Source organism: Brevibacterium sp. LAARM2_SD2 (assembly GCF_057364785.1).
Genome location: NZ_JBNFOM010000006.1, coordinates 1 through 57,671, shown reverse-complemented (window position 1 = coordinate 57,671; position 57,671 = coordinate 1). Strand labels below are relative to the sequence as shown.

The 57,671-nt window shown below is 69.0% G+C and carries 46 protein-coding genes and 2 pseudogenes (1 of these 48 running past the window's edge); 26 read left to right on the top strand and 22 right to left on the bottom strand.

The features are described from left to right. The 6 genes from AC2W7K_RS05545 to AC2W7K_RS05520 all read right to left on the bottom strand — a co-directional run. Positions 1-1,711: the 5' portion of an MMPL family transporter gene (locus AC2W7K_RS05545; protein ID WP_344258442.1), read on the bottom strand. The gene continues 524 nt to the left of window position 1, outside the view; only the first 1,711 of its 2,235 coding nucleotides appear in the window; its start codon is at positions 1,709-1,711; the stop codon falls past the left edge of the window. Between the two features lie 224 nt (positions 1,712-1,935). Next, entirely contained in the window at positions 1,936-3,417 is a 1,482-nt protein-coding gene (locus tag AC2W7K_RS05540) for a catalase (RefSeq protein ID WP_198500458.1), read from the bottom strand. A gap of 262 nt (positions 3,418-3,679) precedes the next feature. After that, positions 3,680-4,057, bottom strand: a complete 378-nt coding sequence (gene crcB, locus AC2W7K_RS05535; RefSeq protein WP_198500459.1) for a fluoride efflux transporter CrcB — start codon at positions 4,055-4,057, stop codon at positions 3,680-3,682. Continuing rightward, on the bottom strand, positions 4,054-4,551 hold the full coding sequence (locus AC2W7K_RS05530; protein ID WP_198500460.1) for a fluoride efflux transporter FluC: 498 nt from the start codon (positions 4,549-4,551) through the stop codon (positions 4,054-4,056). The genes crcB and AC2W7K_RS05530 overlap by 4 nt, the downstream gene beginning before the upstream one ends. 398 nt (positions 4,552-4,949) lie before the next feature. Next, positions 4,950-5,279, bottom strand: a complete 330-nt coding sequence (locus AC2W7K_RS05525; protein ID WP_198500878.1) for a nuclear transport factor 2 family protein — start codon at positions 5,277-5,279, stop codon at positions 4,950-4,952. 138 nt (positions 5,280-5,417) lie between these two features. Continuing rightward, complete coding sequence (locus tag AC2W7K_RS05520) at positions 5,418-6,173, bottom strand: SDR family oxidoreductase (protein ID WP_198500461.1); 756 nt, start codon at positions 6,171-6,173, stop codon at positions 5,418-5,420. A gap of 113 nt (positions 6,174-6,286) precedes the next feature. On the opposite strand from AC2W7K_RS05520, the gene AC2W7K_RS05515 reads away from it, so the two are divergent. From AC2W7K_RS05515 to AC2W7K_RS05490, 6 genes are all read left to right on the top strand, one after another. Then, a complete protein-coding gene (locus AC2W7K_RS05515) occupies positions 6,287-6,988 on the top strand; it encodes a TetR/AcrR family transcriptional regulator (RefSeq protein ID WP_198500462.1) in 702 nt (233 codons plus the stop codon). Positions 6,989-7,195: 207 nt separating this feature from the next. Next, positions 7,196-8,719, top strand: coding sequence for an SDR family oxidoreductase (locus AC2W7K_RS05510; protein WP_198500463.1), 1,524 nt, complete (start codon positions 7,196-7,198; stop codon positions 8,717-8,719). Between the two features lie 37 nt (positions 8,720-8,756). Further along, the gene (locus AC2W7K_RS05505; RefSeq protein WP_376870165.1) at positions 8,757-9,881 is read left to right on the top strand and encodes a polyprenyl synthetase family protein; all 1,125 of its coding nucleotides are present in this window, start codon (positions 8,757-8,759) and stop codon (positions 9,879-9,881) included. Further along, on the top strand, positions 9,878-10,765 hold the full coding sequence (locus AC2W7K_RS05500; protein ID WP_198500465.1) for a phytoene/squalene synthase family protein: 888 nt from the start codon (positions 9,878-9,880) through the stop codon (positions 10,763-10,765). Before AC2W7K_RS05505 ends, AC2W7K_RS05500 begins: the two co-directional genes overlap by 4 nt. A gap of 70 nt (positions 10,766-10,835) precedes the next feature. Further along, positions 10,836-11,657, top strand: coding sequence for a phytoene desaturase family protein (crtI, locus tag AC2W7K_RS05495; RefSeq protein ID WP_486005823.1), 822 nt, complete (start codon positions 10,836-10,838; stop codon positions 11,655-11,657). 133 nt (positions 11,658-11,790) lie between these two features. Then, positions 11,791-12,354, top strand: coding sequence for a hypothetical protein (locus AC2W7K_RS05490; protein WP_486005822.1), 564 nt, complete (start codon positions 11,791-11,793; stop codon positions 12,352-12,354). A gap of 258 nt (positions 12,355-12,612) precedes the next feature. Here the strand turns inward: AC2W7K_RS05490 and AC2W7K_RS05485 are convergent, their stop codons facing one another. The 6 genes from AC2W7K_RS05485 to idi are packed head-to-tail and all read right to left on the bottom strand — an operon-like array spanning position 12,613 to position 18,370. After that, positions 12,613-14,103, bottom strand: coding sequence for a cryptochrome/photolyase family protein (locus AC2W7K_RS05485; protein WP_198500467.1), 1,491 nt, complete (start codon positions 14,101-14,103; stop codon positions 12,613-12,615). After that, complete coding sequence (locus AC2W7K_RS05480) at positions 14,100-15,803, bottom strand: FAD-dependent oxidoreductase (RefSeq protein ID WP_344258437.1); 1,704 nt, start codon at positions 15,801-15,803, stop codon at positions 14,100-14,102. The genes AC2W7K_RS05485 and AC2W7K_RS05480 overlap by 4 nt, the downstream gene beginning before the upstream one ends. Next, positions 15,800-16,138, bottom strand: a complete 339-nt coding sequence (locus AC2W7K_RS05475; RefSeq protein WP_198500469.1) for a lycopene cyclase domain-containing protein — start codon at positions 16,136-16,138, stop codon at positions 15,800-15,802. Before AC2W7K_RS05475 ends, AC2W7K_RS05480 begins: the two co-directional genes overlap by 4 nt. Continuing rightward, a complete protein-coding gene (locus AC2W7K_RS05470; RefSeq protein ID WP_198500470.1) occupies positions 16,135-16,602 on the bottom strand; it encodes a lycopene cyclase domain-containing protein in 468 nt (155 codons plus the stop codon). The genes AC2W7K_RS05475 and AC2W7K_RS05470 overlap by 4 nt, the downstream gene beginning before the upstream one ends. Then, a complete protein-coding gene (locus AC2W7K_RS05465) occupies positions 16,602-17,828 on the bottom strand; it encodes a cytochrome P450 (RefSeq protein ID WP_344258435.1) in 1,227 nt (408 codons plus the stop codon). Before AC2W7K_RS05465 ends, AC2W7K_RS05470 begins: the two co-directional genes overlap by 1 nt. Continuing rightward, positions 17,825-18,370, bottom strand: a complete 546-nt coding sequence (gene idi / locus AC2W7K_RS05460) for an isopentenyl-diphosphate Delta-isomerase (RefSeq protein WP_198500472.1) — start codon at positions 18,368-18,370, stop codon at positions 17,825-17,827. The genes AC2W7K_RS05465 and idi overlap by 4 nt, the downstream gene beginning before the upstream one ends. A 128-nt stretch (positions 18,371-18,498) precedes the next feature. Between idi and AC2W7K_RS05455 the strand changes: the two genes are divergently transcribed. The 9 genes from AC2W7K_RS05455 to AC2W7K_RS05415 all read left to right on the top strand — a co-directional run bounded on the left by AC2W7K_RS05455 (position 18,499) and on the right by AC2W7K_RS05415 (position 31,078). Next, entirely contained in the window at positions 18,499-19,785 is a 1,287-nt protein-coding gene (locus AC2W7K_RS05455; RefSeq protein ID WP_137824795.1) for an adenylosuccinate synthase, read from the top strand. 430 nt (positions 19,786-20,215) lie between these two features. After that, positions 20,216-20,872, top strand: a complete 657-nt coding sequence (locus AC2W7K_RS05450) for a hydrolase (protein ID WP_198500473.1) — start codon at positions 20,216-20,218, stop codon at positions 20,870-20,872. Positions 20,873-21,041: 169 nt separating this feature from the next. After that, the gene (locus AC2W7K_RS05445; RefSeq protein WP_137824797.1) at positions 21,042-21,845 is read left to right on the top strand and encodes an SDR family oxidoreductase; all 804 of its coding nucleotides are present in this window, start codon (positions 21,042-21,044) and stop codon (positions 21,843-21,845) included. 1 nt (position 21,846) lies between these two features. Then, positions 21,847-23,760, top strand: a complete 1,914-nt coding sequence (gene nhaA, locus AC2W7K_RS05440) for a Na+/H+ antiporter NhaA (protein ID WP_376904159.1) — start codon at positions 21,847-21,849, stop codon at positions 23,758-23,760. Then, positions 23,757-23,987: a hypothetical protein gene (locus AC2W7K_RS05435; protein WP_486005821.1), complete on the top strand. Its 231-nt coding sequence runs from the start codon at positions 23,757-23,759 to the stop codon at positions 23,985-23,987. The genes nhaA and AC2W7K_RS05435 overlap by 4 nt, the downstream gene beginning before the upstream one ends. After that, the gene (locus AC2W7K_RS05430; protein ID WP_486005820.1) at positions 23,984-25,987 is read left to right on the top strand and encodes an SDR family NAD(P)-dependent oxidoreductase; all 2,004 of its coding nucleotides are present in this window, start codon (positions 23,984-23,986) and stop codon (positions 25,985-25,987) included. The genes AC2W7K_RS05435 and AC2W7K_RS05430 overlap by 4 nt, the downstream gene beginning before the upstream one ends. Beyond that, positions 25,984-27,486, top strand: coding sequence for a cytochrome d ubiquinol oxidase subunit II (locus AC2W7K_RS05425; RefSeq protein ID WP_486005819.1), 1,503 nt, complete (start codon positions 25,984-25,986; stop codon positions 27,484-27,486). Before AC2W7K_RS05430 ends, AC2W7K_RS05425 begins: the two co-directional genes overlap by 4 nt. Further along, complete coding sequence (locus AC2W7K_RS05420) at positions 27,426-29,525, top strand: ATP-binding cassette domain-containing protein (protein WP_486005818.1); 2,100 nt, start codon at positions 27,426-27,428, stop codon at positions 29,523-29,525. Before AC2W7K_RS05425 ends, AC2W7K_RS05420 begins: the two co-directional genes overlap by 61 nt. Continuing rightward, positions 29,522-31,078 carry an ATP-binding cassette domain-containing protein gene (locus AC2W7K_RS05415; RefSeq protein ID WP_198500479.1) on the top strand — a complete coding sequence of 519 codons (1,557 nt, stop codon included), beginning with the start codon at positions 29,522-29,524 and terminating at the stop codon, positions 31,076-31,078. The genes AC2W7K_RS05420 and AC2W7K_RS05415 overlap by 4 nt, the downstream gene beginning before the upstream one ends. Before the next feature lie 53 nt (positions 31,079-31,131). On the opposite strand, the gene AC2W7K_RS05410 is transcribed toward AC2W7K_RS05415, so the two are convergent. Next, positions 31,132-31,653, bottom strand: coding sequence for a TetR/AcrR family transcriptional regulator (locus tag AC2W7K_RS05410; protein WP_198500480.1), 522 nt, complete (start codon positions 31,651-31,653; stop codon positions 31,132-31,134). A gap of 106 nt (positions 31,654-31,759) precedes the next feature. On the opposite strand from AC2W7K_RS05410, the gene AC2W7K_RS05405 reads away from it, so the two are divergent. Next, positions 31,760-33,310 (top strand): MFS transporter, encoded by a 1,551-nt coding sequence (locus AC2W7K_RS05405; RefSeq protein WP_198500481.1) that lies wholly within the window; start codon positions 31,760-31,762, stop codon positions 33,308-33,310. 288 nt (positions 33,311-33,598) lie between these two features. Here the strand turns inward: AC2W7K_RS05405 and AC2W7K_RS05400 are convergent. The 3 genes and pseudogenes from AC2W7K_RS05400 to AC2W7K_RS05390 all read right to left on the bottom strand — a co-directional run bounded on the left by AC2W7K_RS05400 (position 33,599) and on the right by AC2W7K_RS05390 (position 36,911). After that, positions 33,599-35,144 (bottom strand): annotated as a pseudogene (locus tag AC2W7K_RS05400) (tripartite tricarboxylate transporter permease). A 1-nt stretch (position 35,145) separates the two neighbouring features. Next, on the bottom strand, positions 35,146-35,832 hold the full coding sequence (locus AC2W7K_RS05395; RefSeq protein ID WP_486005817.1) for a tripartite tricarboxylate transporter TctB family protein: 687 nt from the start codon (positions 35,830-35,832) through the stop codon (positions 35,146-35,148). Further along, positions 35,829-36,911 (bottom strand): Bug family tripartite tricarboxylate transporter substrate binding protein, encoded by a 1,083-nt coding sequence (locus AC2W7K_RS05390; protein ID WP_232623828.1) that lies wholly within the window; start codon positions 36,909-36,911, stop codon positions 35,829-35,831. The genes AC2W7K_RS05395 and AC2W7K_RS05390 overlap by 4 nt, the downstream gene beginning before the upstream one ends. Positions 36,912-37,319: 408 nt before the next feature. Here AC2W7K_RS05390 and AC2W7K_RS05385 point away from each other — a divergent pair. The 5 genes and pseudogenes from AC2W7K_RS05385 (at position 37,320) to AC2W7K_RS05365 (ending at position 45,683) form a co-directional block, all read left to right on the top strand. After that, positions 37,320-39,505: pseudogene (locus AC2W7K_RS05385) on the top strand (S9 family peptidase). A gap of 256 nt (positions 39,506-39,761) precedes the next feature. Next, on the top strand, positions 39,762-40,745 hold the full coding sequence (locus tag AC2W7K_RS05380) for an ABC transporter substrate-binding protein (protein WP_486005816.1): 984 nt from the start codon (positions 39,762-39,764) through the stop codon (positions 40,743-40,745). Between the two features lie 168 nt (positions 40,746-40,913). Further along, the gene (locus AC2W7K_RS05375) at positions 40,914-41,897 is read left to right on the top strand and encodes an ABC transporter permease (protein WP_486005815.1); all 984 of its coding nucleotides are present in this window, start codon (positions 40,914-40,916) and stop codon (positions 41,895-41,897) included. A gap of 14 nt (positions 41,898-41,911) precedes the next feature. Further along, a complete protein-coding gene (locus tag AC2W7K_RS05370; RefSeq protein WP_486005814.1) occupies positions 41,912-42,703 on the top strand; it encodes an ABC transporter ATP-binding protein in 792 nt (263 codons plus the stop codon). A gap of 880 nt (positions 42,704-43,583) precedes the next feature. Continuing rightward, a complete protein-coding gene (locus AC2W7K_RS05365) occupies positions 43,584-45,683 on the top strand; it encodes a BCCT family transporter (protein ID WP_344251049.1) in 2,100 nt (699 codons plus the stop codon). A gap of 64 nt (positions 45,684-45,747) precedes the next feature. Here AC2W7K_RS05365 and AC2W7K_RS05360 read toward each other — a convergent pair whose 3' ends face one another. The 3 genes from AC2W7K_RS05360 to AC2W7K_RS05350 all read right to left on the bottom strand — a co-directional run bounded on the left by AC2W7K_RS05360 (position 45,748) and on the right by AC2W7K_RS05350 (position 47,758). Continuing rightward, positions 45,748-46,185 carry a MarR family winged helix-turn-helix transcriptional regulator gene (locus AC2W7K_RS05360; RefSeq protein ID WP_344251033.1) on the bottom strand — a complete coding sequence of 146 codons (438 nt, stop codon included), beginning with the start codon at positions 46,183-46,185 and terminating at the stop codon, positions 45,748-45,750. Then, positions 46,182-46,607 (bottom strand): hypothetical protein, encoded by a 426-nt coding sequence (locus tag AC2W7K_RS05355; RefSeq protein ID WP_344251034.1) that lies wholly within the window; start codon positions 46,605-46,607, stop codon positions 46,182-46,184. Before AC2W7K_RS05355 ends, AC2W7K_RS05360 begins: the two co-directional genes overlap by 4 nt. Positions 46,608-46,726: 119 nt before the next feature. Then, positions 46,727-47,758, bottom strand: coding sequence for an SUMF1/EgtB/PvdO family nonheme iron enzyme (locus AC2W7K_RS05350; RefSeq protein WP_344251035.1), 1,032 nt, complete (start codon positions 47,756-47,758; stop codon positions 46,727-46,729). Between the two features lie 164 nt (positions 47,759-47,922). Here AC2W7K_RS05350 and betC point away from each other — a divergent pair, with 164 nt between their 5' ends. The 4 genes from betC (at position 47,923) to AC2W7K_RS05330 (ending at position 52,493) form a co-directional block, all read left to right on the top strand. Then, positions 47,923-49,224: a choline-sulfatase gene (betC, locus tag AC2W7K_RS05345; RefSeq protein ID WP_486005813.1), complete on the top strand. Its 1,302-nt coding sequence runs from the start codon at positions 47,923-47,925 to the stop codon at positions 49,222-49,224. Further along, positions 49,221-49,559: a hypothetical protein gene (locus tag AC2W7K_RS05340; protein ID WP_486005812.1), complete on the top strand. Its 339-nt coding sequence runs from the start codon at positions 49,221-49,223 to the stop codon at positions 49,557-49,559. Before betC ends, AC2W7K_RS05340 begins: the two co-directional genes overlap by 4 nt. A gap of 136 nt (positions 49,560-49,695) precedes the next feature. Further along, a complete protein-coding gene (locus AC2W7K_RS05335) occupies positions 49,696-51,096 on the top strand; it encodes a TIGR01777 family oxidoreductase (RefSeq protein WP_344251037.1) in 1,401 nt (466 codons plus the stop codon). A 53-nt stretch (positions 51,097-51,149) separates the two neighbouring features. Continuing rightward, complete coding sequence (locus tag AC2W7K_RS05330; RefSeq protein ID WP_344251038.1) at positions 51,150-52,493, top strand: hypothetical protein; 1,344 nt, start codon at positions 51,150-51,152, stop codon at positions 52,491-52,493. Positions 52,494-52,631: 138 nt separating this feature from the next. On the opposite strand, the gene purL is transcribed toward AC2W7K_RS05330, so the two are convergent. Then, positions 52,632-54,998, bottom strand: a complete 2,367-nt coding sequence (purL, locus tag AC2W7K_RS05325) for a phosphoribosylformylglycinamidine synthase subunit PurL (protein WP_344251039.1) — start codon at positions 54,996-54,998, stop codon at positions 52,632-52,634. Positions 54,999-55,233: 235 nt separating this feature from the next. Between purL and trhO the strand changes: the two genes are divergently transcribed. Then, positions 55,234-56,145, top strand: coding sequence for an oxygen-dependent tRNA uridine(34) hydroxylase TrhO (gene trhO, locus AC2W7K_RS05320; RefSeq protein WP_198500496.1), 912 nt, complete (start codon positions 55,234-55,236; stop codon positions 56,143-56,145). A gap of 150 nt (positions 56,146-56,295) precedes the next feature. Here trhO and AC2W7K_RS05315 read toward each other — a convergent pair whose 3' ends face one another. Beyond that, the gene (locus tag AC2W7K_RS05315) at positions 56,296-57,297 is read right to left on the bottom strand and encodes an epimerase (protein WP_198500497.1); all 1,002 of its coding nucleotides are present in this window, start codon (positions 57,295-57,297) and stop codon (positions 56,296-56,298) included. Positions 57,298-57,426: 129 nt separating this feature from the next. Next, positions 57,427-57,671 (bottom strand): hypothetical protein (locus AC2W7K_RS05310; protein WP_486005811.1); only part of this gene is annotated, 245 nt, incomplete at its 5' end.

Below are 57,671 nucleotides of genomic sequence, written 5' to 3'. Positions count from 1 at the left end.
GCAGCACGACCGGAGCGACGAGCGAGCGCAGCAGGAGTGCGAGCATGATCGTGATGACGACAAGGACGATCGGGATGATCACCGCCCGGTCGCGCACCGAGGTGTCGTTGGTGTCGAGGTCGACCGCGGTGCTGCCGCCGACGAGCGCATCTGAGGACTCGAGGCCCTCGCGCATATCGCGGATCGTCTGTTCGGCCTCGAGCGAGTCAGCGGGGTCGGACAGGGTGACGGAGAACATCAGCTGCCCGTCGATCTCGGTCGGCTCGGCGGCATCTGAACCGCGAGGGCCTTCGGCGGAGACCTCACCGGTCTCGTCGACGGGGATCGTCCCGGCCGGCGAGTCCTGGGCGACGAGGGCGAGACTGTCGACGCCCTCGGTGCCGGCGATGGCGGCGGCCACTTCGGCGCGCTCATCCGCCTCGGCGAGGACGTAGGCCGGGGTGCCCGACCCGCCGGAGAAGTGACGGTCGATGACCTCCTGGCCGTCGCGGGCCTGGGAGGATCCGAGGACGAACTCGTTCTGCGGAACCCCTTGTGCGTCGAGGAGGAGCAGACCCCCGCAGCCGAGGATGAGCACGACGGTGACCCCGGCGGCCATCCGTTTCGGAGCGCCCGCAACGGTGCGGCCCATGCGCGCCCAGATCCCGGTCGCCTCGGCGCCGGTGAGGATCGGATGAGCCGACCCGAACTTCGGGGCCCTGGGCCAGAACGCCACCCGGCCGGCGGCGATGAGGAGGGCGGGCAGGAACGTCAGCGAGGTCAGGACCGCGCAGACGATGCCGACGGCGGCGACGGGCCCGAGCGCCGAGTTCGATCCCAGGTCGGAGAGCAGCAGGCAGAGCAGGCCGACGATGACGGTGCCCCCGGAGGCCGCGATCGGCTCACACACTCCGCGCACGGCGCGGACGGCGGCGTGGAACGGCAGCCGATTGTCACTCAGCTCTTCGCGGTAGCGGGCGATGCAGAGCAGCGAGTAGTCCGTGGCGGCGCCGATGACGAGGATGAAGAGAATGCCCTGCACCTGCCCGTTGAGAGTGACGAGGTCGGCACGGGCGAGGGCGACGTTGATGAGCACCGCGGCGCACAGCGCCGTCATCGAACTGAGGAGCACGAGGATCGGCAGCAGGGGAGAGCGGTAGACGATGATGAGGATGACGAAGACGACGGCGAGAGCGACGAGGAGGAGGATCCCGTCGATCCCACCGAACGCCTCCTGCAGGTCGGCGGTGAACCCCGCCGGTCCGGACACCCACACGCCGAGGTCGTCGGGCAGGATGTCGGCGGACTCGGCTTCCAGTGCGGTCACGGCATCACCGATCTCCGCATCTGCGGGCACCGCGACGACGAGCTGGGCGGCGTCCCCGTCGTCGGCGGGAATGACGGGGGAGGTGGAGGCGCCGTCAATGACGTTCTCGGCACGCTCGCCGAGGCGCTCGAGGGCTGTCAGGTCATCGTCGGTGAGGCCGCCGGTGCGTTCGGCGATGACGATCGCGGGGATGGCGTCGGACCCGGTGAAGGTGGTGATTTCGGCCTGCACCCGGGTCGATTCGGCGCTGTCGGGGAGGAAGCTCGAACGTTCGTCGGAAGCGACGTCGCTGATGTCGCCGAAGCTCATGCCGCCGACACCGAAGACGGCGAGCCAGATGAGAATGAGGACGGTGGGGATGAGGATCCGGAGGGCCCGTGGCGGTCGCGCGGCAGGTTCGAACATGCCGCCAGTATTTCACTAAGTTAACTAAATTGCCAAGCGTTTGTCGTGTCCGATCCGCCGCCGGTGCGAGCTGACGCCCGCGCGAACCGCGCCCATGCTGAACCGGGGACGGGCGAAGCGCCCGGCCACCCGCTGCCCCTGTGTGGGGAGAGGGCGACCGGACGCTTGTCGTCGAGGCGTGGGCGACGCGGGTCGTCAGCGTGAGACCAGGACGCGGTCAGGTCTCACTGACCGCGGTACTTGGCCTCGATGGCCTGGCCGACCTCGTCGTCGATGTTCTTCCAGTAGGCGAACACGTTGGAGAGCACCGGCTCTTCGACGTCGGCTCGCAGCATGTCGACGACCGTGTCGACGAGGTCGGCACGCTCCTGCTCGGTGTAGACCTCGCGGACAAGGGTATGAGCCTGTCCGAAGTCATCGTCGTCGCGGTGGAGCGTGTAAGCGCTGCGGACGAGTTCGCCATCGGCCTCCCAGCCGTTGTCGACGACGCCCTGCGTGTCCTGATACGCGCGACCATACGAGTTGGGGGCGTACACGGGGGCAGCGCCGGTGTGGTGATACTGCATGTGCCCTTCCTTGTCGTAGTTGTTCGTCTTCACGACGGGTGCGTTGACCGGCAGCTGGTTGAAGTTCGTGCCGATCCGGTTGCGCTGGGCATCCGGATAGGAGAAGACGCGACTGAGCAGCATCTTGTCCGGTGAGACACCAGTGCCCGGCACCGAGTTCGACGGGCTGAAGGCCGCCTGCTCGATCTGCGCGAAGTGGTTGATCGGGTTCTGGTTGAGGGTGAAGCGACCGACCTCGTGGAGCGGGTAGTCCTTCTTCGACCAGATCTTCGTGAGATCGAACGGGTTGAAGCGGTAGTCCTTCGCCTCGGCGTAGGGCATGATCTGGACGGAGAGCGTCCACGACGGGAAGTCCCCGCGCTCGATGGATTCGAAGAGGTCGCGGCGGTGGATGTCGGCATCCTCGCCCGCGAGCTTCGCGGCTTCCTCGTTGCTCATGTTCTCCACGCCCTGGTCGGTGTGGAAGTGGTACTGGACCCAGAAGCGCTCGCCGGCCTCGTTGACCCACATGTACGTATGCGAGGAGTAGCCGTTCATGTTCCGCCAGGTCTTGGGCAGACCGCGCGGTCCCATGAGGTAGGCAACCTGGTGGGCCGACTCCGGGGAGAGCGACCAGAAGTCCCACTGCATGTTCGGGCTGCGCAGACCTGAATCGGGCAGGCGCTTCTGAGAGTGGATGAAGTCGGGGAACTTCATCGGGTCGCGGACGAAGAAGACCGGCGTGTTGTTGCCGACCATGTCGAAATTGCCGTCCTCGGTGTAGAACTTCAGGGAGAAGCCCCGGACGTCGCGCCACGAGTCGGGGGAACCGAGCTCACCGGCGACGGTGGAGAAGCGGGCGAGCATCGGAGTCGTCGTACCCGGCTGGAGGAACGCCGCCTTCGTGTACTGCGAGACATCCTGGGTGACGACGAACTCGCCGAAGGCACCGGAACCCTTCGCGTGCGGGCTGCGCTCGGGGACGCGTTCGCGGTCGAAGCGGGCGAGTTTCTCGACCAACGCCACGTCATGGAGCAGCAGGGGCCCGTCGGGCCCCACGCTCAGCGAGTGGGCATCCGACTGCCGCTCGGCACCCTCCTCCGTGGTGGACGGCTTCTTCGGATCGAACCAGGCATCGACTTGTTCTTCAGGCGTGGGCATATCTGCTCTCCATTCACATCGCTGTTGACGAGGACCGATCGACGCGTGAAGAGACTTCACGCAGCCATCTCTGACTCCACTCTAGGACCGGGTCGGCTCACCGGCCAACACGGATCGAGGGGACTCTCAGTCTGGGCAGCGAACCGGCACTGGCCGCGTGATACCTGGTCGACTGCGAGGATTTAGGCAACACGTGTCTTGTCGAAATGCGACGGTTTCGGCAGTGAGCGGGTTCGCCGCGTCGCAGACCCGGCCTCCGGCGTCAGGCGAGCCCGCCCAGCCACAGCCCCAATCCTGCCGCGGCGGTCGCGACCACGAGCGTGCCGAGGGCGCTGACGGCGCTGATCACCCACGTGCGCTCCTGGAGGAGGCGCACCGTTTCGAAGCTCGCCGTCGAGAAGGTCGTATACCCGCCGAGGAAGCCGGTGCCGATGACGAGGAACCATGCAGTGGGCAGGAGCTGCCCGGCCGCGAGCCCGGTGAGGTACCCGAGGACGAGTGACCCGGAGACATTGATCGCGATCGTCCCCCACGGCGTCGACCCGCGCAGACGCGCCTTGATCAGCCCGTCGAGAACCATCCGCGCCACCGCGCCGAGCCCACCGGCCACGGCGATCGTCGCGAACACGAGCGCCGTCATCGTGATCCTCCCTCGTCCCAGTTCGCCGAGGCGGTGCCGGGTCGTCCGGCGGAATCGTCGGCCGTCGTCTCCACCGCAGCAGGGTTGGGCCGGTGCGTGAGCGAGCCGATCGCGATGCCCGCCCACGTCGCAAGCCCGCCGAGGACCACCGTGCCCAGTCCGTAGGCGAGCCCGGTCCTCACCCCGCCGTCGCCGAGGAGGCCCGCGGTGTCCGCGGCCAGCGCGCTGTACGTCGTGAACCCGCCCATGAAGCCGGTGCCGAGAAGGATCCGCAGCATCCGGCGCCGCCCCTCATCCGGACCGCGGCGGGCGAGGGCATCGAGGAGCAGCCCGAGGAGGAACGCGCCGACGAGGTTGATTGCGACGATCGCGATCGGCATCCCGCCTGCTGCGGGGAGGAGCCGGCTGAGCCCCTCGCGGGCGGCGGTGCCGAGCGTACCGCCGATGAACGCAAGACCGAGGTGGGAGGCGCGGAGGTGCACGGGCCGGCTCATGCGCGCCCCGCGGTCCGCAGCGGCACGACGACGAGCGGGCGCTGCTGATGCTGGGCGAGCTGGATGGCGACCGAGTCTTCGAAGAACTCTTGGAGCGACCCTCGCAGCCCCGCCGACGACGATGCGCGCCCGCGGGGTACGGGAGTCGGGGGCTGGATGCGGGGTGGTGTCGGGTGCGGGACTCACGGATGTCCTACCTTTCGGGCATGCTGGTGCCGGTCAAGGTAGGGACTGTTGTCGGGCACCCCGGGTGAGGGTGCGGGTCCGAGGTTGGGTACGGCGAGCCCCACCGCCGTGACGCGCATGCGCCACTGCCATTGTGGCACACGCGCATGGGGCGGTGGGGCTCGGTTCGTGCGGCGGCTCGGACGGAAATGCCGTGGCCCGGGTTCCTGCGGTCAGCCCTCGCGGATCGTCATCGAGGTGATGAGGTGGCCATCGGTGATGAACGTGAAGGCGGAGCGACCGTTGGCGTGGTTCGAGCGCCAGTCGCCGATGACGGTGACGGCATTGCCGTCGACGCTGACCTCTTCGGGGGTGAGGGTGGGTTCGGAGCCGATGAACTCGGTGTCACTCCACGCTTTGATCTCGTCGCGGCCGGTGAAGGTCCGGCCCCAGTCGTCGACGGTGGCATCAGGGGCGAGAGCGTCGAGGAAGCCCTGGCCGTCGTGGGCATTGACGATCTCGATGAAGTCGGAGACGGGGTGGGGGATGGGCTGGTCGGTCATCATCTCTCCTCGGTTGTGTCGGTGCCGCGGTGTCGGTGTGCGGTCGGGATGCCTGTGATGGGTCGGTTCTCAGCGTAGGGGTGCGCAGGGTCGGTGGGAAAGGAACGCGCCCTTCTCTGTTCGCGCCGGTCTGCCGACTCAGCGGGTCGTGTAGCCGCCGTTGGCGAAGATCGTCTGCCCGGTGATCCACCAACCGTCGGTGGCGAGGAAGCGGACGATGGGGGCGATGTCCTCGATCTGCGTGAGCTGGCCGCCCATCGCCTGGGACTTGTGGAACTCGACGCGCTCGGGGGTCTCCTGCCCGTAGAAGAACGGGGTGTCCATCGGGCCGGGGGCGACCGCCGTGACCGAGATGCCGCGATCGGCAAACTCCTTCGCCGCGGCTCGAGTGAAGTGCTCGACAGGGCTCTTGCCGCCGGCGTAGGTCGAGTAGCCGTCGGTGAAGGCACCGAGCAACGCGGTGACAATCGTGATGATCGCACCGTCATCGACAAGGTGCCTGCCCGCCTCTTTGATGAAGAAGTATGCGGCCTTCGCGTTGATGTCGAACATGGAATCGTACTCGGCCTCGGTCGTCTCCACGATCGGCTTGCGCAGCACCTTCCCGACCGTGTTGACCGCGACGGCGATGGGACCCAGCGCCGAGGCGGCATCGGCGAACAGGGCCGCGACCGCCTCCGGGTGGGTGAGGTCACCGGTGAGGAGGACGCCCTTGGTGCCGGTGGCTTCGACGGCTGCGAGAGTCTCCTCGGCCTCGGGTCGGGAGGACTCGGAGTTGAAGTGGATGGCGACGTTGGCGCCCGCCTCGGCGGCCTGGCGGGCGATGAGTCCACCAAGATTCTTGCCGCCCCCGGCGATGAGGACGTTCCTGCCATTGAGGGTGCGTGCGGTCATGACTGCTCCTTGCATTTCGGTGATCGGTGTGGTGCTGCTCTTCGGTTGTGCAGTGCCGATTATGTACCAGCGATACATAAAGCTATTGCAACAGTACACGATAAGATCGCGATGTGACAGAGGAGACTTCATCCGATACGCGGACCCGGCTGCTCAACGCCGCCGCGGACCTCATCGCGGCGGCGCCCGGCGAGGATTTCTCGCTGCGCGCGGTCTGTGACGCCGTCGGAGTGAAGATGCCGACGCTCTACCATTTCTTCGGCAGCAAACAGGGACTCATCGAGGCCGTCATCGACCGCGGCTTCGAGATGTATCTTGCGACGAAGTCCGCTTCCGAGCCCGCTGCCGCTGATCCCATTCAGGCGCTGCGGCAGGGCTGGGACGCCCATGTCGCCTTCGGTCTGGACAATCCCGGGTTCTACACCCTCATGTACGGCAAGGTCCGGCCCGGCTATTCACCCGAGGCACAGTCGAAGCCGAGTGAAATGCTCCGCGCGCTGGCGAAGCGGGCCGAGGACGAGGGTCGCCTCGTCGTCGGGTACGAGCAGGCCGCAGCACATGTCCTTGCGACGAACATCGGCGTGACCCTGCGTCTGATCATCCTCGGCCGCGACGACCCGAAGCTCTCCGCCGACGTGCGCGAAGGCGTGCTCGCGGCGATCACCGGTACGGGACCAGGTCCGCGCGACGACGAGACGGCTGATTGCCGACTCGGGCACACGGTCATCGAACGGGCGGCTGCACACCCCGAGATCCTCGGCGAGACCGAGACTCAGCTGCTCATCCAATGGATCGGCCGCCTCGGCGCGGGATGAGCACCGGGAATGCGGGATGATTCCCGGGGATCCGAAACGATTCCCGGGGTCCGAAAGTCAGGGCACCCTGTGCTCAGCGTCCTCGCGGCGAGTGTAATGTGGGTCACCAGGGCTGTTGCACGATCTCGCGGCGATGGCAGCACACCCTGCCGTGAGAGCAGGCCGCGGTGACGGTGACCGTCACGTCGAATCGATTGTGGGGGCCGTATGAACGACGCAGACGAGTCGGTCGAGACGATTCCGGTCGCCGAAGTGCCGCGCACCGTTCTCGTGCTCGGTGCCACCGGGTACATCGGCGGCCGCCTCGTCCCCCGCCTCCTCCAGGCCGGGCATTCGGTGCGCGTCGGGGTTCGTTCACCTCAGAAGCTCAAGGCCGTCCCATGGACCGATGACGTGGAGATCGTCACCGTCGATCTCGACGACGGAACCGGCCTCTCCGAGGCGGTCGCCGGGATCGATGTCATCGAATACCTCGTCCATTCGATGGGGTCCGGCCGGGACTTCGAGACGAAGGAAGCCGAAGCCGCCCGCCGCCTCGCCGATGCGGCTGCTGCGGCCCACGTCGACCGCATCGTCTACCTCGGCGGGCTTCATCCGGACTCCGACCACCTGTCCGTGCACATGCGCTCCCGGGCCAAGGTCGGTGAGATCTTCCTCGACTCCCCGACCGCCGCCATCGTCTTCCAGGCCGGGATCATCATCGGCTCCGGCTCGGCGTCGTTCGAGATGATCCGCCACCTCGCAGAGACGCTGCGGTGGATGCCTGCCCCGGACTGGGTGGCCAACAAGGTCGAACCGATCTCCGTGCGCGACGCCCTGTACTACCTCGTCGCCGCCGCCTCGGTGCCGGGGAACATCAACCGCACTCTCGACATCGGGTCCCGAGATGTCCTCACCTATGCCGAGGTGATGAAGGAGTTCGCCCGGATCGCAGGCCTGCCATCCCGCCACGTCATCGCCCTGCCGCTGCCGGCGGCGAAGCTCTCCGGGATCTGGGTGGGCCTGGTCACCCCGCTCCCCTTCAGCCTCACTCTCCCGCTCGTCCAATCCCTGCAGGAGGATGCGGTGACGGACGATCACGACATCGACGAGGTCATTCCACCCCCGACCTCGGGTCTGAAGACCTACGAAGAGGCGGTGCGCCTGGCCCTGCGTCGCGAGACCGAGGGCGCGGTCGATACCAACTGGGACGCGGATTCCGGGGTGCTCGAACAGGCCGCGAAACCTCTGCCCAACGATGCGCAGTGGGCGGGGCGGCGCCGGTTCGAAGACGACCGCACTCGACTCATGCCGGGCCTCGACGTCGCCGACGTGTGGGCGGTCATCGTCGGCATCGGCGGGGCCAATGGCTGGTACTCGTGGCCACTGGCGTGGAGGATCCGCGGAGTGTGGGACAAGGTGGTCGGCGGTGCCGGACTCAACCGGGGACGCCGGCTGCCCGACTCCCTGCGTCTGGGTGATCCGCTCGACTGGTGGCGGGTCGCGCTCATCGAACCCGAATCACGACTCGTCCTCTCCGCGGAGATGAAGGTGTCGGGCAACGCGTGGCTCGAATTCGCCGTCCGCCAGGAGGGAACGGCCACGCGCTACCGGCAGCGGGCGATCTTCATCCCCTCGGGTCTGCGCGGGCGCCTCTACTGGGTATTCGTCTCCCCCTTCCACCGGTTCATCTTCCCCGCCATGGCCAAGAACATCGAGAAGGCCGCCCGGGCCCGGCCGAAGTCGCACTGACTCCCGTCCCATCTCCCCTTTGCGAAAGGCCGCCTGTATGGACACGACGTCGGCAACGGCTGACACCCGGGCGCGGGACCGGATCAGTGCGGCACTGAGCGAGTTCTTCACCGCCCGCACCGAGCGCGCCCGCCTCTACGGCGACGATTTCGCCTCTCTCTGGGAGGTCGCCCGCGACCGAGTGACCGGCGGCAAACTGGTCCGGCCCCTGCTCTTCCTCGACATGCTGGGCGCGTTCGCCCCGATGACCTGTGACCACCCGCAGATCGTCGAGGACCCCTTCACCCGTGTGGCCCTGGCAGAGACGGACGACCCCGTCACCGCCGAGGCGGCAACCGCGGTGGCGCTGGCCTGTGAGCTCCTCCACTACGCCCTGCTCCTCCACGACGACGTCATCGACGGCGACCGGCAGCGACGCGGCCGACCCAACCTCATCGGCGCTCTGCAGGCCGGCCGCGACGCCCCCGGCGCCGGGCACTGGGCGAGCACCGGGGCGATCCTCATGGGCGATATGCTTCTGGCCGCCGTCCACCACATCATCGGCACCCTCGAGGTGACCGGGGACAAGCGCTCAGCCCTGTTCTCCCTGCTCGACCATGCGCTCATCGAATCCTCGGCCGGGGAGTTCCTCGACGTCGGCCTCGCCGACGGGGTCATCCCCGCCGCCCCGGACACGGTGCTCGCGATGAGCTCGTTCAAGACCTCCGCCTACTCCTTCACCTTCCCCATCGTCGCCGCCGCCATCCTCACCGACCGTCCCCCGCTCCTCCAGACCCAGCTGCGCCCGATCGGCGCCCACCTGGGCTTGGGGTTCCAACTCCACGACGACCTGCTCTCGGCCTTCGGCACGCCTGAGTCCCACGGCAAGGACGCCTACTCCGACTTTCGGGAGGGCAAGATCACCGCGCTCGTCGCCCACGCCCAGGGCACCGAGGCGTGGGGGAGGGTTGCTGGGATCTTCGGGGACCCGCAGCTCACCCATGCCGGGGCCCGCGACATCCAACAGGCGCTCGCCGACTCCGGGGCCCTGGCCGAGGTCGAATCCCTCATCGCCGCCCAACGCCGCAGCTTCGCCGAGGCCATCGACTGCAGCGACCTGCCGGGCCACGCCACCGCCGTGCTCACTGACATCGCCGCCCGCCTGGACGGACGCACCGTATGACGGCGCTCGACACGTACACCCGTGCCTCCCAGCGGGCGGCGAAGGCCGTCATCGCCGGCTACTCGACGTCGTTCGGCACCGCGACGACCCTGCTCGGGCCCAGCCACCGCGCCCACATCCGCAACGTCTATGCGCTCGTTCGCATCGCCGATGAGATCGTCGACGGCCTGCCCGCCGAAGCGGGGCTGAGCCCCGAGGACGAGTCCGCGATGCTCGAGGGCTTCATCGCCGAGACCCACCGCGCCCTGGCCCGGGGGCTGAGCTCTGACCTCGTCATCCACGCCTTCGCCCACACCGCGCGGATCACCGGCATCGACCGCGACCTGGTCGACCCGTTCTTCGCCTCGATGCGCACGGATCTGCAGGCCAACGCGGACCGCTCGGTGCGGCGGTTCACCTGCCAGGAACATGCGGAGTACGTCTACGGATCCGCCGAGGTGGTCGGCCTGATGTGCCTGCGCGTCTTCCTCCACGACAACCCCCGCACCCCGGATCAGACGGTGCTGCTCGAACGCGGGGCCCGCAGCCTCGGTGCAGCGTTTCAGAACATCAACTTCCTCCGGGACCTCGCCGACGATCACGCCCGCTTGGGCCGCAGCTACCTGGCGTCCGACGGTGCACTCGACGCGGTCGGGCGCGATGAGTGGGTGGACACGATCCGCCGCCAACTCGCCGAGGCCAGGGAAGCGATCCCGCTCCTGCCGCTCGACGCCCGGGTGGCCGTCGACGCCGCCACCGCCCTGTTCACCGCGCTCAACGACGAGATCGCCGTGTCCCCGGTCGACCGACTCTACCGCGAGCGCGTGCGCATCTCCGACCCGGCCAAGGCCCGGCTGCTCGTCCGCTCGGCCCTGACAACCGTGGGCAAGGGGCGGCGACGATGAGGGTGAGCGCAGTGGCGCGCGGATCGCGTGTGCCCGCGGTGGGGCGTGTGCCCTCGCCGAGGTGGCTGCGGTGAGTCGGGTCAGCGTGATCGGGGCGGGCGTGGCCGGGTTGGCCACCGCGTGCCTGCTCGCCCGTGACGGTCACCAGGTCACGGTGTTGGAGAAGAACGCCGAAGTGGGCGGCCGGGTGGGTCGCATCGAACGCAGCGGGTTCCGCTTCGACACCGGACCGTCCTGGTATCTCATGCCCGAGGTCTTCGACCACTTCTTCGCCCTCATGGGCACGAGTGCCTCCGCCGAGCTCGACCTCACGCTTCTCGACCCGGCCTACACGGTCTTCACCGACCCGAGCGCTACCTCGGGCAGCGATCCGGTGACGATCCCGGCCGGACGGGAGCGGGTTCTCGACGTCCTCGAGTCGTTGGAGACTGGGGCGAGGCAGCGCCTGGAGGCCTATCTCGCCTCGGCCGCCGACGCGAAGACGATGGCGGAGCGGTTCTTCCTCTACAACCCGTTCACCGCGCCGAGCTCGGTCCTCGAACGGTCGGTCCTCATCGCGCTGCCGCGGCTCGTCCGCCTGCTCACCGAGAGCCTCGCCCACCGCGCCGAGGCGACTGTGGTCCATCCGCGGATCCGACAGATCCTGCAGTACCCGGCGATCTTCCTCGGCACCGATCCGCGGGCCGCACCGGCGATCTATCACCTCATGAGCACGCTCGACCTCGATGAAGGCGTGCAGTATCCGAAGGGCGGGTTCCGCACGATCATCGACGCGCTCGAGCGGTTGGCGCGGGCATCTGGGGTCGACATCCGCACCTCGGCGACGGTCGAATCGATCGATACGGATGCGGCCGGCATGATTCGACCCGTCGCCGGGCTCGCCCCACGGTGACCGGCCTGACCTGGACAGACGCCGCCGGCAAGCGGCGCTCGGACGATGCGGACATCGTCGTCTCCGCCGCCGATCTCCACCACACGGAGACCGCCCTCCTCGCCGCGGACGAGCGCACTTACCCGGAACCGTGGTGGGACACGGTGACGAGCGGGCCGGGGGCGGTGCTCGTCCTCCTCGGCGTCGACGGGCAGCTGCCGAGCTCGCTCACCATTCGCTGTTCTTCACCCCCGACTGGGAAGTCAACTTCGACGACATCTTCGGGTCCCGGCCGCGCCTGCCGCACCCGGCCTCGCTCTACGTGTGCCGGCCGTCCGCGACCGATGTCACCGTCGCACCCGACGGCCAGGAGAACCTCTTCGTCCTCGTTCCCGTTCCGGCCGATCCCGGGCTCGGCGAGGGTGGGCCTGAGGGCACCGGCGACCCGCTCATCGAGCGCACCGCCGATCGCGCGATCGACCAGATCGCTCGGTGGGCGGGCATCCCCGACCTGCGCGAGCGCATCGTGGTCCGCCACACGATCGGCCCGACGGATTTCGCCGCCGACTACAATTCGTGGCTCGGCGGCATGCTCGGACCCGCGCACACACTGCGGCAGAGCGCGATGTTCCGCCCCCAGAACCGGTCTCGCACGTCGACGGACTCTACTACGCCGGCGGCACCACCGCGCCGGGTGTGGGGGTGCCGATGTGCTTGATCAGCGCCGAGGTGGTGCTCAAGCACATCCGCGGCGACCAGACCCCCGGGCCGCTGCCCGAGGAGTGAGCGCGCGAGCCATCGCCGCGTGCGGATCCGTCCCGCTGCCGAAGGAGTGAGTCAGCGCGCAGGTACTCCTCGACGGCCGCAGGTCAGCCCTCCCGGCAGCTGGGGAACTCCAATTGCCCGAGAACGTCGGCGAAGCGTGTCCCGTCGAGGCGGTTGCCGCCTGGCTCCTCCCCGGTCTCCGGCGATCCGCTCATCGAGTCGTCTCGTTCTTCATCCTGTCGTAGGCGGCCAATGCTGCCTCCCGGGATTCCTTGAGGTCGACGATCGGCGAGAGATCCGCCCCCGCCTCGGCGCTGGGATCATCCTTCCGCGGGTCCCCGCCGGGCCCGCGGCCGAGCCACTGGGCGACGTACTCACCGTGGGGGTCGAAGCGCTCGGCCTGGCGTTCGGGATTGAAGATGCGGAAGTACGGGGCGGCGTCGGCCCCGCACCCGGCGACCCACTGCCAGGACACCGGATTGTTCGCCTCATCCGCGTCGACGAGCGTGTCCCAGAACCACTGCTCCCCGTCCCACCAGGGCTGGAGCAGGTTCTTCGTGAGCAGGCTGGCGGTGACCATGCGCACCCGGTTGTGCATCCAGCCCATCTGCCACAGCTGCGCCACCCCCGCATCGACGAGGTCGATCCCCGTCGTCCCCGCCTGCCAATGGTCCAGCGCCTCCGGATCGTCCTCGTAGGGGAAGCGCGCGAACTCCTCGCGGATCGGCTCGGTCGCGATGTTCCGGTGATGGTAGGCCAGATGCCAGGAGAACTCGCGCCAGTAGAGCTGCCGGATCCAGGCCTGCTTGTCCGCCTCGGCGACCGAGGCCGATTCCGCGGCGTGGAGCAGCTGTCGCGGCGAGAGCTCCCCGTGCCGCAGCCGTGGCGACATGCGCGACGTGCTGTCGGGATCGCCCGGGACGTCGTGGGCGGAGGTGTAGCCGTCGATGCCTCGACTCAGCTCGCCGAGGTGGTCCTCCGCCGCCCGACATCCCGGGGCGTGCGGCCCGGTCCAGTGCTCGGCGATCGTGCCCTGCCACCACTGCGGCGTCCGGGCGGCGGCGAACTCCCCGGTCCCGGTGTCCGTGCCGTCGAGGAGGCCGAGGCCGTCGAGGTCGGTGACCGCCTGGCGTTTCCTCGCGGGGTCGAGGCGGGCGGCGGAGAATCCCTGCTGCTTCTCCGGGGCGGGGAGGACGTCGTCGATGTGGCGGTCGCGCACGGCCTTCCAGTACGGGGTGAAGACCTTGTAGTGGTCGCTGCTCTCCGGGGCGATGGTCCACGGTTCGACGAGGAGGGCCCCGGGATGGGAGTGGACGCTCAGACCGTGGTCGTCGAGGTCGGCCTTGATCCGGGCGTCGAGGTCGCGGGAGGCCGGGGCATAGCGGCGTGACCAGCGCACGGCGTCGACCTCGAGGTCGGCGGCCATCCGCGGCAGGATGGTCGCGGCCTCACCGGCGGCGAAGAGCAGCGGGATGCCGAGGGCCTCGAGCTCTGCTTCCAGGACGGCCAGTGATTCGTGGGCCCACCAGCGCGCGGCCCCGCCGAGCGGCCGAGGTCCGAGCCCGTCGGCGTCCCGCTTCTCCCGGATCCAGACCCCGATCACCCGGCCGTCCGAGCGGGCGGCGGACAGCGCCTCGTGGTCGCCGACCCGCAGGTCGTCGCGGAACCACACGAGCGTGACATGGTCGGAGGCTGCTGTCATCGGCCGGTCCCTTCAGTGGGGGTGGGGGTGTGCGCGGCGAGGCCCGTGACAGGCGCGGTCGCTCGCCGCGGCGGCGCGCCGTCGCGGTGGTCGGTGCGGTGCGGTTGTGGTGGGTTTGCCTGCGGGGTCGCGGGCCGAGGTGCTGGCGGGGTGGCGCGCAGTTTCCCGAGCAGACCACGGCGCAGCAGGCCTTTCGTCGGTGGCGACCAGATGTCGGTCCCGGCTGTCCGCCAGCCGGCGAGCAGATGGTTCGCAGCGAGATAGCCGGTTGTTGTCGCGCGTTCCATGAGCGCGACCGGCGTCTCACAGCGCACCCAGTCGCCGGCGAGCACGAGACCGGGCAGCGGTGTGACGACGCCGGGGCGCTCACCCCACGGCCGGATGTCGACGAGCCCGCAGTCGTCGTCGATGAGCAGCTCCTGGGCGAGGATCGGCAGGTGCGCGGTCTCCGGGTAGATCTCGTGGAGGTCGGCGAGGAGTCGCTCGCCGAGGCGGTGTTCGTCCTCGGTGTCGTCGGCGGAGAGGGCGTAGGCGTGGAGTTCGACGACGGATCCGCCGTGCTCCCTCGCCCAGTCGGCGGCCCCGGCTTCGAAGCGGTCGAGCACGGAGACGTTGTCAAGGAGGGCGAACCCGCTGGTGCCGAGGAAGGCCGGACGCGTCGGATCGACCGCCTTGGCGAACCAGAGCCGGAGCACCGCGAATGCCGGAGCGTTGCGTTCGGCCGCGACCCGGGAGAACCAGGCGGAGCGAGACGCAGCGGAGGCCGACTCGGCGTCGGCGCTGATGCCAGCCGCCGCCTCGGCGGTGGCGATGAGCGCCCGTGCGCTCGCCGGATCCGCGGCGAGGACGACGGCATCGGAGACCAGTTCGTCGCCGTCCTCGGCCCTCACCGTCCACCCGTTGCCGTCCGGTCGCAGCGCCGTCGCTCTGCACCCGGTCACGATGCGCACGCCCAGTCCGCGCAGGTACTGACCGAGCGGCGCCCACAGGGCGGTGTCGTAGTCGTCGTCGGGCACATCGAAGAGCAGGCCCTCGGCCGAGCCGGCGAAGTACGTGTGGAACATCGCGACCAGCTCGCCGGCGGAGAAGTCCTCAGGGTCGGCGAAGAACGAGCGGGCGAAGACCTCGAGGGCCAGGTGCCTGGCCTCGGTGGGGAAGCGCAGTCGGTCGAGGAACGCCGCCGCCGACTCGCCGTCGTAGCGGTGGAAGGAGGCGGGGAAGTCGACGTCGATGAGCTCGCATGCGCTCGTGACGTCGATCTCACCCAGCGCAGTCAGCGGGAAGGTCGGGCTGGTGAGGACGAACCCGGCGAGGTTGAACGGCGGGGTGCGGGGGATGCCGGCGAAGGAGTCGGTGGCACCGCTTCGGCGGGTGAGCGGATAGTCCGCGATCGGGCGCAGTCGGGACAGCTCCGGGGCGGTGCGGCTGAGCAGGTCGCGCAGGTTGTAGTACTGGCGGAAGAACGCGTGGAATCCGCGGCTCATCGTCCGCCCGTCCTCGAGCGGCCAGGCGCTGACTCGACCACCGAGGCGCTGGCAGGCCTCGAGGAGCGTCACCGTGACACCGCGTTCGGCAAGGATCGTCGCGGCCGCGAGCCCCGCGATGCCCCCGCCGATGACGGTGACCGACTTCGGGCGCAGCACCCGAGCCCGACCGGGTGGGGCGGGCACGAACTCGGCACGGGGATCGCTCGGGATCACGGGGTCGCCTCGGCGTCGTCATTCGACGGTCTGCGGTCGAGCCTGCGCTGCCAGAGCATGAGGACTGCGGTGATCATCGCGAACCCGAACCCGAAGTCCTCGATCGGGATGTCGAAGGGAAAGCGGATGCCTGAGAACATCTCCGGGTTGTAGATGACGATCGGGTTCGACAGCTTCGTCAGCCACCCGTCGACGAGGCACTGGAAGGCCAGGCAGATCGCGAGTGCCCCCCAATACCGTCCGCGACGGAAGATGCCTGAGCGGACGATGAAGAGTTCGAGGACGATGACGACGATCATGCCGAGACCGGTCATCACCGTGTATTCGGGGATCACGACTCGTCCCCTTTCGGTCGGCGGTCTGCGCGGTTCGCTCGGCGCTGCACGGCGGTGGTCCCCGCTGCGGCGTCGGTTGTGCCCGCGACCGCGTCCGCCGAGGTGGTGCCCGGGTCGCGCGTGGGAGTGCCCGCGCCACCCCGCCGCCGTGCGACGACGTCGATGACGGTGCCCACGGCTTCGTAGCTGAGCAGCGCGCAGAACGGGATGACGACGAAGAAGACGAGCTCCTCCAGCGGCAGGGTGCCGAACTCGATGCCGGTGACGAACCGCGGGTTGTACGTCCAGTGGTCGCGGGCGATAGCGACGACGTCCCAGATCGCGAAGACGATGACGACCGGGATGAGCGCAGCGAGAAGCACCCGCCACCGGCGGTAGACGCGGGCGGCGAAGACGAATTCGAGCGGCAGGGTGATGAGAACACATGCGCCCATGAGCGCGAGGTACTCCCAGGGGCCGGCCATCAGTGCCTCCGCGGACGGGCGGGGACGGAGAAGCCGAGCTCGAGTCCGCGGAGATGACAGCCGGCGATGACGGAGTCGTGGCCGACGGTGGGTGCGGTGAGCAGTCTCGGCTCGCAGGCCAGGAGCCGGTGGAGGAGGGCATCGGTCTCGATGAGCGCGAGCGGCTGCCCCGGGCAGCGGTGTGCTCCGTCGCTGAAGCTCAGGCCTGCCGACAGCGGGACGCTGGGGGCGCGCTCGTCAGCGGTGCCCGGCCGGGAGACGTGCCGGCGCTGGGTGCGGAAAGGACAGACCGTCTCGGCGTCGGGACCGAACGTCGAGGAATCGACATTGGCCTGTGTCACGTCGATGTCGATGAGATCGCCGGCCGGAATCGTCGTCGCGTGGCCGTCGACGTCAAGGGTGAGGTCGTCGGTAACGCGCCGGAAGAGATGACCGACGATGGGGTCGAGTCGGATGAGCTCTGCGAGCAGGGCGAGCCGGGTCGCACGGTCAGCGGGGAGATAGCGCTGTCGCAGGTCGTCGTCGGTGAGCAGCCGCCACGCGGCGACAGTGATGAACTCCCTGGTCGTCACCATCCCTGCGGTGCCGTAGGTGACGCATTCGACGAGGATGTCGGCCGTGCTGCTGCCGGAGTCGAGGAGGTGGGAGATGATGTCGTCGCGGTGGTCGCGGCGATGCGCACGGATGGCGGGAAGGACATCGGCGGCGAAGAACTTCGTCAACGGAAGGAGTCCGTTGATCGCGGCCTGGAGCCACTGGCGGTTGGTTCGGCCCCAGTTCGGCGCGGACAGGTCGACCGGCGGCTGGCGGAAGAAGGCGACGAGGCGGCCTGCCAGCGCCTCCACCGGTGCCTCGGTGAGTCCGACGATCCGGGCGGTGACGTCGACCGTGTAATGCAGTGCGGCGCGATCGAGCCGGCAGCGTCCGGTGACGACTGCGTCATCGACGATGGCTTGGGCGCAGGCGTCGATGTCAGCCGCATACCGATCGTCGATGACGGCGGGGGCGAAGAAGCGAGCAAGCTCGCGACGCTGGGCGTCATGAGCAGGACCGTCGGCGATGAGGATCGGGCGGTGGGTGAACCAGCCCTGCGGGATCCGCTCGGCGGTGAACCCCGCTTGGGTCGTGGCGTGGCGAGCGCGCAGGATCGCTCTGGCCGCGTCGTAGGACCGGATGCGCCAGTAGCCTGGGGTGCCTGGATGATGGTCGATCGCGGCAGCGCTCATACTCGCAGCTTCCCCGCGATCTCGCCGCTCAGCTGCTCGACCATCCACGGGCTGAAGGCGAATGGAGTCGCAGCAACGGCGGCACGCAGGTCGGCCAGCGATGTCCAGTGGCAGTCGGCCACCTCGGCGGGGGAGGGGCGCAGCGGTGCGGCGATCCGGGCGACGTAGACGGGGCACGCCTCGTTTTCGACGACGCCGCCGGCATCGACGGCGCGGTAGCGGAAGTCGCGGTCGACGAGGCGAAGGGCGGTGACGGCCGTGCCGAGTTCCTGGTCCGCCCGGCGGGCGATCGCGTCCTCGATGCTCTCGTCCGGGCCGGGATGCCCGCAGAAGCTGTTCGTCCATACCCCCGGCCATGTGGCTTTCGACAGTGCTCGACGGGTGAGGAGGATGCGGTCGTCATCGTCGATCAGATAGCACGAGAACGCGAGGTGAAGCGGCGTCTCCGTCGTATGAACCTCGGACTTGAGCATCGTCCCGGCAGGGTGCCCTGCCTCATCGAGGAGGACGACCCGTTCGGCAGCGGTGGTGGGATGAGCCATCTGTCATCTGCTCCTTCGAACACAGGCCGGTTTGCTCCAATGCTACCGGTGCGGCGGTCGTGTCGGTGCCTGCCAGTAGACTGTGGTGGTAACGACTCCCCTTCTTTCACTTGAGGTGACATCAACTCATGCCAGCAATCGTTGTCGTCGGCGCTCAGTGGGGCGACGAAGGTAAGGGCAAGACCACCGACATCCTCGGCACCAGCGTCGACTACGTCGTCAAGCCCAACGGTGGGAACAACGCAGGTCACACGGTTGTCGTCGGCGGTGAGAAGTACGAGCTCAAGCTGCTGCCGGCGGGAATCCTCTCGCCGAACGTCACCCCGGTCATCGGCAACGGCGTCGTCGTCAACCTCGAGGCCCTCTTCGAGGAGATCGACGCCCTCGAGTCCCGTGGAGCCGACACCTCGAAGCTGCGGATCTCGGCGAACGCGCACGTCGTCGCGCCCTACCATCAGACGCTTGACAAGGTGACCGAGCGGTTCCTCGGCAAGCGGGCGATCGGGACGACCGGGCGCGGCATCGGACCGGCGTACATGGACAAGATCGGGCGGCTCGGCATCCGCATCCAGGACATCTTCGACGAGTCGATCCTGCGGCAGAAGATCGAGGGGTCGCTGCACCAGAAGAACGAGCTCCTCGTCAAGGTCTACAACCGTCGCGCCGTGAGCGTCGACGAGGTCGTCGACTACTTCCTGCCGTTCGTCGAGCGGCTGCGCCCCTACGTCGCCGAGACCGAGCTCATGCTCAACGACGCCCTCGACCGCGACGAGGTCATCGTCATGGAGGGCGGACAGGCGACGATGCTCGACGTCGACCACGGCACGTACCCGTTCGTCACCTCGTCGAACCCGACCGCGGGAGGATCGTGCGTGGGCTCGGGCATCGGGCCGACCCGCATCAACCGCGTCGTCGGCATCGTCAAGGCCTACACGACGCGGGTGGGCGCCGGACCGTTCCCCACCGAGCTCTTCGATGAGATGGGGGAGTACCTGCAGAAGGCCGGCGGCGAGTTCGGCGTCAACACCGGACGCCCCCGCCGCTGCGGCTGGTACGACGCGGTCATCGCGCGCTACTCCGCGCGGGTCAACGGCTTCACCGACTACGTGCTGACTAAGCTCGACGTCCTCACCGGCATCGAGCAGATCCCCGTCGCCGTCGCCTACGACGTCGACGGTGAGCGCTTCGACGAGATGCCGATGACGCAGACCGACTTCCACCACGCCACCCCGATCTACGAGTACTTCGACGGCTGGACCGAGGACATCTCGACGGCACGGACCTTCGAGGACCTGCCGATCAACGCGCAGAAGTACGTCCTCGCGCTCGAGGAGATGTCCGGATCGCGGATCTCCGTCATCGGCGTCGGCCCCGACCGCGAACAGTCGATCGTCCGCCACGACCTGCTCGACTGACGGTCGTGTTCGGGGATATGCCCTCCCCGGCCGACGCTGATGTGCAGAGCAGAGACCTGCCCGACTGACCTTCACGTGCAGAGCGGTCAGCTGCACGCGAGCCGTCTGCAGAGTGCGCAGCGGTCTGTTCGTTCAGCGTGGTCTGCTCGCTCAACACTGAGCGTGATTGTCACCGCCTCGGCGGCTGCGCGGCCCTTCGCTCAACAGTTGGCGGGAAAAAGTCGTCTTCGGTGTCGACATTTTCACGCAACTGTTGATTGAGCCGAGCCGCGGGCCCCTTCCAGCGACCAGCGCCACCGGGAATCATTCGGTTTTTAACAACAAGTGCCATCGCGGCTCTCATCAGGCATACTTGAGGCCAAAGTTGTTGAAGGTGATACGTTTGCCTCCCGCGCGAACGCCGCCGACCTCATCCCCCTAGGAGGACGCAATGGCCAAGACCCAACCGGAGCCGGTTCGCGATCCGGACATCGATCACCTGCTCACCCCGAGCAACTGCGCCATCGCGCTCATCGACTACCAGCCCGGCCAGTTCGCGACCGTGAGCTCGACGTCGAAGGACGAGATCATCCTCGGCGTCGTCACCCTCGCCAAGCTCGCCCGGGCCTACGAGATCCCCACCGTGCTCTCGACCGTCGGCGTCGACCTCGGCGTCAACACCGGCACGATCACTGAGATCACCGACGAGCTGCCCGGAGTCGAGGAGATCGACCGCACGGGCGTCAACTCGTGGGAGGACGCGGACTTCCGCGCCGCGATCGAAGCGACGGGCCGCCGGAAGATCGTCATCGCCGGGCTGTGGACCGAGGTCTGCCTCGCGTTCCCCACCCTCGACCTCCTCGAGGAGGGCTACGACGTCTACCCCGTCATCGACGCAGTCGGCGGTGTCTCGACGGTCACTCACGACCAGGCGATCAACCGCATGGTCTCGGCCGGGGCCCACCCGATCACGTCCCTGGCCTTCGGCGCCGAGCTCATGCGCAACTGGGCGCGCCCGGACTCCGACCTCTACCGCACGATCATCAACGACTACTTCGCCCGCAAACGGGCGATCGGCGACGCGACCGGGGACGTCTTCAGCAGCTGAGGCACCACCTCGGCGCCGGACCGACCACCCGGTCACGGTCGGTGCCACCGCACCACCGCACCACCGCACCACCGCACCACCGCACCACCGCACCACCGCACCACCCACAACTGAACACTCCGGAGCTCGCGCAGCAGTTCCGGGGACGAGCACGAGGAGACACCACCTCATGACCGAGGACGCGCAGCCGGCGCCCGACGCGCAGGCCGAATCCCCGCAGCAGACCGCGTCTGGGGCGCGGGTGGCCCTCGTCACCGGCGCGACCGGAGCGATCGGCGCCGCCGTCAGCCGCACCCTCGCCGAGCAGGGCATCCGGGTGGCCATGCTCGCCCGCAACCGCCGCCGCCTCGAGCGCCTCGCACAGCAGATCGACCGACCCGACCAGACGCTCGTCGTCCGCGCCGACGTCACCGAGCCCTTCGACCTCGTCGAGGCCAGGGACGCGATCCGTGACCGCTTCGGCACCGACCCCGACCTCGTCATGGTCAGCGCCGGGGTGATGCGGGCGGCGAACTTCGAACAGTCCGTGCCCTCGGAGTGGAAGGCGATGATCTCGACGAACGTCGAAGGCGCCCTCTACACCGCGCAGACCTTCGCCGAGGGCCTGCTGAAGATCGGTGAGACGAGTCGCCCGGCCGACCTCATCTTCGTCGGCTCCGCCCCCGCCCAGCAGCGGACGAAGTCGTACGCGGTGTTCTCGGCGATGGCCGCCTCGGTCGAACAGCTCGCCAAGCACCTGCGCGCCGAATACGGCGATCGCGGAGTCCGCGTCCACCACATCGCCCCGTTCTACGTCACCTCCGAACTCGGAGCCGACATGAGCGACACCGAGCACTACCGGCGGTTCCAGGAACGCGCCGACGAATTCGAATCCATCGACCCCGACCGTGTCGCGAGGCTCGTCTGCTTCATGACGCAGATGCCGGCGCGCGCCAACCTCGCCGCCGCGACGGTCCGACCGGTGAGGAGCTGACATGGCCAATCGCCTGACCGCGGGGCTCACCGCGTTCTTCCGCACGGAGAGCGCCGGCGCCGTCGTTCTGCTCGCCGCCACCGCCATCGCCCTCCTGTGGGCCAACCTGTCCCCGGACAGCTACAACGCCGTCATCCACACGGAGTTCGGGCTCGTCGCCGGCACCGCCGAACTCGAGATGTCCCTTCAGCACTGGATCAACGACGCAGTGATGATGCTGTTCTTCTTCCTCGTCACCCTCGAGGTGAAGAAGGACGTCGTCCTCGGCGAACTGCGCTCGTGGAAGCGCGCGGCACTGCCGATCGTCGGTGCCGTCGCCGGACTCGTCGTTCCCGCGCTCATCTTCGTCGCCATCACCCGGGGCACCCCCGAGGTGGGGGCCTGGGGTGTCGTCATCTCCACCGACACCGCGTTCGTCGTCGGCATCCTCGCCGCGTTCGGCTCCCGCATCCCCGCGCAGCTGCGCGTCTTCATCCTCGCCCTCGCCGTCGTCGATGACATCGGGGCACTCGCCGTCATCGCCTTCTTCTACACCGAGGACATCAACCTCCTCTGGCTCGGGATCGCCGCGGCCCTGGCCGCCGTCACCTGGTTCGTCCAGAAGATGCAGGCGTGGCGCGGCCTCGTCTACGCCATCCTCGGCGTCTTCCTCTGGTTCGCCGTCCTCCAGTCCGGAGTCCACGCGACGATCGCCGGTGTCATCCTCGGCCTGCTCCTGCCGGTGTTCCCGCCGAAGCATCAGCTCGTCGACGAGGCGGAGGATCTCACGGCGAGCTTCCGCCGCAGCCCGAACGCCGAACGCGGCATGTCCGCGGCTGAGGGCATCCTTCGCTCGGTGTCGATCAACGACCGCTTCCAGCTCTCCCTGCGCCGCGTCGTCAGCCTCGTCATCGTCCCCGTCTTCGCGCTCGTCAACGCCGGTGTCCTCATCACGAGCGAGTCCCTGTCCCACGCCTTCGGTTCGGCCCTGACGTGCGGTGTCATCGCCGGCCTCGTCGTCGGCAAGTTCGTCGGCATCTTCGGGGCGACGATGCTCGGACGCCGTCTGCACATCGGCGAGCTCTCCGAGGCCCTGCGAGCCCGACACATCGCGTCGGGTGCCATGCTCACCGGCATCGGCTTCACGATCTCTCTCTTCATCGTCGACCTCGCGATCACCGACCCGGTCGCCCAGTCCGATGCGCGCATCGGCATCCTTACCGGGTCCGGTCTGGCCGCGCTCATCGGCGTCGTCAGCCTCCAGCTCACCGCCCGCTACGACCGCCAGCACGCCCCCGCGAGAGTGCAGCTCAACCGGCCGATCGACCTGTCCCGCGACCACATCTTCGGTCCCCCCGATGCGAAGAACTCGCTCACCGTCTACGGGTCGTTCGGCGGACTCGACGATGCCAACACCGAGGAGATCCTCGACCAGGTCATCGACCACTACGAAGGCGACCTCGCGTTCGTCTTCCGCCACATCCGCCCGACCGCCGACGGCGCACCCGAGCAGACGGGCGAAGCGCTCGAAGCTGTGGCATCCCAGCAGAAGGAGCTGTTCTGGCCGATGCGCCACGAACTCAACGAGATCAGTGAGGACCGCAGCTTGGACAACCGCGAACTCCTGCGCGCCAGCGTCAACGTCGGCGCCAACCTCAACCGCGTCGAGGACGACCTGCGTCGCGACGTCCATGTCTCCCGCGTCGACGAGGACTTCCTCGATGCGGAGAACATGGGCCTCCACTCCGGTCCCGTCCTCTTCGTCAACGGCCTCCTCTACGACGGGGACATGGAGCCGAATGCGATCATCGCCGACATCGACGCGACGAGTGCCGCCGAACCCGACGTCAGCGCCCGCCCCGATCACACGCTGACCTCCGACTGCGCCGTCCAGATCGGCCAGGCGCCGCGCGCGACCGCGGGAGGTCAGCGATGAGTGGGCCCCACGTCATCTCCGGCGGGGCCAACGGCATCGGGCTGCTCACCGCGCAGCGCCTGCTTGCCGCCGGTGAGTCCGTCGTCATCATCGACCGCGATGAGCTCCCCGCCGAGCTGGTCGACCAGCCGAATGTCACGTTCTTCCAGCAGGATGTCTGTGATCTCGTCGCGATGGCGAGCTCGGCGTTGAGATCCGCGACCGCTGGCCGCAGTGCACCTCGGTGATCGCGAGCGCGGGCATCAACTACGTCGGGCCGTTCGCGGAGCTGCCGTTCTTGCAGTGGAACGAGGTGCTGACAACGAACGTCGTCGGTGCCCTTCACCTCATCCATGAGGTCCTGCCCTCCCTCCTTGGCACAGCCGAGGCGGGGGAGCGGGCCGACGTCATCACCATCGGGTCGATCGCCGACCAGAGCTACTTCCACGACGCCGCCGTCTACGGCGTGGCCTCGGCGGCACTGAAGACCTTCGCCGCTCAGCTGCGCATCGAACTGCGCGAGCGGGGAGTACGGGTGTCGAACATCGCGCCCGGTTATATCAGGTCGACGTTCGCCGAACGCCTCGAGGGCCTCGCCCACGAATACGACTGGCTCGGCGAGGGTCTGCTCACCTCCGACGACGTCGCTGACGTCATCGGGTTCGTCCTCAATCAGCCCGTCGGGGTCGCCCTCGGAGACCTCGAGTCGTCGCGACGAAGCAGGGGTGGGCATGAAACCCCATCCTCTGGAGGAGTGGTCGTCATGACCCTCGAGGACCTCTCGCGGCTGCAGTTCGCGCTCACCGCGATGTTCCACATCATGTTCCCTGCGATGACGGTGGGGCTGTCGGTGTTCCTCACCGTCGTCTACGGCATGTACTGGAAGACGAAGAAACCCGTCTTCCTCCAGATGTTCCGGTTCTGGCGGCGCATCTTCGGGGTCGGATTCGCCCTCGGCGTCGTCGCCGGTGCCGTCCTCACCTTCGAGTTCGGACTCAACTGGGGCGTCTTCGCCCGCGAGACCGGACCGATCATCGGCCCGATCATCGCGATGGAGGTCGTCACCGCGTTCTTCGTCGAAGCCGGGTTCATCGGGGTCCTCCTCTACGGCGACGGCCGGGTCAAGGAGCGGACGATGTTCATCGCCTGCCTCCTCGTCGCCATCGGCACCCTGCTCTCGACGACGTGGATCCTCGTCGCGAACTCGTGGATGCAGACGCCGGCCGGGTTCGAGCGCGCCCCCGACGGGACGTTCTTGCCGACGAACTGGTGGGAGATCATCTTCAACCCGTCGTTCCCGCTGCGCTTCACGCACATGTTCTTAGCGGTCCTCATCTCCGCCTCGGTCGTCATCGCCGGCATCGCCGCGTGGTACCTCATCAAGGGCCGGTCGCTCGCGTTCGCGAAGCGCTCGTTCTCGATCTCCCTCGGCGTCCTCGCAGTCCTCCTGCCCATCCAGATCTCCGTCGGCGACGACGTCGCCCTCGAGGTCGTCGTCGAACACCAGCTGCCGAAGTTCGCCGCGATCGAAGGGCACTGGCAGACGAACAGCTCCGGCTACTACCTCTTCATCGTCACCGATCAGCCGAACCAGGAGAACGCCGCGTCCGTCGAGGTGCCGCTGCTCGGGTCGTTCATCGGGCAGGATCTCTCCGGGCAGCTGCAGACCCCGGGGGTCTCCGACGTCGAACCTGACCCGGCCGAGCAGCCGCCGGTGTGGATGGTCTTCTGGGGCTTCCGGATCATGTTCTACGGCTCGATCATCCTCTTCGCCATCGCGATGTCGAGTGTCGTGCTGCGTCTGCGCGGCCGCCTCTACGACTCCCCGCGCTTCCACCGCGTGTGCCTGTGGGCGGCTCCCGTGGGGATCCTCGCGATCCTCGGCGGCTGGGTGACCGCGGAGACCGGCCGCCAGCCGTGGGTTGTCTACGGACACCTGCGCACCGAGGATGCCGTGTCCGATCTGGCGCCGGCCCACCTCGTGTTCTCCGTCATCGGCTTCATCGTCGTCTACGCGATCATGCTCGCCGCCTACATCGGCTACATCGTCTGGGCCGTCAAACGCGGTCCCGAGCACGACCTGCCCGGGGCCGAGACCCACGACGACCTCGACGACGACCTCGAATTCGCAAGCGTCGATGCCGGCCGGGCCCCCGCCGGCAAGGGCGGCGACGCCTCTCACGCGGGTGAGAGCCCGCCGGGGGACGAGCGCGGGGACCGCCTCGGCGAGGAGGGGAGGCCATCATGATGCAGGAGATCTGGCTCATCGTCCCCGTCCTCTGCCTCGTCATGTACATCATCCTCGACGGGTACGACCTCGGGGTGGGGATCCTCCTCCTCGGCGAACGGGATCGCCGCCGGCGCCGCGAGGGCGTCGAGGTCGTCGCGCAGACGTGGGACATCAACGAGTCGTGGCTCATCCTCCTCGGCGTCTCACTGTGGGCGGGCTTCCCCGCGGTCTACGGGGCAGCGCTGCCGCACGTCTACATCCCCGTCATCGTCATGCTGCTGTGCCTCATCGTCCGCGGCTTCGCGACCGAGCTCATCTCCCATCGCCACGACACCCGTGAGGCGTGGGTGCGGGCCTTCAGCCTCGGGTCGCTCGGGGCCGCGATCGCCCAGGGATTCGCCTTGGCGGGTCTGACCAGGCAGATCACGGTCGATTCGAACGGGGACTTCGTCGGTGAGCCGGGAATCTGGGATGCCGCCTCGGTGGGGATGACCCTGCTCATCGTCATCGGCACCGTCGTCGTCTACATGACGCTCGGGGCCGCGTTCCTCCGCCGCAAGGTCGACTCCCCGCTCGCCGTGGCCGCGGGACGAACGCTGCTCATCGGCGCCGTCGTCGTCCTCGCACTCATCGTCGGGTTCCTCGGCACGACCGATGTGCCGCTGACCTGGAGCGGCGCTCAGGGAATCCTCGTCGGCGTCCTGCTCCTCGTCGCCCTCGTCAGCGCGGTGCTCGCGTGGCGCACGCTCGCCCCCGATGCTCCGCCTCACAGCGCGTACCGGTGGACGGCGCTGCTCGTCGTCGCGTGCCTGCTCGCGGTCGTCGTCGGACGCTATCCCGTCATCCTCGCCTCCGACCTCACCGTCGCCGAGGCGGGCGCCCCCGACATCACGATGATCGTCCTGCTCATCGGGGTGGGGATCAACATCTTCCTCATCTCCTTCTACACGATCTTCGCCCACCGCGTGTTCTCCGGTCCGCTCGACGCGGGAGCGGGCAACGATGGGGGATTCACTCACAACGGTGGACTCCGCCCCGACGGAGGTTCGGACTCCGACGTGGGACGGATTCCGACGGAGGTTCGGATTCCGACGGGGGATCGGCAGCGGATCGAAAGGCGGCCCAGTCATGAGCGAGAAGCGCAACGACGTCCCGGGCCGCGTCCCGCACGACAGCCAGCCGCACGACAGTGCTGCGGGCGGTGCCCCCCGCGACGGTCGGCCGGGCGGTCGCGAGTCGGGCGGTCGTGCCCGCGTCGTCCTCCGGCGCATCGGGCTCTTCCTGCTCGGCATCATCCTCTACACGATCAGCATGAACATGTACTCGGGCTATCCGTCGATCGGATCGCAGTGGATCAACCGCGCGGCGATCCTCGCGATCGTCGTCTTCGCCGCGGTCGTCTTCATCCGCGACGAACGCCGCCGCGCCCGCGAGGACGAGGACGACCTGCACGCCGATGTCGGCTGACACGGCCGCCGCCTCGGCGAGTGCCGACTCCTCAGGGTCGGGCGACCTGATCTCGAGCGGCTCGCTGACGGGCACTTCCGCGTCGACGGGGCCGACCTCGGCGGCCGGGGGTCCCGCTCCGGGGCAGGCCGCGTCCGCGGTCGGCACCGACACCGCCGTCGCCTGGATCAATGCGCACGCCGGTCCCGGACGTGTCCTCTTCCGCGTATCGGCCCTCGCCGAGGTGGCCGCGACGTGTGCGCTCATCGCCGGATGGGCGCTGCTCGGGGCCGGCATCTCCGCGTGGATGGCATCGGGTTCGGGTGCCGCGGGGACGGAAGTTTTCGGGAGCGGGCCGGGTGCGGCGCTGTGGTTCTTCGTCGGCGCCGCGATCGCGGCGCCGGTGCGGCTCGTCCTCCGGGTTCTCGCTGCCCGCTTCGCCGCGGCCGGCCGGGACCGGGTGAGCGCGGCGATCCGCACGCAGCTCGTACCCGACCTTCTCGCAGTGTCCGGGACGACGAGCGCGAGTGATGCCGCCGACGCCCTCATCGATGATGCGCCCGTGGTCGCGAGATACCTCGCCGGATCGCGGCCGCTGCGGATCGCGGCGGCTCCGTCGACCCTGCTCATCCTCGCCGCGGTGGCCGTCGTCCACTGGCCGGTTGCGGTGCTCCTCGCGCTGTGCACCGCCCTGCTGCCCCTCAATCTGCGACTGGCGGGACAGGCCACGCTCACGGCGGGGGAACGGCAGCTCGCCGCGTCGCGCCGGCTCTCTGCGGTCGTCACCGAGAGCGTGCGGGGCCTGCCGACGCTGGTGAGTCTGCGCGCGCGCGAGCGGCGGCGCGACGTGCTCGGCCGGGCGTCGACGAGGCTGGAGAAGTCGACGCTGCGAGTGCTCACCTTTGCGTTCCTCTCCGGTGCGGTGATGGACGTCGCGGTGACGTTCGCGATCGCCGTGTCCGCGACGTACACGGGGCTCGTGCTCCTCGGGTTCCTCACCCTGCCGGGGGCACCGGCACTCGGACTCGGTGGGGCGCTCTTCGTGCTCCTCCTCTGCCCCGCCTACTTCGCTCCCGCACAGCGCGCGGCCCGCGGCTTCCACGACCGCGACGACGCCCTCGTCGCCACCCGCGCCATCCTCACGGCCAGCGCGGGGCCAGAGCGCGAGGCGGGTCTCGGCCCGGGGCGAACGGCATCTCGCTGGCCGGGCCCCACCGCCGAACAGGGCGCGGGCCGCACTGCGGGAGGAGAACCGGAGCGCGAGACGGGTCGCGAACCGGGCTCGACCGGTGGCGGTGCCGAGACGGCGCCAGAGGGCACGGAAGCAGTCTCCGTGGGCACGGACGTGGTCGACGCCCCGGCAACCGGCACCGCTGCGACCGGCACGAATCCCCTCACTGGGCCTGTGCCAGCAGCCCACCTGCGCGGTCCGCACCTCGAGCTCGACCACCTCGGCGTCGGAGTCGGATCCTCTCCCATCCTCACCGACATCACGATGACCCTCCCCGCGGGGGAGTGGACGGCGATCAGCGGGCCGTCGGGGTCGGGGAAGACGACGCTGCTCCAGGTCATCGCCGGTCGTCGGGTGCCGACGACGGGCACGATCCGCCGCAGCGGCGGACCCGGCGGACCCGGCGCGTCCGGGGAGTCGATCGCGCACGGGTGGCTCGGCTCGGACACCGTCATCCTCGGCACGACGTTCGCGGAGAACATCAGCCTCGGCGATGAGTCGATCACCGCCGCCGACGTCCGCGCCGCCGCCCACACCGCGGGCCTCGACGAGGTGCTCGCGAGCCTGCCCGACGGCATCGACACCGCGCTGGGCACCCTGGGTCGACAGCTGTCGGCGGGGGAGCGGCGCCGCGTCGCGATCGCCCGCCTCGTCGCCGCCGACCGGAGCCTCTGGATCCTCGACGAACCCACGGCCCACCTCGATCGGGCCACCGAAGCCGCGATCCTCCGCACCCTGCGCGCGGCGAGCACCGGTCGCACCGTCGTCATCGCGACGCACTCACCGGCCGTCATCGCCGTCGCCGACCACACCCACGAGCTGCGTGCCGGCTCGCTCACCAGCGGCGCCGCCGCCGACCTCACCGGGGGCGACGCATGAGCGCGCGCCGCCGTCTCCACCTCCTCCCGCTCGTCGTCGCGGTCATCGCGGAACTGTGCTCGCTCGCGCTGCTCGCGGTCTCTGGCTGGTACCTGGCCTCGTGCGCGCTGGCCGGCCTCGGACTCCTCGCGACCTTCTCCTACCCGACCCCGAGCGGCATCGTGAGGATGCTCGCCCTCGGCCGGATCGGGGCGGGGTACGGGCAGAACGTCCTCCTCCATCGGTCGGCGCTCGCCGACACGACCCGGGCCCGACTCGCGGTCTTCGACGACCTCGCCGCCACCGGCTCGGCCCCGGCCGACGACCGCGCAGTCGACCGACTGCTCACGGACGCCGCCGTCGAGGGCGAGCGGGTGCTGCGGGTGACCGCGCCGCTCGTCGTGACGATCTCCGCCGTCGTCACCGCGATCATCGTCGCCGCCGCAACGTTCCCCCTTGTCACCGCGCCGCTGCTGGTCGGAGCAGCGATCATGTTCGTCCTCGCGCTCGCACCGGCTCCCACGGATGACGGGCACGGTCGCCTCCGTGCCGAGGTGCTCGCGAGCATGGACGCCGCCCCCGAACTCGAGTCCCTCGGCGGAACTCCGCTGCTGCGGGCGCGCGTGCTCACGCAGCTCGACACCCTCACCGCCGCCGACCGCCGCCTCGAGGAGAAGCAGTCGCGGCGCCAGATCGTCGCCGCGCTCGCCGCCGGCCTCGCGTTCGGTGCGGTCCTCCTCGTGTGCGCCCTCGCGGCCGGGATGGTCGAGTCCGCTCTCCTGCCGATACCGCTCTTCGTCATGGTCGTCCTGCTCGCGTTCGGGGTCCTCGAACGCACTTTCGCCCTCGGTGAGATCGTGCCCCACCTGCAGAGACTGCGGAGCATCCGGGCACGCCGAGGCAGCGGCGGGTCTCCCGGGCACGTGTCCTCGATGGCGGTCGGCCTCGCCGAATCGGGCGCGCTCACTCTCGGTGGCGCTGTCGGCGGCGCGTCGCCGACAGGTGGTGACATCGTCATGCCCGCGGGAGCGACGGCAGCGATCATCGGCCCCTCGGGGACCGGGAAGTCGACCCTCCTCGCGCAGATCGCCGAGGCTGTCCGCGGCACTGCTGCTCCTACGGCCGACCCGCGTGGGACGTCAGCCGAGACTCGCACGGTCGCGGTCGTCACCGACGACGAGTTCCTCTTCACCGGCACTGTCGCCGGCAACCTCCGCCTCGGCGAGCCGGACCAGGCGCCGCTGAGTGCCGAGGACATCCGCGCGGTTCTCGAGGAGCTCGATCTCAGCGCCGATATCGGTGCTGAGACCCGCACGGGGATCGGTGGGCGGGCACTCTCACGCGGTGAGACCCGGCGCCTCGTCATCGCCCGGGCCGTGCTCTCCGCGCCCGACGTCCTCCTTGTCGACGAACCGGACCTCGGCCTCGATCCGCATACCTTCGCGACGGTGCTCGCGTTCGTCCGGACGCGCCTGCCGGAGGCGACGATCGTCTATGCCGCCCACAGCGCGCCACCCGGTATGGAGGTCACCGTCGACCTCGGTGCCGTGACGGATGAGGTGCGGCGCCGCTGACGCTCGTCGGTCGAGCTGCACCGCTGGTGACTTCGTGACGCCGCGTCCCGCTCCTAGAGGCCGAGGCGGGCGAGGACGTTCTTCACGTGGAGGAGCGCCTCCTCCTCGGAGAGGCCGAAGTTCTGGTTGAGGTACATCCCGTCGCCGATGAGCTGGATCGTCATCGCCAGGTGCGGATCGCCGAGGTGGTCGTTGAGCACCGCGAACCACTGCTCCCGGGTGTCCTTGAGGGCGATGCGGGCCTCCTCGTACTCCTGCGCGAGGCGACTGGCGGCGATGAGGCTGCGGTCGAGGGGAGTCCCGACCTCGGCGGAGGTCTCGAGGTAGTAGATGTGGGGTCCCTGGTCCGATGACCGCATCGTCTCGATGTCGGCATCGACATTGGCTCGCAATCGCTCGAGGCTGCCCTCGACGAGTTTCGCCTTCGACCCGAAGTGATAGAGCAGGCCGCCCTTGGACACTCCCGCCTCGGCGGCGACGGCGTCGAGCGTCGCACCCGCCGTGCCGTGCGCATCGAGCAGGGAGTCGAAGGCGTCGAGGAGCCTCTCTCGGGTGTCGGAGGAATTGCGTGCCATGCGCACGAGCCTAGCGGACGGGAGGAGGCGCCTGCGACGAACATCACCGCCGTCGGGCCAGGGCGATCTCTTGATTACTGTACCGTCTGGCCGGTACAGTAAAGGCATGACTTCACCACAGACACTCCACGTGCGCGCCGGCCGGCGTGAATGGCTCGGCCTGGCTGTGCTGATGATCCCTGTCCTCCTCATCTCCATCGACAACACGGTCCTCGGCTTCGCCCTCCCGGCGATCAGCACGGGCCTCCACCCCACGGGCACGCAGCTGCTGTGGATCGTCGACATCTACGCCCTCATGCTCGCGGGTCTCCTCGTGGCGATGGGCAGCATCGGCGACCGCTTCGGCCGGCGGCTGCTCCTCCTCATCGGCGCGACCGGCTTCGGAGCCGCGTCCCTGGTCGCTGCGTTCTCGACGACGCCCGAGATGCTCATCCTCGCCCGCGCCCTCCTCGGCGTCTTCGGGGCCACGCTCATGCCCTCGACGCTCTCCCTCATCCGGAACATCTTCCTCGACCCCCGCGACCGCCGCATCGCGATCGCGACCTGGGCCGCGCTCTTCGGCGGCGGTGCCGCCCTCGGCCCCGTCGTCGGCGGTCTCCTCCTCGAGCACTTCCACTGGAGCTCGATCTTCCTCATCAACCTGCCGCTCATCGCGATCTTCATCCCCGCTGCGCTGCTGCTCCTGCCGGAATCGCGCGACCCCCAACCGGGCCGCATCGACCCGACCTCGATCGTGCTCTCGATGCTCACCCTCACCCCGCTCGTCTTCGCGATCAAGCACGGCATGTCCGACGGGCTCGACTGGATGTTCGCCGCGGCCGTCGTCGTCGCCGTGGTCTCGGGCACCCTCTTCGTCCTGCGGCAGCTGCGGTCGTCGAACCCGATGCTCGACGTCAGGCTCTTCGCCAATGCGGTGTTCACCTCGGCGGTGGTGGCGAACCTGCTCAGCCTCATGGGCCTCGCCGGCTTCCTCTACTTCGGCACGCAGGTCCTCCAGCTCATCCTCGGCCTCTCCCCGGTGACCGCGGCACTCGCCCTCGTCCCCGGACTCGTCATGTCGATCGCGGCCGGCTACCTCGCCGTCCCCCTCGTCGCCCGCATCCGGCCCCGCGTCGTCGTCCCCGCCGCGCTCGCCCTCAACGCGGTCGGGCTCGCGTTCGTCGCGTTCACCCCGGAGCCGAGCGTGCCCGGCATGATCATCTCCTTCATCGTCCTCGGCGCGGGCATCGGCACCGCCGAGGTGATCACCAACGACCTCATCCTCACTGCGGTGCCCGCGAACAAGGCCGGAGCCGCCTCGGCGATCTCCGAGACCGCCTACGAGTTCGGCTCCGTCATGGGCACGGCCGTCCTCGGCGGGCTGACGACGATGGTCTTCGCCTCGCAGCTGCGCGGTGCGCTGGGGAACGCGGCGTCCGCGCCGGAGTTCGAGACGCTCGGCTCCGCGCTCGAGCACGCCGGCGAGATCGGCGGACGCGTGGGCGACGAGCTCGCGACCACGGTCATCCACGCCTTCGACCTCGGCGTGCAGTGGGCCGCCGGCGGGGCTGCGATCGTCGTCTTCGCCGCCGCCGTGCTCACCGCGTTCGGGCTCAAGGGCGCCGGGAAGACCTCGTCCTCCGAGTCGAGCGACCGGGAGCCCGTGCCCGCGCACTGAGTCACCCGCCGAGGTGGTCCGCCGACGCGTGAGCGCACGGGCCTTTCGCCGAGGCGGCAGTGTCCCCGCCGGTGTACCGTGTCGCCACGTGGGCGCGGGGGAGCGAGGACGCGGCACCGGTGCGACGGTCGGGAGACGATCGGCAAGGACAAGAAGCGCCGAGGTGGGTGCGGGCAATGAGCCCGCACCCACCTCGGCGCTTCGTGCGTTCGCGGCGCATCCGGCTGCCACCGGACCGGGCCGGCGCATCCGACTGCCGCCGGACCGCACGAACGGATCACCCCCGCGTCAGAGGACCTCGCTCTCCTCACGGGACGTCCGTCCCTCGAGCACCTGCCGCTGCTTCCGCCTCGCGAGCACGCGACCGGTGCCCGTGTAGATGAGGGCGGCGATGAGGATGATGTAGAGGACGATGCTGATCGGCGATGCGATGAGCACCGAGGCATCGTTGCCCGAGGACAGCAGCGCATCGCGCAGGCTCGTCTCGGCCAGGGGGCCGAGCACCATGCCGATGAGCAGCGGCGCCAGCGGCACCCCGTAGCGCTTGAGCACGAAGCTGATGATCGCGATGCCCAGCAGCACGAACAGCTCGAACGTCGACGCCGAGGTGGCATAGATGCCGAGCCCGCAGAAGACCGCGATGCCGCCGTAGAGGTACGGCTCGGGGATCTTCAGCAGCTTCGCCCACAGCGGCGCGAAGGGCAGGTTGATGAGGAGGAGGACGATCATCGCGATGAAGAAGCTCGCGAGCAGACCCCACACCAGCTCCGGCGCCCGATCGAAGAGCAGCGGCCCCGGCTGCAGACCGTACTGGCGGAAGGCCGCGAGCATGATCGCCGCGGTCGCCGAGATCGGCAGACCGAGCGCGAGCAGCGCCCCCATCGCGATGCCCGTCGTCGCGCTTCCGGCGGCCTCGGGCGCGGCGAGACCGCGGATCGCGCCCTTGCCGAACTGCGGGTCCTTGCGGCGCGAGTCGAGTTTGCGCTCGAGTCCGTACGCCATGAACGTCGGGACGTCGGCGCCGCCGACGGGGATGACGCCGAAGGGCAGGCCGATCGCCGTGCCGCGCAGCCACGCGGGGGCGGCCTCGCGGAACTCGCGGCCGGAGAGGAACGGCCGGCCCGAGGCGTTGATCGTGTTGTCCTTCGGTGCGCGCGGATCCGGGAGCGATGAAGAAGACCTCGCCGAGGGCGAGCATCGCGACGGTGACGGTGACGAGCGAGACGCCGTCGAAGAGCTCGGGCTCCCCGAAGGTGAAGCGCTCGGTGCCCGAGACCGAGTCGATGCCGATGACGGAGATCCCGATGCCGAGCACGAGCGCCATGAGGCCCTTGAGCACGGAGTCGGCGACGACCGAGGAGGTGGCGACGAACGCGAAGAGCGCGAGCGCGAAGTACTCCGCGGGTCCGAAGCTCGTCGAGAGGTCGGCGAGCAGCGGGGCGATGAAGACGACGAGGATGCACGAGATGATGCCGCCGATGAACGCGCCGATCGCCGCTGTCGCCAGGGCCTGCGGGGCGCGACCGGATCTCGCCATCTTGTGGCCCTCGAACGTCGAGGCGATCGCCGAGGACTGGCCCGGCGTGTTCATGAGGATCGCCATCGTCGAGTCGCCGAAGAGACCGCCGAAGTAGACGCCGGCGAACATGATGAACGCGCCGGTCGGGTCGAGGGCGAAGGTCATCGGCAGCAGCAGGGCCACGGCCATCGACGACCCGAGGCCCGGCAGCACGCCGACGGCGGTGCCGAGGAAGCAGCCGACGATGACCCAGAGCAGGTTCATCGGCGTGAATGCGTGGGTGAACCCTTCGAAGAGGGACTGGACGGCATCCATATCAGATTCCACCTCCGAGGATTCCCGAGGGCAGGTTGAGCCCGAGCAGGACGTCGAATGCGATGTAGACGAGCGAGGAGACCGTCAGCGCGAGCGTGAGGTCGAACAGCGGTCGGCGCGAGCCCATCGCGCGGGCCACGCACCAGAAGAGGAGCGCGGCGGCGATGATCCAGCCGGCGAACTCGAGGATCGCGGCGAAGGCGGCGAACCCGCCGACGGCCCAGCCGAGCGAGACGAAGTCCGAATGCGTGCGGTGCGTCGTGTCCTCCGCGCGCGCCTCGGCGATGGCCTTGAGGTCCGAGGTCGGTTCGTCCTCCTCGTGCGGAGCCAGCCGGGAGGCCGCGACCGCCGAGGTCACCGGGGTCGAGAACGCCTTGTCCTCGACCGCCTCGGCGGGGGCGATCGCGTCAGCGTCGACGGGTTCGGGGTTGCGGATGATCGCGATCGCCAGGAGCACCGTGATGGCGTAGCCGGCGATCATGATGATCATCGGGAAGAACTGCGGCCCGGGCGGGTCGACGTCCTCGGCGACGTCCATCGTGAGGATCCCGACGAGCAGGTACGTCGAGAAGGCGCCGAGGATGAGCGGGACGAGGAGACCCGAGCGGCCGTGCCACCAGGTGCCCTCGCCGAGGTGGCCCGTGCGGGTCCGTGTGCGATTGCCTGATCTGTTCGCCGTCGTGGTCACAGTCCCAGCTCCTTCAGGAGGTCTTCGATGCGACGGGTGTCCTCGGCGATGAAGTCGGCGAACTCCTGGCCGGTCAGCCACACATCGGTCCACTTGTTGCGTTCGAGGGCGCCCTGCCACTCCGCGCTGTTGCGGGTGGCCTCGAGGATGTCGACGAGCTGCGCGGTCTCGTCCTCGGTGATGCCCGGGGCGCCGAGCCAGCCGCGCCAGTTCGTCAGCGTGACCTCGAAGCCCTGCTCGCTCATCGTCGGGATGTTCTCGAAGCCGGCGAGGCGCTCGGGAGAGGCGACGCCGAGGGCTTTGACGCGTCCGGCCTCGATCTGGTCGGAGACCTCGTTGAAGCCCGTCGAGGCGAAGTCCGTCGTCCCCGACAGCAGGGTCTGGATGGCCTCGCCGCCGCCGGACTTCGGGATGTAGGTGATCGACGACGGCGGGATGTCGCCGAGGAGGGCGAGCTGCGCGATCGTCAGGTGGTCGACCGAACCGGCCGATCCGCCCGTCCACACGAAGCCCTCGGGGTCCTCCTGCCATGCCGACATGACGTCGCCGAGGGTGTTGTACGGCGAGTCGGCGGCGGCGATGAGGACGTCGTAGTCCTCGGCGACGCGGGCGAGCAGGGTGGTGTTGTCGAAGCCGACGGGGGAGTCGTTGAGGGCGATCCCGCCGACCATCGCGGTGCCGGTGGCCAGGAGCGTGTCGGCCTGGCCGTCCATCGTCGAGAACTTGCCGAGCCCGATCGTGCCGCCGGCGCCCGGGATGTTGACGACCTGGGCGTTGTTGGCGATGCGGGTCACGCGCATCGCCTGCTGGGTCTCGCGCGCGAATCCGTCCCAGCCGCCGCCGGCACCGGCGGGGGCGATGAGGGTGAGATTCGAGGAGAGGTCCCCGGTCGCCGAGGCGGAGCGGATCGAATAGCCGGTCGCCGTGCCGATCGCCGCGACGGCGATGACGCCGTAGGCGACCTTGCCGAACAGGCGACGGGAGACGCCGCCGGATCTGTGTGGGTCCCCGGAATCGGGGGCGGTGCCGGAGTCGGGGCCGCCGGGCGGCCCTGCGCTGCCGGATGACTGCATCATCATTGAGCAGATGTCCCTTCTTCATCGTCGAAGAACGCCTTCACCTGCGAAGACGTACGTAATCCTCAGTCTAGTGTGGCGTGGGTCACCGTCCGGGGTTGAGTGCAATAAACCCGTTTGCCGCGTTCTGCGCCTTCTGTGCATTCTGCTCACCGCGGGGTGTGCGGGGGTGTGCTGCGCCGAGGTGGGCCGCAGGTGCCGGTGCGCGTGCGGTGCGCTCGGCAATCCCTCATGCCCGGGCCCCCTTGCACAGGTGGCTAGGGTGGGCACATGACGTCTTCCGATTCCCCGCACCCCGATCCGACCCCCGCCGAGGCGACCGCCCCCGAATCGGGCGACGCGACCTCCGACGCGGGCACCCTGACCGCAGCCGACGCGGGCACCCCGGCCCCCGCCCCCGCCTCGGCGCCGGTGGCGAAGAAGGTCCCGCACGAACGCGCCCATCACGGGCACACCTTCGTCGACGACTACGAATGGCTGCGGGACAAGGAGTCTCCCGAGGTCATCGCCCACCTCGAAGCGGAGAACGCGTGGACCGAGGCGCAGACGGCCGACATCGCCGGGCTGCGGGAGGCGATCTTCACCGAGATCAGGACCCGCATCAAGGAGACCGACATGTCGGTGCCGACCGCCGCGGCGGGTACTGGTACTTCACGCGGACCCGGGCCGGACTCGACTACGGCATCCACGTCCGCGTGCCGATCGCGGACTCGCAGGACTGGACGCCGCCGGAGGTCGAGGACGCACCGCTGCCCGGCGAGGAGGTCATCTTCGACTCGAACGAGGCGGCGCAGGGCTCGGACTTCTTCTCGCTCGGGACGTTCTCGCTCACCGACGACGGTGCCCGCCTCCTCTACGGCGTCGACACCGCCGGCGACGAGCGCTACGTCCTGCGCATCCGCGACCTCGCCACGGGCGAGGACCTGCCGGATGCCATCGAGAACACCTTCGCCGGGGCCTCGATCGACCCGACCGGCCGCTTCGTCTTCTACACCACCGTCGACGACGCCTGGCGCCCGGAGAAGGTGTGGCGCCACGCGGTGGGCTCCGACAGCGCCGACGACGTCTGCATCTTCCACGAACCCGACGAGCGCTTCTTCGTCGGCGCCGGCTTCTCCCGCTCCGGGCGCTTCCTCTTCATCGTCACCGGGTCGAAGACGACGACCGGCTACTGGACGCTGCGGACGAGCGACCTCGAGGCGGCCCCGGCCGAGGTGTGGCCCCGCGTCGACGGGGTCGAGTACTCCGTCGAACACGCCCTCATCGACCACGAGGACCGCTTCCTCATCACCCACAACCGCGACCGCGCCGACTTCGACATCATCGATGTGCCCGCCGCGAACCCGACCGGCGATGCCACGGAGACCGCTGACGCCGTCGACGCCCCCGCCGGCACGAGCCTCGATCCGACGACGACCGGCCGCCGCGTCCTCGTCGACGTCGACGGCCTGCGCATCGAGGAGGTCGACGCCTTCGTCGGCTACATCGTCATCAGCTATCGCCGAGGCGGCTTCGCCCGGGTCGGCATCGTCCCCCTCACCGGGGCGCCGAGCACTCCGTTCGGTCCGCTCGAGGAGCTGCCCTTCGACCGGGAGACCGGCACGCTCGGCCTCGGGCCGAACCCTGAGTTCGAACAGCCGGCGATCCGTCTGACGTTCACGTCGATGTCGACGCCCGCCGTCGTCTTCCAGCACGACATCGCCACCGGAGCCGACACCGTCCTCAAGCGCCAGCCCGTGCTCGGCAGCGTCGACCTGGCCCAGTACGGCGAATCCCTCGTCTGGGCGCGGGCCGCGGACGGCACCGAGATCCCCGTCTCCCTCGTCTACCGCACCGACCTCGTCGATGTCGGACCCGACGGCCGCCTCGGCGCCCCGGCCCCGCTCGTCCTCTACGGCTACGGCTCGTACGAGATCAGCGTCGACCCGTACTTCTCCGTCGCCCGGCTCTCCCTCCTCGACCGCGGCGTCGTCTACGCGATCGCGCACGTGCGCGGCGGCGGCGAGATGGGCCGCCACTGGTACGACGAGGGCAAAACCACGGTGAAGACGAACACGTTCACCGACTTCATCGCCGTCGCCCGCCACCTCATCGCCGAGGGCTGGACGACCCCGGAGAAGCTCGTCGCCACCGGAGGCTCGGCCGGCGGGCTCCTCATGGGGGCCGTGACGAACATGGCGCCCGAGCTCTTCGCGGGCATCAGCGCTCACGTGCCGTTCGTCGACGCGCTCACCTCGATCCTCATGCCCGAGCTCCCGCTCACCGTCATCGAATGGGAGGAGTGGGGCGATCCGCTCCACGATCCGGAGGTCTACGAGTACATGCGCTCGTACACCCCCTATGAGAACGTCGCCGAGGCGGCCCACCCGCAGATCCTCGCCGTGACCTCGCTCAACGACACCCGGGTCCTCTACGTCGAACCCGCGAAATGGGTCGCCAGGCTGCGTGAGGTCGGCGCCGATGCGCTGCTGCGCACCGAGATGGCCGCCGGGCATGGCGGTGCCTCGGGACGCTACGACGCGTGGAAGGAGACGGCGTTCGACTTCGCGTGGATGCTCCGCGTCCTGGGACGATCGGACGTGCAGATCGCCCCCTGAGCGGACGCGTGGCTGTGCAGATAACGATCTGCAGACGAAACGTCTCCCGATGTGTGATTTCGACTACTGGTGTCAGAGGCGCCGAATAGAGTTGATAGCATCACAGTCGTCCAGCACCGACCCGTCCTCGACGCCGAGGACACCCGGGGTCGGTCAACGGTTGGACTGATGCTCGACCGCCCCGAAGCGACGGGGCGGTCATCGGTTCGCCCCGGAGCCTTCAAGCCCCGGGCCGATATTTTCAAAGGGGAGAAGTATGCGTCTCAAGCAACTGGCCGTGGCCCTCGTCGCCATCGGTTCGATGGCCGCGGTCTCGGCGTGTTCCGGCGGCGACAGCGGCGGAGGTGAGGGCGGCGGGGACTCCTACAGCATCGGCATCTCCCAGCTCGTCCAGCACCCGGCCCTCGACGCGGCGACCGCCGGGTTCAAGAAGTCCTTCGAGGACGCCGGAGTCGAGGTCGACTGGGACGAGCAGAACGCCAACGGCGAACAGGCCAACGCCACGTCGATCGCGCAGAACTTCGCGAGCTCCGACCTCGACCTCGTCCTCGCCGTCGCCACCCCGGCGGCGCAGGCCGCGGCCCAGGCGATCACCGACAAGCCCGTCCTCTTCACCGCCGTCACCGACGCGGTCGAGGCCGGCCTCGTCCAGTCGAACGAGGCGCCCGGCGGCAACGTCACCGGCACCTCCGACCTCAACCCGGTCGGCGATCAGCTGCAGCTCGTCAAGGACGTCAAGCCCGACGCGAAGACCGTCGGCATCGTCTACAGCTCCGGTGAGGTCAACTCGCAGGTCCAGGTCGACCTCGCGAAGGAGGCCGCCCAGGGCATGGGGCTCGAGATCAAGGAGGCGACGATCGCGAACTCGAGTGAGCTCGGCCAGGCCGTCGACTCCCTCGGCAAGGTCGACGCCTACTACGTGCCCACCGACAACAACGTCGTCTCCGCTGTGACGACGATGGTCCAGGCCGCTGAGAAGAACCAGGCGCTGCTCGTCGGCTCCGAGGCCGGACAGGTCGAGCAGGGCGCGGCGATCACCCGCGGCATCGACTACACGAAGCTCGGTGAGCAGACCGGTGCGATGGCGCTGCAGATCCTCCAGGACGGGGCGAAGCCGGCGGACATGCCGGTCGAGACGAGCGAGACCCTCGAACTCGTCGTCAACCCCGAAGCGGCGAAGAAGCAGGGCGTCGAGATCCCGCAGAACCTCATCGACGAAGCCGACAAAGTCATCGAATGACGCCGAGGCGGGTCTGCGGTGAGCACTCACCGCAGACCCGCGTCGTGTTCCCTCCCACCAACCCTCTCACCAACCGCACGCGGCGTGAGCCGCCTGCGCAGCGCCCGGGACGAGTCCCCGGGTGGCACGGCAACCAGGGCGATGCCCTGACGATCTGATCGGACAGCAATGTACGGAGCGCTGGAGCTCGGGCTCATCTACGCAGCCATGGCCTTGGGTGTCTACCTCACCTTCAAGGTCCTCAACTTCCCCGACCTCACCGTCGACGGAAGCTTCACCACGGGAGGCGCCACCGCGGCCTCCCTCATCATCGCCGGGGTCAACCCGTTCCTCGCGACGCTCGCCGCCGTCGGCGCCGGCCTCATCGCCGGGTTCATCACCGGCCTCCTCCACACGAAGGGCGGCATCGACGGACTGCTCGCCGGCATCCTCACGATGATCGGCCTGTGGTCGATCAACCTGCGGATCATGGGACAGGCCAACCTCTCCCTGCTGCGCGAGGACACCGTCTTCACCCCGCTGCGGGCGAACATGTGGCTGGGGACGTGGGTGTCGATCGCGATCCTCATCGCCTTCGTCCTCGTGCTCAAGTTCCTCGTCGACTGGTTCCTCACCACCGACCTCGGACTCGCCATCCAGGCCACCGGCAACAACCGCGAGATGATCCGCAGCCTCGGCGTCAACACCGACAACACGACGATGCTCACGCTCGCGCTGTCGAACGGACTCGTCGCCCTCTGCGGCGCGCTCATCGCGCAGTACCAGGGGTTCGCCGACATCAGCATGGGCATCGGCCTCATCCTCGTCGGTCTCGCCTCGGTCATCCTCGGCCAGGCGATCTTCGGCAACCGGAACATCGTCATGGCCAGCCTCGGCGCGATCCTCGGGTCGGTCATCTACCGCATCATCATCTTCCTCGCGCTGCGCGCGGGCCTCAACACCGATGACATGAAGCTCACGACCGCGCTGCTCGTCATCGTCGCGCTCCTCCTGCCGCGGTGGGGCTTCCTCAAGCGGATCCCGTCCCTGCGCTCGCGCGGCAACCGGGCTCCGGCGAAGCTGCCCGAGGGCACGACCGACGATCCGGCCGTCGTCCATGCCGCCCAGGGCGGCGTCCCCGCGGGACTGCCGGTCCGCGCTCCTCGACCGTGAAGGAAGGCTGAGCCATGCTGACGATCGATGCGATCTCGAAGACCTTCTTCCCCGGCACTGTCAATGAGCGCAAAGCGCTGCAGAACCTCTCTCTCACCCTCGCCGAATCCGATTTCGTCACCGTCATCGGGTCGAACGGGGCGGGCAAATCGACCCTGCTCAACACGATCTCCGGTCGACTGCCCATCGATTCCGGGTCGATCACGATCGACAGCGCCGAGGTGGCGAAGAAGCCCGAATATCGCCGGGCCGCCTACCTCGGGCGCGTGTTCCAGGATCCGATGGCCGGGACCGCACCCGACCTGACGATCGAGCAGAACCTCTCGCTCGCGCTCAAGCGCGGACGGTCCCGGGGGCTGGGGCGGGGGACCACCGCGGCGCGGCGGGAGCGCTTCCGGACCGAACTCGCGACCCTCGAACTCGGGTTGGAGAACCGCCTGAAGACGAAGGTCGGTCTGCTCTCCGGTGGGCAGCGGCAGGCGCTCAGCCTCCTCATGGCCGGGTTCACGCAGCCGCGGATCCTCCTCCTCGACGAGCACACCGCGGCCCTCGACCCGCAGCGGGCGGCGCTCGTGACGGAGCTGACGGAGAAGATCGTCGCCGCCGACGGGCTGACGACGCTCATGGTCACCCACAACATGGAGCAGGCGATCTCGCTCGGCAACCGGCTCATCATGATGCACGAGGGCCGCATCATCTACGAAGCCGACGCCGAGAAGAAGAAGACGCTGACGGTCGAGGCCCTGCTCGGGGAGTTCTCGAAGCTCAAGGGTGCCTCGCTCGGCGACCGCGCGCTCCTCAACTGAGGCCCGACGCGCTGCTCGACTGAGGTTCCGCGCGGCTGCTCGCCTGAGGTCCGGCGCGGCTGCTCGACCGAGGTTCCGCGCGCTCGATCGAGGTTCGACGCGGCGCTCGACTGAGATTCGACGTAGCGCTCGACTGACGCTGCGCTGACCAGCACGGTTTTCATCACCGACCGTGCCGGTCAGCGGAGCGCACTGCATTCAGGCAGGAGTGCGCGCTGCATTCCGGCAGGAGTGATTGCTGTTTCTCTGGATGACGGCGTCCCTTTGAGATGGTTCGCCGAAGCTGTTAACCTCCCACACCATGGGCAGTTCCAGGAGCTCGAGATCACACCGCCGTGGTCGAACGACCCCGGAAACGCCATCCTGGCAGCCGCCATCCCGGCAGCGGCATCGGCCGCATCGGCAACTCCCGCAACGGCATCGGCCGCATCGGCAACCCCCGCAACGGCAATCCCCGCAGCGGCGGGAGCCGGCAGGCATCAGTTCGAGCGGTGGAGACCCCTGACCGCCCGACACCGCCTCACGCAGACGAAGTGCGCCGGAGCGCCGTATTCCTCCCCGCCGGCCACGACTCCGCAGGCCGGCTTTGCCGTGCCCCTGAACGCCGCTGACCCGCCGATCTGAGCTGCCGAACGCGCTGCCGCAGAACAGCCCGCCACCGGATCACAGCCCGCCACCGGACCACAGCCCATCACCCGTCACCGAGACCGACCACTGAGAAAGGCCCATCGTCTTGTCCCGCGACTCGACCGACGACCGTCACACCACGCCCGACACCGCACCTGACCCTGAGGCCACGCCCGACACCACGCCCACCGACGCGGCGCCCGAGCACTCCCTGTCGCTGCGCACCCCGGCCCGCCGCGCCTCCCGCGACCGGATCAGAGCCGACGCCAAACGGGTCGGCCGCGACGCCAAGCGGGTGAGCCGGGATGCCGGCAAGGGCCTCGGCGCCCTCGACTACGCACGTCCCAAACCCGCAGGCGGAACCACCTCGGCGCCGGCGGACGGGGTGGATGAGGAGACGTCGACGCAGTACCCGCACGACATCCACCCGATCCTCGTGCCGGGCATCGCGATCGACGAACAGCGGCGCCGGTACTCGATCGACAAGGTGATCTTCGCGATCGCCGGCGGCCTCACCGTCGCGTTCGTCATCTGGGGCATCGCCGACCCCGGCAGCGTCTCCACCGTCGCGAAGGCCGCCTTCGACTGGTCGACGCTCAACGTCGGCTGGTTCTTCAACCTCGTCGCGATCGTCGTCCTCGTCGCCCTCCTCATCATCGCGTTCTCGCCGTACGGGCGGATCCCGTTGGGCAAGGACGGGGAGAAGGCGGAGTTCAGCACGTTCGCGTGGGTCGCGATGCTCTTCGCCGCCGGCATCGGCATCGGCGTCCTCTTCTTCGGCCCCTCCGAGCCGCTCACCTACTTCATCACCCCACCGCCGCTGACGAACGACCCGGAGACCATCGAGGCCCTCCACGGCTCGATGGCCCAGACCTACTACCACTGGGGCTTCCACGCGTGGGCGATGTACGCCCTCGTCGGCGGGGCGATCGCCTACGCCGCCTACCGCCGCGGCCGCTCTCTCCTCCTCTCCTCGATCTTCCGCAGCCTCTTCGGCAAGCGCCAGACCGAGGGCTTCGCCGGCCGCCTCGTCGACATCTTCGCGATCGTCGCCACCCTCTTCGGGACCGCGGCCGCACTCGGCATCGCCGCGATGCAGATCGGCACCGGTGTGACGATCGTGTCCGGGGCCGGTCCGATGACGAACACGATGCTCGTCATCATCATCTGCATCCTCACCGTGGGCTTCATCATCTCCGCGGTCTCCGGCGTCTCACGCGGCATCCGCTACCTCTCGTCGATCAACATCGTCCTCACGGTCGGCATCGTCGCGCTCGTCCTCTTCCTCGGCCCCACCCTCTTCCTCCTCAACCTGCTGCCCTCGGCGCTCATGGAGTACCTCGGCTCGTTCTTCGACCTCATGGGCCGGTCCCTGTCGTGGGGATCGGAGACGCAGGAGTTCCAGTCGGTGTGGACCGTCTACTACTGGGCGTGGTGGATCTCGTGGTCGCCGTTCGTCGGCACGTTCATCGCCCGGATCTCCCGCGGCCGCAGCATCCGCCAGTTCATCCTCGGCACGATCTTCATCCCCTCGACCCTCCTCTTCGTCGCGTACGGCATCATGGGCGGCACGTCGATCTGGATGTACCGGGAAGGTGCGGCCGGGTTCACCGAGACGATGGAGGCCCCCGAGGTGTTCTTCACCCTCATCGGCAACCTCCCGGGCATCGGCTGGCTGCCGGCTGTCGCGATCGTCGTCCTCGCGATCTTCTTCATCACCTCCGCCGACTCCGCGTCGGTGGTCATGGGCATGCTCACGAGCCGCGGCGACCAGACGCCGAAGAAGTGGGTCGTCGTGTTCTGGGGCCTCGTCATGTCGGGCATCGCCGTCGTCATGCTCCTCCTCGGCAACGCGAGCGCCCTCGAAGGCCTCCAGCAGCTCGTCATCGTCACCGCCGTGCCGTTCGCCCTCGTCATGATCCTCATCATCGTCGCGTGGGTGAAGGAGCTGCGCACCGACCCGATCGCGCTGCGCCGCAAGTACGCGCAGAACGCGGTCGACAACGCTGTCGTCGCCGGAGCGGAGACCTACGGCGACAACTTCGCCCTCCACGTCGTCCCGACCGAACCCGGGGACGGGGCCAACGGCGACATCGACTCCGAGCACGAGGACTACACCGACTGGTACCAGCGCACCGACGAGGACGGCGCACCCGTCGGCTACGACTACGAGACCGGCCAGTGGGCCGACGGGTGGACCCCGGAGTCCGCGGACTCACCGGACAGCGAGACGGACCTCCCCGCCGAGGCGGCCGCAGGGTCCGACTCCGACCCCACCGAGGCGACTGCCGGGTCCCGCCTCAGCGGTGCCGTGGAGACCGGGGGTGAGCAGGAATCCCGTCCGCGTGACTGAGGCGCCGGCGCTGCCGCGGCGGTCAGGGCGGGTGCCGTGACCACCGCGATCTCCTCAGGCAGCGTCAGAGTCCGAGGCGGTCTGCCGCGGCGACGATCTCGCCCAGGTCGGCGATGAAGCCTGCCCGGCGGTCATCGGGCCACCGCGCGGTGAGACGAGCGAGGATCTCATCCTGCCAGGCGAGCGCCTCGGCGAGCATCGACTCCCCAGCGGGCGTGAGGACCGAGGTGCGCCGTCGCCCGTCGGCGGAGGAGACTGCGGTGCGCACGATACCTGCCTCGGTCGCCGTTCTCAGCAGGCGCGAAGCCCCGGACTGATCGATTCCGAGGTGCGATGCCACCGCGTTGACCGTGGCATCGGCACCGCGGGACGTCAGGGCATCGACCGCCTCGGCGACGAGGGCGAGCCGGCCCTGCGCCGCCGTGGCGGTCTCATGGCCGGGCAGCTGGCCGAAGCGACGGACGAACGCGAACAGCGCCCGACCGGGATGGTCGGCGCTCATGCGAGCGGGTCGGGGGTGTGGTCGGTGGCCGCCATCTCCCGGCAGATGAAGGCAAGGTCGAGAGCTGACCGGAGACTCGGCTGACGGAGCGCCGCGGTGACGACGGGGGTCTGTGCGGCATCGCTGATGCGGAAGACGGTGGCCACCCGGGTCGGAGTCGGGTTCTGCGGCCACGTCGCCTCCTGCTCGACGACCATGAGGCGCTCGCTGATCGGGTGCCATGATCGCGGGGTCATCCGGATGCCCGACCGGTTCACCCAATCGGCGAACTCCGCCGGAGTGATCGGGCCGGCGCCCTTGGGGCCGAGGACGACGATGGGGTCTCCGACAGCTCGGACGCAGCGGGCGCGGTCACCCGAGTTCACCGCCGCGTGCCATTCGCTGATCGCGGCCTCGATGGCCGGCGTGTGCTGTGAGGTCATGCGGGCAATTATATGCACGGCGCATAGGAATTGTCGTCAACGGCATCGCCGCAGACGTCGACGACCGGCGCCGAGCCGGGTGGGCCGCCGGGTCCGGCCGCCCGCTCCGGGCGGATCGTTCAGAGAGTGAGGGCGAGTCGGAACCCCGTGTGCGCGAGTGACGTGTCGGGGGTGACCGCGGTGCGCGCCGAGGTGCGGTACCGGCGGCAGTAGGAGGCGTGGCACAGGTGGGAGCCTCCGCGCAGGACGGCGCGGTCGTCGTGAGGTGCGACGACCCCGCTCGTCCACTCCCAGACATTGCCGGTCATGTTGTGCAGCCCGAAGCCGTTGGGTGCGAAGGCATCGGCGGCGACGGTGCCGACCGGCTCGGTGGGACCGTCGGGGAAGGTGCCGACGAAGGTCTTCATCTGCGGGACGCCGCCCGGTTCGCGGACCGACCCCCACGGGTAGGGCTGCTGGTCGAGTCCGCCGCGGGCGGCGTACTCCCATTCGGCCTCGGTCGGCAGGCGGGCGCCGACCCAGGCGGCGTAGGCCTCGGCGTCACGTCGCGTCACATGCGTGACGGGATGGTCGGGGAGTGCGACGATGGGCCCATGACCCTCCACTCGTCCCACCGCGGCTGCTCCGCCGGTGCGCCAAGCGACACCGGACTCAGCGACACCGGACTCAGGGGCATCGGGTCCGGAAGCACCGGGACCTGCGGTACCGGGACCTGCCGGGTGCAGCCATGTGGCGCCTGCGACCTGACGCCACCACGGGGTCGCGGCCACGGCCGGGGACTGTGCGCGGACCGCCTCGGCGAGATGACCGGCGAAGACGAGCGAATCGCCGTGGACCTCCGCCTCCGTGCGGTGCCCGGTGGCGAGGACGAACGCGGCGAAGGAGGCGACGGTGACCGTGGTCGCGGCCATCGCGAACGGGTCGACGGCGACCGCACGCACGGGACCCTCACCGTCGGCGGGGTAGGCGAGGGCGTCCTCGCTGCCCATGCGGAACGTGCCGCCGGGCAGTCCGATGAGGCGCAGGTCCTCGGGAGCGGAGGCGGCGAGACTCGCGATGAGCGCCGCGTCGTCGATGAGCCCCGCGTGTTCGGTCGCATTCCGGCCCGGCACAGCCACCTCGGCGGGGGTTTCTTCTGCGCGAACGCCCACCTCGGGTGGGGTCTGCCGCGGCGCACCGGCAGCGGACGGCGATGTTCGCGACGGACCGCAGCATGAGCTCATCACGCACCCCTTTCACTCAGGCTTCACCGCCACCTTAGATCCGGCGCGCCCGCGGACGGTCGCGCCCTGACACACAAGGACGTGACCCCAGTATGCAACCGCCCAACATCGTCGTCATCCAGGCCGACCAGATGGCGGCCGACGCCCTCGGCGCCTACGGCAGCGATGCCGCCCGCACCCCCAACATCGATGCGCTCGCCGCTGCCGGCGCCGTCTTCGACCGCGCCTACTGCGCGACCCCGCTCTGCGCGCCGTCCCGGGCGGCGATGATGACCGGGCGCCTGCCCTCGGAGATCGACTGCCTCGACAACGGCGACGACTTCGCCGCCTCGGTGCCGACGTTCGCCCACCGGCTCCGCAAGCTCGGCTACCACACCGCGCTCATCGGCCGGATGCACTTCATCGGCCCCGACCAGCACCACGGCTTCGAGGAGCGGCTGACGACCGACGTCTACCCGGCCGACCTCGACATGGTCCCCGACTGGACCCGGCCGCTGGCAGACCGGCTCCAGTGGTACCACTCCGCCGATCCCGTGTTCACCGCCGGTGCGGCCACGGCGAACGTCCAGCAGGACTTCGACGACGAGGTGCTCTTCCGCACCCTGCGCCACCTCAGCGACCGGAAGCGGGCGAACCAGGCGGCGGGAGAGGACCGCCCGTTCCTCATGGTCACCTCGTTCATCCACCCGCACGACCCGTACGAGCCGCCGCGGGAGCACTGGGACCGCTTCGCCGAGGCGGCCATCCCCGACCCGGCCCACCTCGCCGTTCCCGACGCGGCCGCCGACCCGCACACCCACCGGCTGCGGACGATGTGCGGATTCGACGAGAGGGAGCCGACGCTCGAGGAGGTCCGACGGGCCCGGCGAGCGTACTTCGCCGCGGTGAGCTATGTCGATGACCACATCGGACGGATCACGACTCGGTTGGCGGAGCTGGGCCTGGCCGAGAACACCGTGGTCATCGTCGTCAGCGATCACGGGGACATGCTCGGGGAGAAGGGGCTGTGGTACAAGATGTCCCCGTACGAGCAGTCCGCCCGCGTCCCGCTCATCATCTCCGGGCCCGCCGAGGTGGTCGCCCCCGGACGGTACACGACGCCGGTCTCGCTCATCGACCTCGCCCCGACGCTGCTCGAGATCGCGCGCACCGGGGCGCTCGCCGGCGACCCGGCGGGGCGGGACCCCGGCGGCGAAGGGGCCGCGCAGTCCGCGGACGCCGACGACGTCGCGGCAGTGCCGCGGGTGCGGGTGAGCGACGTCGACGAGGGGCTGAGCGGGGTCTCCCTCCTCGAGACGCGCGCCGGGAGGAGCACGGCGGGGGGAATCGGGGGCCGGCGGAGCGCGACATCGTCATCGAGTACTTCGCCGAAGGCACCCGCCGACCGCAGGTGACGATCGTCCGCGGACCGCTCAAGCTCACCGTGTGCCCCGGCGACCCCGACCTGCTCTTCGACCTCGACGCCGACCCCGACGAACTCGACAGCCGGGCCGCCGATCCCGCCTACGCGGACGTCCACGCGCAGCTGCGGGCGGAGATCGCCGCGCGCTATGACCTCAGCCAGGTCGAAGAGCACGTGCTCGGCTCCCAGCGGAGCCGGCAGCTCGTCGCCGATGCGCTGCGGATCGGTCGGGTCCGGCACTGGGACTTCGACCCGGTGGTCGAGACCGGGTACGTGCGCGGTGACTTCTGGTCGGCGTTCCGCTACGGGAAGATCCCCGCCGAATGAGGCAGGGATGCGGCCGGTGATGGCGTCGCCGCGGCGGTGAGGTCGCCGGCCGCTTCCCATTCACTCACCATTCCGCGCGTTGTGGATCACACTTTGAGCTTGGGGTGGCATCATCGGAAGGAACAGGAGGGAAGCCATGACCAAGTTCGAGTGGACCTCGGAAGTCCCGCTCGCCGCCGAGACCACATACGACTGGCACGCACGACCCGGAGCGCTGACCCGCGTCTCACCGCACTGGGCGCAGGAGATCGTCGAGGAGGGCTATCCGCCGCTCGCGCCCGGGTCGGTCGCCCAGATCAAGGCGAGCCTGCCCGGCAGCTACGGACTCGTGCGGCGCCCGTTCACCGCGGTGCACTCCGAGGGGCCCTCGCGCTTCTCCTTCGTCGACGAGCTCATGAAGGGTCCGCTGAGCCAGTGGAAGCACACCCACGAGTTCACCTCGGAGGCCGGCGGCTCGCAGATCTCCGACACCATCGAGTTCTCGATGACGCCTCAGGGGTTCGAGACCATCGACCGCGCGATGAGCCACTATCTGCAGGCGACGTTCGAGGCCCGCCAGCGCAGGCTCCTCATGGACTTCGCGTTCCTCGAGCGGATGAACGCGCCGCTGCTGCGGTCGAGCACGCCCAAGCACATCCTCATCGGCGGCGGCAGCGGGCTCGTCGGTCGGCAGGTCGCCGCGCTGTTCTCGACCGCCGGCCACTTCGTCCGCCTCCTCGTCCGGCGGGCCCCGAAGTTCGAGTACGAGGTGCACTGGGATCCCGAGCTCGGGATCATCAACCCCCGCGACCTCGCGTGGGCCGATGCCGTCGTCCACCTCGGCGGGAAGTCGATCGCGACCCGGTTCACGAAGAAGGCCAAGGAGGAGATCCGCTCCTCCCGCCTCGATTCGACGATGCTGCTCGCGGAGACGATGAAGGCGCTGCCGGAGGCGAAGCGGCCGGAGGTGTTCGTCTGTGCGTCGGCCGTCGGGGCCTACGGCGCCGAGGCGCAGCGCCCGGTCGATGAGTCCGCGCCCTTCGGTGAGGGGTTCCTCGCCGAGCTGTGCCGGGACTGGGAGGCTGCGGCGGCGAGCGTCGAGGAGGCGGGCATCCGCTGGGTCTCGATCCGGTCGGGTATCGCGCTGACCACCCTCGGCGGGTTCCTCAGGGTGCAGGCGCCGCTCTATCTCGCCGGTGCCGGGGGTCGGCTGGGCAGCGGTGATCAGGGGCTGGCGTGGGTCTCGCTCGATGACCTTGCCCGGTCCTACGTCCATGCGGCGCTGACCGACTATGTGCGAGGTCCGGTCAACGCGGTGGCCCCGCACCTGGTCACGCAGAAGGAGTTCGCCGAGGCGCTCGCCGCCCACCTGCACCGGCCCGCGGTGATCCCGACGCCGGGATTCGTCACCGAACTCGTCCTCGGACGCGACGGCGCCAGGGAGCTTGCGCTCGCCGACCAGAAGGTCGTGCCGACGAAGCTCGAGGAGACCGGATACCAGTTCGCGCAGCCCACCCTCACCGACTGCCTCGACGAGGAGCTCGGCACCGGGGCCTAGAGTTTTCCGGAGATCTGCCGCCCCGGAACCCCATGTGCGCATAGAGTGGCCGCATGAGTGAGCAGTGGCCCGGCCCGATGCCGCCGGAGAACCGCGGTCAGCCGTATGTGCGCAACGCCGGAGTTCCCGGTCACGCGCCGGAGCATCAGCCCGGAACAGGTCCCGGCGACCAGTGGTCCCACGGCGGGCAGCGCCCGGCAGCGGCGTCGGCCGCCGTCGACCCCGGATGGCGCGCGCGGATCGTGTTCTGGGTGTCGATCCTCATCGACCGACTGCCGGCGATCATCATGCTGCCGTTCCTCTATTCGACGTCGATCGCCGACGGGCTCCCGGATCTTGCCGCGATCTATTCTGTGGTGGTGCTCATCGCCGGCATCTTCGCCTGCCTCGTCGGGGTTCTCGCTTTCCTTCTCGTGCGCAACACGAGTTGGGTGCGACGGATGATCGGCGGCGGCATCTATCTCGTCGCCGTCATCCTCGGCATGACAGTGCCGCCGGTGCTGTCGCGGCTGATCACGGAGTACGTCTATCGGATGAACATGGACTACTCGCTGTTCTCGTTCGTCTTCGCCGCCTTCTCGATGGTCGTGACCGCCGCTCTGCTCATCGCCTGGAACATCGTCCGCAACCGGTCGTGGTGGGTCCACCTCGTCGCCGTCGGTCTCGCTGTCGCCTCCGCCTTCGTCGTCGCCGTCACCCAGTACGTCATCACTCTCCAGGCGCCGGCCTTCGGTGTCACTGCAGTCGTCCCGCAGGTGCTCTCGCTTCTCCTGTTCTTCGCCGCGCTCGGTCTGCTCCACGTCTGCGGTCGCCTGCGCGGCGGGTCGGTGCCCGTCGTCGCTCAGCCGGCCCTCGGAGAGCGTCGACGGCAGCAGCCGGGGCCGGCGACGGGCGGTCAGTATTCGGGAGCGCAGTTCGTGGGAACGCAGTATCCGGGTGACCAGTTCTCGGGCGGACAGAATTCGGGTGCTCAGCACCCGGGAGCCCCGAACTACGGCGGACAGCATTCGGGTGGCCCGTACCCGGGCGCCCCGAACCAAAGCGCCCAGTATCCGTATGCCCCCGACCAGAACGCACAGTATTCGGGCGCACCGAACCACGGCGGGCAACACTCGGGAGCCGCCTATCCGGACGCGCAGCGCCCCTATGCCCAGAATCCATTCGCCCAGCACCCAGGTACGGGGCAGTCGAGCGAGCAGGCGGCGGGTGCGCACGAAGCCCACGGCTCCCCGCAGACGTCCGGCCCGAACTCGGCAGGCCAGCCGTACGTTTACGGCCAGCGCGATTCCAACCAGCAGCACGATCCCAGCCAGCCCTACGGCGGCCAGCATTACGACGGCCGGGGGAATGACGGCCAGCACGGAGTCGGCGACCCGTCGCGTCGCCCGCGGCACTGAACAGCAGTCGCCGCCGAGCCCGGAGGGGTCCCAGACAGACACGAAGGAGCCGCGTGGATGACCACGCGGCTCCTTCGCTGCTCAGCGCAGAGGCCGAACCCTGCTCAGCCCAGCGGACCGACCGCTGCCGACCTCACCTCAGCCGAAGTGCTCCGGCAGGGTCTTCTCGTGCGCGTCGCGGAGTTCGTTCAGTCCGATCGAGAAGTGATCGACGAGCTCGAGCTGCGGCTCACCGTCGCCCGTGTCGGTCATGCCGATGCGGATGAAGGGGAAGCCGCGGGCGGTGCACATGTCCTTGAACCGGACCTCCTCCGATCGCGGCACGGCGACGATCGCCCGTGCCGTCGACTCGGAGAACAGGGCGGTGAAGACGTCGATGCCGTCGCGTTCGCAGAGTTCGTCGAGCCAGATGCGCGCCCCGGTGTCGAACCGCAGGCTCGCCTCGACGAGGGCCTGGGACAGGCCGCCCTCGGAGAGGTCGTGGGCGGCATCGACCATGCCGTCGCGCGAGGAGTTGATGAGGATCTCACCGAGCTCGCGTTCGGCCTCCGGCTTGTACTGCGGAGGAACGCCGCCGAGGTGACCGGCCGTGACATCGGCCCACGCCGAACCGTCGAGTTCGGCCTCCGTGGTGCCGAGCAGGTAGATCGTCTGCCCCGGCTCACTCCAGCCGCTCGGGGTGCGACGGGCGACGTCGTCGAAGACGCCGAGCACACCGACGACCGGGGTCGGGTGGATGGCCACCCCGCCGGTCTGGTTGTAGAGGGACACGTTGCCGCCGGTCACGGGGATGCCCAGGTCCTGGCACGCCTCGGCGAGGCCTTCGACTGCGGCGGCGAACTGCCACATGATCTCCGGATCCTCGGGCGAACCGAAGTTGAGGCAGTCGGTGACCGCGCGGGGGATGGCCCCTGCGGTGGCGACGTTGCGGTAGGCCTCGGCCAGCGCCAGCTGGGCGCCGCGGGCCGGGTCGAGGTAGCCGTAGCGGCCGTTGGCGTCCGTCGCGATGGCGACACCGAGGCCGGACTCCTCGTCGACGCGGATGACGCCGGCATCGTCGGGGAAGGCCTGGGCGGTGTTGCCCTGGACGTAGCGGTCGTACTGGGTGGTGATCCACTCCTTCGACGCGAGGTTCGGCGCGGCCGCGAGCTCGAGCACGGTCGCCCGCAGCTCGTCATCGGTGGACGGTGTGACCAGGCCGGCGGCCTCGACGGAGTTCGCGGCCACCTCGGCGGTCCAGGAGGGCTCGGTCATCGGACGGTTGTAGACGGGTCCGTCGTGGGCGACCGAGCGCGGGGGCACGTCGACGATGACGTCGCCGTGCCATTCGATGATGAGGCGGCCGGTGTCGGTGACCTCGCCGAGGACGGAGGTCTCGACGTCCCACTTCTCGACGATCTCCATGAAGTCGTCGAGGCGGTCGGGCCGGACGACGGCCATCATCCGCTCCTGCGACTCGGACATGAGGATCTCTTCGGGGGTGAGGGTGTCATCGCGCAGCAGCACGTCGTCGAGGGCGATGTGCATGCCGCCGTCACCGTTCGAGGCGAGCTCGGAGGTCGCGCAGCTGATGCCCGCGGCGCCGAGGTCCTGGATGCCCTCGACGACGCCGGCGCGGAAGAGCTCGAGGCAGCATTCGATGAGGACCTTCTCCGCGAAGGGGTCGCCCACCTGGACGGCGGGCCGCTTCGAGGGCTTCGTGTCGTCGAACGATTCGGAGGCGAGGATCGAGGCTCCGCCGATGCCGTCGCCGCCGGTGCGGGCGCCGAAGAGGACGACCTTGTTGCCCTTGCCGGAGGCGTTGGCCAGGCGGATGTCCTCATGCCGGAGAACGCCGACGGCCAGGGCATTGACCAGGGGATTGCCCTGGTAGACGGAGTCGAAGACGGTCTCGCCGCCGATGTTGGGCAGGCCGAGGGAGTTGCCGTACTGGCTGATGCCGGCGACGACGCCGTGGACCACGCGGGAGGTGTCGGGGTGGTCGATCGCACCGAAGCGCAGCTGATCCATCACGGCCACGGGGCGGGCGCCCATCGAGATGATGTCGCGGACGATGCCGCCGACGCCGGTGGCCGCGCCCTGGTGGGGTTCGACGTAGCTCGGGTGGTTGTGCGACTCGACCTTGAAGGTCACCGCCCAGCCGTCGCCGATGTCGACGACGCCGGCGTTCTCGCCGATGCCCACGAGCAGGTGCTTCTTCATGTCGTCGGTGACGTAGTCACCGAACTTCGACAGGTGGACCTTCGAGGACTTGTACGAGCAGTGCTCGGACCACATGACGGAGTACATCGCCAATTCCGCCGAGGTGGGGCGACGGCCGAGGATCTCCCTGATCCGGGCGTATTCGTCGGCTTTGAGGCCGAGTTCGGCGAACGGCTGGTCGACGTCGGGGTTCGCGGTGGCGAACTCGACCGTCTCCTTGACCTTCTTCGAGGTCTGATCGACCTCCTGGGCATCGTCCGCGCGAGCAGACTCGGAATTCGCGGAGATGAGGTTTTCAGACATGTCCTCTGGGTGGCCCTTTCGTACGACACGGAGCTCAGCGTCCATCTTATCCGGGCCGGGTTCGTCCCGCGCGCCCGCCCGGGGGAGGGGCCGCCTCGGCGAGGGCGTCGACGCATGCTTCGGTGACGCTGTCACGGTGCGCCACCTCGGCGAAGACGGTCGCGGTGAGCTTCGCCAGCAGGGTGACGACCTCCGCTGTGGCAGGGAAACCGGGCCGCGAAATAGAATGGGGGTCATGGCCACTCCCAAAATCGTGCTCTTCTATGTCTTCACGCCGCTGCCCGACCCCGAGGCCGTCCGGCTCTGGCAGCACACCCTCGCCGAGAGCCTCGGTCTCAAGGGACGCGTGATCATCTCGGAGCACGGGATCAACGCGACGCTCGGCGGTGACATCGGCGAGGTCAAGGCCTATGTGCGGGCGACGAAGTCGTACGAGCCGTTCCGGGGAGCCGACATCAAATGGTCGAACGGGCAGGGCGATGACTTCCCGCGGCTGAGCGTCAAGGTCCGCCCCGAACTCGTGACGTTCGGCACCGACGACGAGATCACGGTGACCGCCGACGGCGTCCAGGGCGGGGGAACCCACCTCAAACCCGGCGCTCTGCACAAGCTCATGGACGAGCGCGGCGACGAGGTCGTCTTCTTCGACGGACGCAACGCGATGGAGGCGCAGATCGGGAAGTTCCGGGACGCGATCGTGCCCGACACGGAGACGACGCGCGACTTCATCGCCGAGATCGAATCCGGCAAGTACGACGACCTCAAGGACAAGCCCGTCGTCACCTACTGCACCGGCGGCATCCGCTGCGAGGTGCTGTCCGTGCTCATGAGGAACCGCGGGTTCAACGAGGTCTACCAGCTCGATGGCGGCATCGTCCGCTACGGCGAGACGTTCGGCAACTCGGGGTACTGGGACGGTTCGCTCTACGTCTTCGACAAGCGCATGCACGTCGAGTTCGGTGCCGGCGCCGAATCGATCGGCCGCTGCGTCGCATGTGGGGAGTCGACTCCGGAGTTCGTCAACTGCGCCGATCTCGCCTGCCGCAAGCTGTATCTGCGATGTGCGGAGTGCACCGCGGCCGGTCGTCAGCCCCGCTGCACCGAGTGCGTGGCAGCGCCCTACCCCGCCGAGGCGGCCGCCGGCTGACCGCGGGCGTGCCCCACGGGCCGAGACGAGCGCTTTGAGTCGATAGCCGCAGGCCCGCGAGATGGGTCGTGGTGACCAGCGGTCCTCCTCAGCGAACCGTCGGAATGGGAAGCGCGTCCCTGAGCCGAGCGCTATCGCCTCACCCCGTCATCAGCGCAGCAGACTCTTCACTGCGGCCCCGACGTCGGTCCAGCGGAAGTCGAAGCCGGCGGCTTCGAGCTTCTCGGGCAGCACCCACCGGCTCTTGAGGACGAGTTCGGACTCCTGCTGGAGGACGAGCATTCCGGATTCGAGCAGCCACCGCGGCGCGGGAATCCCGATCGGCATCCGCACGGCTCGCCGCAGCGCTGCCATGAGTGCCGTGTTGTCCGAGACGCCGGGGCTCGCGAGGTTGATCGGACCCGAGAGCTCCGGGTGCGCATCGATGAACCGGATGGCGGCGATGAGGTCCTCGATGTGAATCCAACTGAAGCGCTGATGACCATGGGTCGGCTCGTGTCCCCGCCAAACCGTCGGTCCCGACGGGGTCGGGCCGATTCCCCGGTAGCGCCGATGCCCGAACCAGCGGCCCTCGAGCTGAGGTCCGCCAGCACCGAAGCGGGCGGCCGTCGCGAGCATGGTCAGCGCCGCGCCGTCACCGAGGACGATCGCCATCCGCGCGGCCACGCGCCGAGTGCGCGGCAGATCGCCGCGGAAGAGCTCAGCCTCCCAGCCGGTCGCGACGTCGACGGAGAAGCCCGCCCCGATCTCGCCGGTCGATTCGGTCTGCGGGCGATCGGTGGCGTGCCGGTAGATCGTCGCCGTGCTCGCGTTGATCCACAGTCGCGGCGGCGCCGAGGCGGCGGTGACTGCGTTGTGGAGTGCTCGGGTCGTGAGGATGCGGGAGTTCCAGATCTCGTTCCGGTTGTGGTCGTTGTACCGACATCCGACGCTGCGGCCGGCGAGGTTGATGAGCAGATCGGCTCCATCGACCGCTGCGGCGATGCCAGCAGGGTCCTCCCATGTGGTGTCCGCTGACGCACCGCGCCTGATCGTGCGCACCCGGTAACCCCATTCCTCAAGCGGACCGAGGAGCGAGCGGCCGACGAACCCAGATGCGCCGGCGATGACCGCGATGGGAGGGTGGGCCAGTGGTTCCGCAGGATCGATCATTAGGCCACCGTATCCCGCGTGTTTACAGCGGTGACGGTTGTCACAGGCCGAATCCGGGCCAACGAGTTGCGGGCAGCCTCTGCAGTGGTCTAGAGTTATATCTCGTTCGCCTCACCGGGAACACCACGATCAAAGGGTGTCCCCACCGGGTGTGACCAGCACAAACAGTGGTTTGATGCGGTGGATCACAACACGGTTGAGAGTGTGAGTGCGGGCAGCCTGTGGATGCCCCCGGTTGATCACGCGGAAAACATTTCGTGTGATGGTTGGGTGTGTGTTTGTGGTTTGAGAATCCAATAGCGTGTTTGTTTGAACAATGTGATGCCAGAAAATTTTTTCTGGTAAGACAACCACACCATGACCCATTGCCTGGG

Excerpts from the sequence above, each read along its gene's own strand:
- AC2W7K_RS05500 (WP_198500465.1), top strand. The coding sequence starts at position 9,878 with ATGACGGCGCTCGACACGTACACCCGTGCCTCCCAGCGGGCGGCGAAG.
- AC2W7K_RS05315 (WP_198500497.1), bottom strand. The coding sequence starts at position 57,297 with ATGATCGATCCTGCGGAACCACTGGCCCACCCTCCCATCGCGGTCATC.
- AC2W7K_RS05540 (WP_198500458.1), bottom strand. The coding sequence starts at position 3,417 with ATGCCCACGCCTGAAGAACAAGTCGATGCCTGGTTCGATCCGAAGAAG.
- trhO (WP_198500496.1), top strand. The coding sequence starts at position 55,234 with ATGGCCACTCCCAAAATCGTGCTCTTCTATGTCTTCACGCCGCTGCCC.
- AC2W7K_RS05425 (WP_486005819.1), top strand. The coding sequence starts at position 25,984 with ATGATGCAGGAGATCTGGCTCATCGTCCCCGTCCTCTGCCTCGTCATG.
- AC2W7K_RS05525 (WP_198500878.1), bottom strand. The coding sequence starts at position 5,279 with ATGACCGACCAGCCCATCCCCCACCCCGTCTCCGACTTCATCGAGATC.
- AC2W7K_RS05375 (WP_486005815.1), top strand. The coding sequence starts at position 40,914 with ATGTACGGAGCGCTGGAGCTCGGGCTCATCTACGCAGCCATGGCCTTG.
- AC2W7K_RS05360 (WP_344251033.1), bottom strand. The coding sequence starts at position 46,185 with ATGAGCGCCGACCATCCCGGTCGGGCGCTGTTCGCGTTCGTCCGTCGC.
- AC2W7K_RS05470 (WP_198500470.1), bottom strand. The coding sequence starts at position 16,602 with ATGGCCGGCCCCTGGGAGTACCTCGCGCTCATGGGCGCATGTGTTCTC.
- AC2W7K_RS05335 (WP_344251037.1), top strand. The coding sequence starts at position 49,696 with ATGACCAAGTTCGAGTGGACCTCGGAAGTCCCGCTCGCCGCCGAGACC.
- AC2W7K_RS05505 (WP_376870165.1), top strand. The coding sequence starts at position 8,757 with ATGGACACGACGTCGGCAACGGCTGACACCCGGGCGCGGGACCGGATC.
- AC2W7K_RS05330 (WP_344251038.1), top strand. The coding sequence starts at position 51,150 with ATGAGTGAGCAGTGGCCCGGCCCGATGCCGCCGGAGAACCGCGGTCAG.
- AC2W7K_RS05380 (WP_486005816.1), top strand. The coding sequence starts at position 39,762 with ATGCGTCTCAAGCAACTGGCCGTGGCCCTCGTCGCCATCGGTTCGATG.
- AC2W7K_RS05355 (WP_344251034.1), bottom strand. The coding sequence starts at position 46,607 with ATGACCTCACAGCACACGCCGGCCATCGAGGCCGCGATCAGCGAATGG.
- AC2W7K_RS05420 (WP_486005818.1), top strand. The coding sequence starts at position 27,426 with ATGTCGGCTGACACGGCCGCCGCCTCGGCGAGTGCCGACTCCTCAGGG.
- AC2W7K_RS05465 (WP_344258435.1), bottom strand. The coding sequence starts at position 17,828 with ATGAGCGCTGCCGCGATCGACCATCATCCAGGCACCCCAGGCTACTGG.
- AC2W7K_RS05405 (WP_198500481.1), top strand. The coding sequence starts at position 31,760 with ATGACTTCACCACAGACACTCCACGTGCGCGCCGGCCGGCGTGAATGG.
- nhaA (WP_376904159.1), top strand. The coding sequence starts at position 21,847 with ATGGCCAATCGCCTGACCGCGGGGCTCACCGCGTTCTTCCGCACGGAG.
- AC2W7K_RS05520 (WP_198500461.1), bottom strand. The coding sequence starts at position 6,173 with ATGACCGCACGCACCCTCAATGGCAGGAACGTCCTCATCGCCGGGGGC.
- AC2W7K_RS05455 (WP_137824795.1), top strand. The coding sequence starts at position 18,499 with ATGCCAGCAATCGTTGTCGTCGGCGCTCAGTGGGGCGACGAAGGTAAG.
- crcB (WP_198500459.1), bottom strand. The coding sequence starts at position 4,057 with ATGACGGCGCTCGTGTTCGCGACGATCGCCGTGGCCGGTGGGCTCGGC.
- AC2W7K_RS05450 (WP_198500473.1), top strand. The coding sequence starts at position 20,216 with ATGGCCAAGACCCAACCGGAGCCGGTTCGCGATCCGGACATCGATCAC.
- AC2W7K_RS05510 (WP_198500463.1), top strand. The coding sequence starts at position 7,196 with ATGAACGACGCAGACGAGTCGGTCGAGACGATTCCGGTCGCCGAAGTG.
- idi (WP_198500472.1), bottom strand. The coding sequence starts at position 18,370 with ATGGCTCATCCCACCACCGCTGCCGAACGGGTCGTCCTCCTCGATGAG.
- AC2W7K_RS05415 (WP_198500479.1), top strand. The coding sequence starts at position 29,522 with ATGAGCGCGCGCCGCCGTCTCCACCTCCTCCCGCTCGTCGTCGCGGTC.
- AC2W7K_RS05390 (WP_232623828.1), bottom strand. The coding sequence starts at position 36,911 with ATGATGATGCAGTCATCCGGCAGCGCAGGGCCGCCCGGCGGCCCCGAC.
- AC2W7K_RS05445 (WP_137824797.1), top strand. The coding sequence starts at position 21,042 with ATGACCGAGGACGCGCAGCCGGCGCCCGACGCGCAGGCCGAATCCCCG.
- AC2W7K_RS05485 (WP_198500467.1), bottom strand. The coding sequence starts at position 14,103 with ATGACAGCAGCCTCCGACCATGTCACGCTCGTGTGGTTCCGCGACGAC.
- betC (WP_486005813.1), top strand. The coding sequence starts at position 47,923 with ATGCAACCGCCCAACATCGTCGTCATCCAGGCCGACCAGATGGCGGCC.
- AC2W7K_RS05370 (WP_486005814.1), top strand. The coding sequence starts at position 41,912 with ATGCTGACGATCGATGCGATCTCGAAGACCTTCTTCCCCGGCACTGTC.
- AC2W7K_RS05530 (WP_198500460.1), bottom strand. The coding sequence starts at position 4,551 with ATGAGCCGGCCCGTGCACCTCCGCGCCTCCCACCTCGGTCTTGCGTTC.
- AC2W7K_RS05435 (WP_486005821.1), top strand. The coding sequence starts at position 23,757 with ATGAGTGGGCCCCACGTCATCTCCGGCGGGGCCAACGGCATCGGGCTG.
- AC2W7K_RS05410 (WP_198500480.1), bottom strand. The coding sequence starts at position 31,653 with ATGGCACGCAATTCCTCCGACACCCGAGAGAGGCTCCTCGACGCCTTC.
- purL (WP_344251039.1), bottom strand. The coding sequence starts at position 54,998 with ATGTCTGAAAACCTCATCTCCGCGAATTCCGAGTCTGCTCGCGCGGAC.